The sequence below is a fragment of the Streptomyces kanasensis genome (assembly GCF_043077165.1).
GTDB lineage: Bacteria > Actinomycetota > Actinomycetes > Streptomycetales > Streptomycetaceae > Streptomyces > Streptomyces changanensis.
Map to the genome: position 1 here is coordinate 266,958 of NZ_JBIBSF010000002.1, position 49,220 is coordinate 316,177.

The following is a 49,220-nucleotide window of genomic DNA, read 5'->3' on the forward strand; positions in this document are numbered from 1 at the left end:
GGGGCCCGGGGCGGGGCGGGGCCCCCCCGCGGGGGGGCCCGGCCCCCCCCGGGGGGGGGCCCGCCCCCCGGGGGGGGGGGGGGGGGGGGCGGGCCCCCCCCGCCCCCCCCCGCGGCGGCGGGTCCGCGCGCGGGCCGGTGCCCGCGCACGGATTCACCAGATCGCCTCGACCCACTCCGGGTGGTCGATGAACGGGTTCCGGTTGCGCTGGTAGGTGCTGTAGATGATCTCGTTGCGCTTGCGCTCGAACGCGTCCGGCGGGTCCTCGTCGTTCCACCGCTTCAGCACCGAGAGCCGCCCGTGGTACGGGGCGCTGCCGTTGGTGACGGTGTCGTTGGGCTCCAGGTCCGGCCAGCCGTCGGTGCCCTCGTAGCGGACGGCCATGTACAGGATCATGCGGGCCACGTCGCCCTTGTCGGCGGCGCGCGGCTCGAAGGAGTTCGCGTCCGTGTAGCTGCCGGGGGCGCCGCTGACCGCGCTGCCGCCGAGGTCGAAGTCCTTGTTGCCGCGGATGGCGTTGACCTGGACGTCGGCGGGGCGCAGGTGGTGCAGGTCCGTGCCGGGGCCGGCGGAGGTGCCGAAGTCGCCGTGGGACTGCGCCCACACGTGCTCGCGGTTCCAGTCGCCGACGTCGCCGCCGTTGAGGGCCTTGCTGCGGGAGGCGCCGCTGTAGAGGAGGCGGACGTTGGCGCTGTTGGCCGGGTCCTCGTCCGTCTGCTTCAGGGCGGTCCAGACGGTCGAGTACGAGATCTTCGTCTGGTTGCGGATGATCCCGTGCAGGGCGGTCTTCAGGCTCGCGCCGGTCTTCCCGGCGGCGTTCGCGTAGTAGGTGTCGTCGTACGCGGTGACGGTGGCGGTCGCGCCGGCCGGGGCCGGGGCGGGCTGCGGGGCCGTGGCCGCCGTGGCGCCGGGCACGACCAGCCCGGTGAGGAGGGCGGCGGCCAGGACGGGGACCGTCCAGCGCCGGGTGTTTCCGGCCGGGGAAGACGGCATGGGGGAGTCCTTTCCCGAGGTGGGGTCACGGGGGAACGGGGGTGGGCGTCGAGCGCGTTCTACGCGGGTTGACGGGTGCGGTGAGGGGAGAGTGCCATGGACATGGCTACCTGCGCGTGAACGTCGTGCGGCGGTCCTGTGTCTTTGTCATGGACGTGTCGCAATGGCCGAAAATCGCCCGTACCGGGAAAGCGGGGGGCAGGACGGACGGCCCGCGGGCACCCGGCGGACCACCCGGGCCGGCGCCGGACGGACCCACCCGAGGACCCCGGGCGGAGCCTCGACGGTGACGTGGCGGGGGCCTGCCCCGCGCCGGGTCCCTGGGCCGGAAGTCCTAGGCCGAAAGGAGGGACCTCGCCCGACCCGCCGCTCCCCGGGATGAAAATCGGACCGGCTCCTGTTGGTGCCTTCCGGTAGACCAGCGGAGAAACGGGAGGCGCGGGACGTGGTGTCGGCGGCGGGGGACCAGGAGCGGAATCCGGGGCGGAAAGCGGAGCGGGGCTGGGCCGGCCGGCTCTGGCAGTACGCGTGGCGGCACCGGCTGGACGTCGTGCTCGCCCTCGGGTCGTCGCTCGGCGGCATGGCCGTCATGGCGCTCGTCCCGCTCGTCACCAAGATCGTCATCGATGACGTGATCGGCGGGGGCGGCGGCTCCCTCGGCACGTGGATCGGCGTCCTGATCGCCGCGGCCCTCGCCGTGTACGCCCTCACCTACGTCCGCCGCTACTACGGCGGGCGCCTCGCCCTCGACGTCCAGCACGACCTGCGCACCGAGATGTACGCGACGATCACGCGGCTCGACGGGCGGCGGCAGGACCAACTCTCCACCGGGCAGGTCGTCGGCCGCGCCACCAGCGACCTCCAGCTCATCCAGGGCCTGCTGTTCATGCTCCCGATGACCCTCGGGAACGTCCTGCTCTTCCTCATCTCCCTCGGCATCATGGCGTGGCTCTCCCCGCCGCTCACCCTCGTCGTCCTCGCCGTGGCCCCCGCCCTGTGGTTCATCGCCCGGCGCAGCCGCACCCGCCTCCACCCGGCCACCTGGTACGCCCAGGCCCAGGCCGGACACGTCGCGGGCGTCGTCGACGGCGCCGTCACCGGCGTCCGCGTCGTCAAGGGCTTCGGCCAGGAGGAGCAGGAGACCGACAAGCTCCGCGCGGCGAGCCGGACCCTGTTCGCCGGGCGGCTGCGCACGATCCGGCTCAACGCCCGCTACACGCCCGCCCTCCAGGCCGTGCCCGCGCTCGGGCAGGTCGCCATGCTCGCCCTCGGCGGCTGGCTGGCGACCCGCGGCGAGATCACCCTCGGCACCTTCGTCGCCTTCTCCACCTACCTCGCCCAGCTCGTCGGCCCGGTCCGCATGCTCGCCATGGTCCTCACCGTCGGCCAGCAGGCCCGCGCCGGCGCCGAACGGGTGCTGGAGCTCATCGACACCGAGCCCGTCATCCGCGACGGCACACGCGCACTGGACCCCGACGTCCCCGTGGGCGTCGAGTTCGACGACGTCTCCTTCGGCTACGAGGACGGGCGGCCCGTCCTCGACGGGTTCTCGCTGACCATCCGCCCCGGCGAGACCGTCGCCGTGGTGGGCGCCTCCGGCAGCGGCAAGTCCACCGTCTCGCTGCTCGTTCCCCGCTTCTACGACGTCACCGGCGGCGCCGTCCGCGTCGGCGGCCACGACGTGCGCGAGCTGACCCTGGAGTCCCTGCGCGCCGGCGTAGGACTCGTACCGGAGGACAGCTTCCTCTTCTCCGACACCGTCCGCGCCAACATCGCCTACGGGCGGCCCGGCGCGACGCCCGAGGAGGTAGAGGCCGCCGCCCGCGCCGCCCAGGCCCACGGGTTCGTCAGCGCCCTCCCCGACGGGTACGACACCGCCGTCGGCGAACACGGCCTCACCCTCTCCGGCGGGCAGCGCCAGCGCATCGCCCTCGCCCGGGCGATCCTCACCGACCCCCGGCTGCTCCTCCTCGACGACGCCACCTCCGCCGTCGACGCGCGCGTCGAGCACGAGATCCACGAGGCACTCCGGTCCGTGATGGCGGGCCGCACCACGCTCCTCATCGCGCACCGCCGCTCCACGCTCGGCCTCGCCGACCGGATCGCCGTCCTCGACGGCGGCCGCCTCTCCGACCTCGGCACCCACGACGAGCTCCAGGCCCGTTCGCCGCTGTACCGGCGGCTCCTCACCGACCCCGACGGGCTGGGCGGCGTCTCCCCCGGCCACACCCTCCCCGCCGGCACGCCGGCCGACGAGAGGGCCGAGCACACCGTCCGGGACGAGATCGACGCCGAGTTCGACGCCGAGCGCGGCATCACCCCCGCCCTGTGGGACCGCGAGACGGCCGGCACCGGCCACGACGCCACACCCGGCGCCACGCCCGAGCTGCTCGCCCAGGTCGCGGCGCTCCCCCCGGCCGACGGCACCCCGGACGTCGACGAGGACCGGGCCGTACGCCCGGAGGAGTCGTACGGGCTGCGCCGGCTGCTGCGCGGCTTCGGCCTGCCGCTCCTCGCCAGCCTGCTGCTCGTCGCGGTCGACGCCGGCATGGGCCTGCTGCTGCCGGTGCTCATCCGGCACGGCATCGACGAGGGCGTCACGCAGCTCGCACTGGGCGCGGTCTGGGTGGCGTCCGCGCTCGCCCTGCTGGCCGTCGCCGCGCAGTGGGCGGCGCAGTCCGGCGAGGTCAGGATGACCGGGCGGACCGGCGAACGCGTCCTCTACGCCCTGCGCCTGAAGATCTTCGCCCAGCTCCAGCGGCTCGGCCTCGACTACTACGAGCGCGAGCTGACCGGGCGCATCATGACCCGGATGACGACCGACGTCGACGCCCTGTCGACGTTCCTCCAGACCGGGCTCGTCACCGCCTTCGTCTCCGTGGTGACCTTCTTCGGGATCATGGTCGCCCTCGTCGTCATCGACGTGGAGCTCGCCCTCGTCGTCTTCGCCACGCTGCCCCCGCTGGTCGTCGGGACCGTCTTCTTCCGGAGGGCCAGCGTCCGGGCGTACGAGCTGGCCCGCGAGCGGATCAGCGTCGTCAACGCCGACCTCCAGGAGTCCGTGGCGGGGCTGCGGATCGTCCAGGCCTTCCGCGGGGAGCGGTCGGGCGGTGCCCGGTTCACCGAGCGGAGCCTCGCCTACCGCGAGGCGCGGGTGCGCGGCCAGTGGCTGATCTCCGTGTACTTCCCCTTCGTCCAGCTGCTGTCGTCGCTCGCGGCGGCGGCGGTGCTGGTCGTCGGCGCCGGCCGCATCGAGGCCGGCACGCTCACGGCGGGCGCCCTCGTGGCGTACCTGCTCTACATCGACCTGTTCTTCGCGCCCGTGCAGCAGCTGTCGCAGGTCTTCGACGGCTACCAGCAGGCGTCCGTGTCGCTGGGCCGCATGCAGGAACTGCTGCGCGAGCCCACCTCGACCGCCCCGGCGGCCGACCCCCGGCCCGTGCGCTCCCTCAAGGGCGAGATCGCCTTCGAGGACGTGTCGTTCGCCTACGGCGACGACGAACCGGCCCTCACCGGCGTCGACCTGCGCGTCCCCGCCGGACAGACGGTCGCCTTCGTCGGCGAGACCGGCGCCGGCAAGTCGACGCTCGTGAAGCTCGTCGCGCGGTTCTACGACCCGACGTCCGGCCGTGTCACCGTCGACGGCACCGACCTGCGGGAGCTCGACCTCACCGCGTACCGCCACCGCCTCGGCGTGGTGCCGCAGGAGGCGTACCTCTTCCCGGGCACCGTGCGCGACGCCATCGCCTACGGGCGGCCCGGCGCGAGCGACGCCGAGGTGGAGGCCGCGGCCCGCGCGGTCGGCGCCCACGACATGATCGCCACCCTCGACGGCGGCTACCTCCACGAGGTCGCCGAGCGCGGCCGCAACCTCTCCGCGGGCCAACGGCAGCTGATCGCCCTGGCGCGGGCCGAGCTCGTCGACCCGGACGTGCTGCTGCTCGACGAGGCGACCGCGGCGCTCGACCTCGCGACGGAGGCGCAGGTCAACCAGGCCACCGACCGGCTGGCGGGCCGCCGCACGACCCTCGTCGTCGCCCACCGCCTCACCACGGCCGCCCGCGCCGACCGCGTCGTCGTCATGGACCACGGCCGCGTCGCCGAGGACGGGACCCACGACGAGCTCCTCGCCCGCGACGGCCACTACGCGCGGCTGTGGCGCACCTTCACCGGCGAGGCCGACCCCGAGCCCCGCCCCGAGCCGGAACGCGTCGCCTGACACCGAGGGCGGGCGGGACGGGCGCGACGGGCCCGGCGGACGGCGCCGGGTGACGCCCGGCCGGCCGTGTGCCGACGGCTCGCGGCTCCCGCCCACTGCGGGGGCGCCCGCGGCGCGTGACGCCGGCGGGTCGTGACGCCCGCGCGTCGTGACACCTACCGGTTCGGGGTGCCCGAGGGTCGTCACGCCCGAGGGTCGTCACGCCCGAGGGTCGTCACGCCCGAGGGTCGTGACGCCCGCGGGTGCGGGGCGCCCGCCGGTGCGGGGCGCCCCCGGCGGCGTGGTGCCTGCGGGTGGTGGCGTGCGGCGCGCGGTCGCCGGCGCTCCCGGCCGGTTGAGTACGCCGCCCCGCCGTACCGGGTACGAGCGCTCATGCCCCGGCGCCCGCCGCCGCGCTGTGATCAGGGCATGACCGCGCACCCCGAGCCCACCTCTCCCGGGCCCACCACCACGGCCCCCACCGCCACGGCCCCCGGCTCCCCGGCCCCCGTGACCGCCCTGCCCACCGTCACCGCCGCCGGAGCGCGCCGCGCGGCCGGGCTCGCCGCGCTCGCGCTCGCGCCCGCCTGGCTGTGCGCGTGGCTGGCGGTCGCCTTCAGCGAGGACTTCGGCCGCTGCCTCACGTACGGCGAGCGGTGCACCGGCTGGCCGTCGTGGGTGGGCCAGGCGGCCTTCGTCGTCGCGGGGGCCGCCTGGTGCGCCGTGCTCCTCGTCCCCGGCCGGGGACGCTGGGCCCCGCCGGTCCGCCTGACCGCCCTGGCCGTTCAGCTCGCCGCCGAGGCCGTCCTCGTCCTGTCCGTGCTGAGCCGCGCCTGACCCGGGCCCGCGGAGCGCACCACCCCCGCGCCCCCAGCTGCCCCGCGCCTCCTACGCACCCCGCGCCCCCGCACCTCCCGCGCCCCCGTCCCCCACCCCCCCCCCACACCGGGAACGCGCCCCGGAGGGCAACCCTCCGCCGCGCTCGCGCGTCGTACGCCAGTACGGGGTCGAAACGAGGGAGTCGCGGTGTTCGGTCGAGGCAGGGGTACGTCCGGATGGCGGCGGAAGGTCGCCCACGGGGTCGCGGTGGCCGTCGCCGCGGGGGCGCTCGGCCTCGCCGGGCCGGCCGTCGCACCCGCCGGGGCCGCCGGTACGGCGTGCCCCGGGCGGCTCGCCAAGACCGTCCGGTTCGCCACCGGTGAGCTGCGCGTCTACAAGAACCGCCAGTACGCCTGCGCCGTCACCGTCGCCAAGGCAGGCCCCCGCCGCGTCATGTCCGTCACCCTGCAGCCGCGCGGCGCCCGCGCCGTCGTCGACGCCGGGCGGTTCACGCGGCAGGCCGGGCCCGTCAGCGTGCACGCCCTCAACCGCTGTGTGCGCGCGGCCGGCAGCGTCTCCGGACGGGGCACCGCCACCGGCTGGATCCTGTGCTGACACCACGTCGGAAATAACCGGTCGGGTCTGGTCATGCACACGCGCACCCCAGTAGGTTCACCGCGACCGCAGTGAACCCAGTGGAAGGCAGCGCATGCGCACGACGCTCAGATGGCTGCTGTCGCTCGTGGTGCTCATAGGCACCGTGGGCACGGCCGGCACGGCCACCGCCGCCGGACAGGACAGCACCGCCGTGGACATCAAGGAACGCGTCCTCGCGATCCCCGGGATGTCCCTCATCGAGGAGAAGCCCTACCCCGGCTACCGCTTCTTCGTCCTGAACTACACCCAGCCGGTCGACCACCGCCGCCCCGGGAAGGGCACCTTCAAGCAGCGCCTCACCCTGCTGCACAAGGACACCAGCCGCCCCACCGTCTTCTACACCAGCGGCTACCACGTCAGCCCCGACCCGCGCCGCAGCGAGCCCACCCGGATCGTCGACGGCAACCAGGTCTCCCTGGAGTACCGCTACTTCAGCTCGTCCCGCCCCCAGCCCGCCGACTGGTCCAAGCTGGACATCTGGCAGGCCGCGTCCGACCAGCACCGCCTGTTCACCGCCCTGAAGAAGGTCTACGACCGCAAGTGGATCGCCACCGGCGGCTCCAAGGGCGGCATGACGGCCACCTACTACGAGCGGTTCTACCCCCGTGACATGGACGCCGTCGTCGCCTACGTGGCGCCCAACGACGTCGTGGAGAGGGAGGACTCGGCCTACGACCGGTTCTTCGCGACCGTCGGCACCGCCGAGTGCCGCGACCGGCTGAACGCCCTCCAGCGCGAGGCCCTCGTCCGCCGCGCGCCGCTCCAGAAGAAGTACGGCGACTGGGCCGCCGCGGAAGGCGCCACCTTCCGCACCGTCGGCAGCCTGGACAAGGCGTACGAGGCCGTCGTCCTCGACTTCGTGTGGGCGTTCTGGCAGTACCACGGCGAGCAGGACTGCGCGGGCCTCCCCGACGCCGCCACCGCCACCGACGACGCCGTGTACGAGGCGATCGACACCTACTCCGGCTGGTCCTTCTACACCGACCAGGGCCTGGAGCCGTACACGCCGTACTACTACCAGGCGGCCACCGAGCTCGGCTCCCCGAGCCTGCGCGTGGACCACCTCAAGGGGCTCACCCGCTACGGCTACCAGCCGGCGCACACCTTCGTCCCGGACGAGATCCCCGTCCGGTTCAAGCCGTGGGTGATGCGGGACGTCGACAACTGGGTCCGCCACAACGCCCGCCGCATGCTCTTCGTCAACGGCGAGCGCGACCCCTGGGGCGCCGAGCCGTTCCGCGTCGACCGCGGCGCGAAGGACAGCTACGTCCTCACCGCCCCCGGCGCGAACCACGGCGCCAGCATCGCCGGCCTCGCCGCGCCCCAGCGCGAGGCGGCCACGGCGCGGCTGCTGGAGTGGGCGGGCGTCGCCCCCGCCGCCGTCCGGGCCGACGCGGAGCGGGCGCAGCCGCTCGCCCGGTACGACGCGCGCCTCGACAAGCGCGACCTCCACCGCGAGCCGGCGCTCCGCCCGTAGGCACCGCGCACACGCGCACCGCCGCCCCCCGGGCCGTCCCCGGGGGGCGGCGGTGCGTCCGCGCTCAGTACGACAGGCCGTATCCGATCGGGTACAGCACCCGGGACGGGTCGTCCGCGCGCTGCACCGGGACGGGCAGCCGCCCCGAGGGACGCACACGCCCGGCGATGACCCGCGCGGCGGCCCGCAGCTCCACGTCGGTCCATGCGTACGTGGCGAGGAGGGCCCGCTGCCCCGTCAGGTGGGCGGCGTCGTACGGGTTGCGGATCGCCACGACCACCACCGGCACGCCCGTCGCCGCCAGCCGCGCGACGAGGGTGCGCTGCGCGCTCGTCGCCGAGACGTTGTACGTGCCGACGACGACCGCGTCCCGCCCGGCCGCCGCCGCCACCGCCTGCTCGATGCGGGCCGCGGTGGGAGCGGTGCCGGTGGACAGCGCGGTGGTGGCGAACCCCAGCTCGCCGAGGGCCGCGGCGAGCGTCGCCGTCGGCGGACCGGTCGTCCCCGACGGTGACGCCGGATCGGCGCCGACGACGAGCACGTCCCGGTGGGTGAGGCGGTTCAACGGCAGCAGGCCGCCCTCGTTGGCGAGCAGCGTCGTCGTCGCCCCGGCGATGCGGTCCGCGGCGTCCAGGTGCGCGCGCCGGCCGACCACGCGGTCCACGCCCTCGCGCGTCACGTAGGGGTCCCGGAACAGGCCCAGGCGCGCCTTCAGCCGCAGGATCCGCAGAACCGATTCATCGATCCGGGCCCGGTCGAGCTCCCCGCCGCGCACCGCGGCGAGGACCGCCTTCCACGCCAGGTCCAGGTCCGGCGGGTTGAGGAGCTGGTCGCACCCCGCCTTCAGCGCCAGCACCGGCACCCGGTCGTCGCCGTACTTGGTCCGCACGCCCTCCATGCCGAGCGAGTCGGTCACCACCACCCCGTCGTAGCCCAGCTCCTCGCGGAGGATGCCGGTGAGGATGGGCCGCGACAGGGTCGCCGGGTCCTCCGCCGGGTCGAGGGAGGGCACGACGATGTGCGCCGTCATCACCGCGTCGATGCCGGCGGCGACCGCCGCCCGGAACGGCGGCGCGTCCAGGGCGTCCCACTGCTCGCGCGTGTGGTGGATGTACGGCAGCTTGGTGTGGCTGTCGTCCGTGGTGTCGCCGTGGCCGGGGAAGTGCTTCGCCGTCGCCGCGACGCCCGCCCCCTCGTACCCCTTCACCTGCGCGGCGACCAGCCGGGCCACGGCCCGCGGGTCCGCGCCGAAGGAACGCACGCCGATGACCGGGTTGGCGGGGTTGACGTTCACGTCCGCGACCGGCGCGTAGTTCTGCCGGATGCCCAGCGCGGCCAGCTCCGTCCCCGCGATGTGCGCCGCCCGCCGGGCCAGGTCGCGCGAACCGGCCGCCCCCAGGGCCATCGCGCCCGGCACGAGCGTCGCCGGCTCGCCGACGCGCGCGACGATGCCGTGCTCCTGGTCGGTCGAGACGAGCAGCGGCACCGGCGTCCGCTGCGCGAGGCCGGCGCGCTGGATGCCGTTGGACAGGTCGGCGATCTGGTGCGGGTCGCGGGTGTTGTGCGCCCACGTGAAGTAGATGATGCCGCCGACGTGGTACCGCGCGATCAGCTCGGCGGCGGAGCGGACACCGATCTCGCGGAGGTTGGCGTCGACGTCGGACGGGTCGGGGTCGGTCGCGGAGTGCCCGTACACCCGCATGACGAAGAGCTGACCGACCTTCTCCTCTAGGGACATGCGGTCGACGATCCGCGCGAGGCGCCGCTCCTCGGCGGCGTCGGCGACGGCGGTGCGGGGGACGATCGCGGTGGCGGCGGCCGCGGCGGCGGTGGCGGCGAGGACGGTGCGTCTGGAGGTGGCCCGGTGGTGCACTGGTGCTCCTTCCGGCCGTACGTGACGAGGGATGAAGGAAACTTCCGAGGAGTCACGCTTAGGCGAAAGTAACTGCCGGGTCAAGGATGCGCGCGGACACCGGCCCCCCGGTGACGCCCGTGGCGGCACACCGCCGACGACCCCGGAACGGCCGCCTCCTAGGGTGACGGCCATGGACACCTCGACGTACCTCTCCGAACTCTTCTCGCTGGACGGCCGCGTGGCCGTGGTGACCGGCGGCAGCTCCGGCATCGGGCGGGCCATCGCCGAGGCGCTGGCCCGGGCCGGCGCGGCCGTCGTGGTCGTCGCGCGCCGGGAGGCCGAGCTGGACGCCACGGTCGGGGAGCTGCGGGCGCTGGGATGCCGGGCGGCCCGGGTCAGCGCCGACCTGGCGACCCGGGACGGCGTGCGCGCCGCCGCCGACGGCGCGGTCGCCGCGTTCGGCGAACCGGACATCCTGGTGAACTGTGCGGCGGTCAACCTGCGCCCGCCCTTCGGGGAGCTCGGCGAGGACGTGTGGGACACCACGATGGCGGTGAACCTCGACGCGCCGTTCCTGCTGGGGCAGCGGTTCGGGCCGGGCATGGCCGAGCGGGGCCACGGCCGCATCATCCACGTCTCCTCCCAGCAGGCGCACCGCGCGTTCGTGCAGAGCGGCGCCTACGGGGTCTCCAAGGGCGGGCTGGAGTCACTGGCCCGCTCGCAGGCGGAGGCGTGGTCGCCGTACGGCGTCACCTGCAACACCCTCGTGCCGGGCTTCGTCATGACGCCCCTCAACTCCCACCTGTCGGCCCAGCCCGGGAAGGTCGCCGCCCTCGCCGACCGCACCCTGACGGGCCGCAACGGACTGCCCGGGGACTTCGCCGGGGCCGCCGTCTTCCTGGCGAGCCGCGCCTCGGCCTACGTCACCGGGCAGTCCGTCTACGTCGACGGCGGGTTCCACGCCCACTGAGCCGGAACCCGCCACCGCCCGCCCGCGCCCGCGGCGGTCAGCCGCGCACCGTCACCCCGTACCGGGTGCGCAACCGCCGCAGCTCCCACCACGCCACGGCCGTCACCGACGCGGGCCCGCCCAGCAGCGCGCACCACTGCACCAGCGGCGGGCCCGGCGGCGGCCCGCCGTGGTACAGGTTGATCCCCGCCAGCTCCCACACCAGCACGCCCGTCAGCAGCGCCGGCAGCACCGGGTGGACGCCCGCTGCGTTGAACGCGCCGCGCACCGCCCGCGCCGACGCGAACGCCAGGAACATCGCCGCCCACGCCAGCAGCACGAGCAACACCAGCAGGACCAGCGCCACCACCAGCTCGGACGCGTCCAGCTTCGTCCCGTCCGACATGAGCAGCTGCATCCCGATCAGGAGCAGCACGGGGGCGCTCAGCGCGCCGAGGTACCACAGCACCGCCCGCACCGCCGGCCGCAGTCCCGCCCGCATGCGCGGACGCATCGCCGGCGGCGCCAGCCGGAACACCACGAGCACCACCACGGGCGCGGTCAGCAGCAGCAGCCACGGCGTCAGCGCCAGCCGCATCACGAACTGCTCCTGCGCCTGGTCCCAGTCGGCGGACGTGCCGTAGACGGCGAGGATCAGGACGGACGCGACCGCCGCCGCCCACGCCCTGGTCGTCTGCACCCGCACGACGTGCGGGGCGACGCCGAAGCGCGCCTCGGACGGGAAGACCTGCCGCGCCTTGTTCCGGGCCGCGCGGAGCATGGGGTAGCCGACCAGCAGCGCGAGGAACGGCCACACGCAGCACACCAGCGGCACCCACAGCACCGGCTGCACGTACCCGAACAGCTCGCGCAGCGTGGGCCACTCGTCGTCACGGAACCGCCGCCACAGCGAGGGCCGCGGCGGCGGCCGACGCGGACCCGGCACGTACGGGGCGCCACCGTACGGATACGGAGCCCCCGGGTGGGGAGCCCCCGGGTACGGCGGCCCCGGATACGGAGCACCCGGATGCGGCGGTGCCCCCGCGCGCGGATCACCACCCTGCGGGGGCCACCCGCCCCCGTACGGACCATTTCCCCCGAACGACACGTCGACGTCCCTCCCAGCCCACCCGCGGACACCACCGACCGACAGCCGACCCCCGCGCACCCGCGGGACGGCCACCACCGACCGACAGTCAACCCCCCACGCACCCCGCACGGTGGCCACCCCGGCACAACGCCCACCACACGCCCACGTCACGCCCACCGGACACCCACCCCACGCCCGGCCCCGGCCCCGGCCCGTCACCACCCCAGGTGCGTGAAGCCCGCCCACCCCGCCAGGTCACCGGCATCGATCCGCCGCACCCGCGGCAGGAGAGCGGCCGGCATGCCGGGCGGCGCCTGACGCCCCTCGTCCAGCATCCACAGCTGGGCACTCCTCAGGGCCCGCCCCGGCGTCTGCCCCTCCCGGGCCATGTAGTGGTGCGTCATGTACATCAGCAGCGACGTCGCCTCGTCCGGCACCGGCCACAGCGACCCCACCACCGACCGGGCACCCGCCACGAGGAACGCGGTGGCCAGGCTGTACGCCTCGTCGTAACCGCGGCCCGACACGTTCGTCCGGCACGCGGCGAGCAGCACCACGTCGAGCCCGCCGAACCGGTCCGCCGACTCCGTCAGCTCCTCCGCCGCCAACCGCCCGCCCAGCAGCTCCAGATAGGCGCTGTGGCGCTCACCCGGCCGCACCACGCCGTGGCAGGCCAGGTGCAGCAGCCCGCCGCGCTGCCCCCGCAGCCAGTCCGTCACCGCCCGCGGCGTCGCGTCCGCGGGCCCCAGCAGCACCCCGCCGGGGTGGAACGCCGCGTGCACGGCCCGCGCCTCCTCGCCCGCGTGTGGCAGGTCCCGCGTCGGGTCACCGACGACGAGCGCCTGCCGCGCCCCGGCGGCCGGCCGGGCCGCCACCTCGCACAGCACCCGCGCCGACGGCACGTACGACACCCGCGCCTCCTGGCAGACGTAGCGGTACCGGCCCCGCCGCCCCCGCACCCGCGCGGCGTGCCACGGCACCATGCCCAGCTCCGCCATGGGCACCAGCACCACGGACGGGACGCCGCCCAGACGGCGCGGCAGCTGCCGCAACAGCGGCTCCATCACCGTGGCGCCCGCCCAGTCGCACAGCCGCTCCAGCGCGGCCCGCCCGTCCGCCGGCGGACGGCCGGCCCCCGCCGCGGCGGGGTGCGCGGGCGGCCTGCCCGCGTCCCGGCCCGGCGCGCCCACGTCCCGGTACTCGGCGAGCGGCGAGCCGTCCACCACCAGCCCCGGAAGCCGCAGGTACCGCACCGACCCGTCCGGTGCGACGACCACCGCCGCGCCCGGATGGTCCTCCTCGGCCGGCACCAGGTACACCAGCGCGTCCGCGCCCAGGGCGCGCAGCGCGGCGGCGGTCTCGGACAGCGCCGGCACCTCCAGCAGCCGCCGCTGGTGCGGCGACGCGGCGAGGACGTCCAGGACGCGCCGCCGCAACCGGCTCGACGGGCCCTGTGCGGCGGGCGCCGGCAGCCCCGCGCCCGACTCCGGTACGACCGCACCGGCGCCCCGCCACTCCCGGGCCAGGTCCGGGTGCCCGAGCGCCACCAGCATGTCGGGCACCGTCACCGCCACCGTCGCCGCGTGCAGCACACCGCCGCGGCCGGCGTCCAGGGCGCGCACGGCGTCCTCGTACGCCCCGTCGGCCAGGCACCAGCGGGCCACCTCCAACGCGTGCCACGCCGCGTGGCGGCCGGTGTCCGCGGCGTGCCCGGTACCGGACTGGAGCAGTACGCCCCGCGCTCCGGTCCGCACGCCCTCCATCCCGAGCCGCCGCGACGCGTCCCGGTTCAGCCGGGCCGCCCGCCGGTCCACCACCTGCGCGTCCCCCCGCATGCGGCAGGCGCGCGCCAGGGACTGGGTGATGTTGTGCCACAGCGGGTGCTCGGGCCCGCCCGCCTGCCGCCGCGCGTGGTCCAGCCACGCGATGCCCTGGTCGAGCAGGACCGGGCGGTCCGCCGCGGAACCGGCCCCCAGGGCGGCGAGCACGACATGGGAGACACCGAGGACGAGCGCGTACCGCGTCCACCGCTCGTCACCCGGTTCGAGCAGCTCCATCGCCTCGTGCAGCAGCTCCACCGCCTCGGAGAGACGCACCGGGTCGCGGGCGAGCATCCCGTGGCCGCCCCGGCCGATCGCCACCTCCCCCAGCCGGTCCGCCCGCGCGTCGTCGGGCAGCACGTCCAGCTCCCGCCGCAGCTCCTCCAGCGGCGGGGCCGCCGACTGCGCCAGCTCGGGGTCGAACCGGCCGGTCCGCATCCCCTGGAGCGCCGCCAGGTGGGCGCGCATGGTGTCCAGGTTCGCGCGGAGCGCCGGCCGGTCCGCGTGCTCGGCCGGCATCCGGTCGACACACCCGTCCAGTACCGCGATGTGCTCCGCCAGGGCCGCCTCGTCCTGGCGCCGCGCCGCCTGACGGCCCCGGAACGTCGCGAGCTGACCCGCCAGCACCACGTGGTCCTCGTCCTCCCACAGCGGCGACTCCGCCAGCTCGGCCAGGTCGTCGACCGCCGAGTCGAAGTCGTCCTCGCCGCCGCTCAGCTGCGCCAGCTGGGCGCGCAGGCTCGCGTGGGTCGTCCGGAACGCGAAGTGCTCCGGACTGCCGGGCGCGACCAGGGACATGGCCTCGTCCACCTGCGCCAGCGCGTCCTCCAGGGCCGCCGGCCCGGCCCCCGTGTCCCGCAGTGCGGTCAGGGCACTCAGCCCGGGCACGTTCGCCTGCCAGCGCACCTCCTGCGGGCCGTGCTCCCGCAACTCCCGCAGCAGCTCCTCGCGCTCCGCCCGCCGCCGCGCGACGGCGTCGGCCCGGTCGAACTGGAGCATGGGCAGGAGCGACAGGATCTGCCCGGCCCGCATGCCCGACATGACCGTCGCCCGGGGCAGCGCCCGCCAGTCCCGGTACATCCGGTCGAACGCCGCGTCGGCGGTGGCGCAGCCGAGCCGCTCGCACACCAGCGACGTGACCCGGGCCAGGGCCTCGGAGCCGGTGCCCAGCCGCTCCCAGGTGTCCTTGACCTCCCACGTCACGGCGTTCAGGTCGTACGGGATCTCCGGCATGCCCAGCCCCCTCCGGCGTCGTCACCGGACGCCACGCTAGCGGCGGGGGTGGCCGCGTCATGGCCGAACGCCGGTCGTCAGTCGGCCACGAGCCCCGCCAGGTGCTCCCGGCCCGCTGCGAGGAGCCCCGGCAGCGGCGGCGCGTCCGGGTACCAGCGCCGCTCGTACTCCCAGCACAGCCAGCCGTCCCGGTCCAGCAGCCCCACGCAGGCGTCCAGCGGCAGGGCGCCCGCGCCGAGCGGCACCGGCGTCGGATCGTCGACCGACGGGCAGTCCTTGACCTGCACGTACCCCAGGTACGGGGCCAGCAGCCCGTGCGTACGCCGCGGTTCCTCACCCGCCCTCCACGCGTGCATCACGTCCCACACGGCGCCCACCTGCGGGTGGCCGACGGCGGCCACGACCCGCGCCACGTCGGCGCCCGTCGCGTGCGAGTCGTGGTTCTCCAGCAGGATCCGCACGTCCAGCTCCGTCGCGACCTCCGCCGCCGCCCCCAGCCGCCGCGCCGCGACGGCGTCGGCCGCGTCCTGCGGCTGCTCCCCGCCCCCGGGCAGGACCCTCACATAGGGCGCCCCCAGGTCGGCGGCGAGGTGCAGGAGCCGGTACAGCTCCTCGTACACCTCCTCGTCGTCCCCCTCGGCGGCCACCCGGGCGTACCCGGCGACGCCGAGGACCTCCACCCCGCCCGCCGCGAACGCCGCCACCACGTCGCGCCGCTCGTGCGCGACGAGGCCCGGGTGCACCGGTTCCTCGGGGTGGGCCCGCAGCTCCACCCCTTGGTAGCCGGCCTCGCCGGCCAGCCGCACCACGTCGTCAACTGCCATTCCGGGGACCCCGAGGGTCGAGAACGCGTACCTCATCCAAGCAAGCTACCCCGCACCCCGGAATCCACCGCGCGAGTGCCACGCCCTACCGACGCCGCTGCCGGTGGGTGGGGTCGGGGCCGCGCGGGGTCACCTCCTCGGGGCCGGCGGTCCTGGGCACCGGACGACGGAACCCACCCGACGCCGCCAACCCCTGCGGGGGCCCCGCACGCCCCCTCCCAGGCCGGATGACGACGAACCGGCCGAGGGGTCCGACCTCGCGGCCACCGCGTCCTACGCGGTCCGCCCCGCCTCGCCGCTCCGGGCGTACGCGGTGAACTCCCTCCACGCGGCGGGCGAGAGGGGGGAGCGGCGTGACGGCGAAGTCCTTGGAGTCGCGGACGTGGACCGCACGACGCGCGAGGGCCACCTCGACGCAGTCGTCACCCGCGCTGCCGCTGTGACTGCTCTTGAAACTGCGTCAACAGGCCGACCGACGAACGGGACGAGGTGTCCGACGCCGATCCGACCCCGCCGGAGCCCGTCACTGCGGCGTCCGACGCCGAACGCGGGCGTGGCTCCTCCTCGTGGACGCGGTCGCCTCCCGCTGGGGCGTGGCGCGGCGGCAGGGGGCGGGGAAGACGGTCCGGGTGGAGATCGACCGGCCCTGATCGGCGACAATGAGCCGAACGAGCGACCGGACGGACGGAGGCCGGAACGTGCTGCATCTCGACCGGCGGCTCATCGGCGGTTGGCGCAGCGCGCCCTTCGACGTGGGCGCCATGGAGACGAGTGACCTCGTGTTCCTGGCGGACGGGCGGGGGTGGAGCCGGTTCGAGAGCATCAGCTCCGAGCTGGGCGTCAGCCGCTTCCGCTGGCACTGCCCCGACGCCGGCGTGCTGGAGATGCGCCACACCTGGCAGGTCGACGGGCGCTGGGGGAGCGGCGACGGCTTCGCCGCCGTGGACTTCAGCGGCCCGGACGACGAGGTGGTCCGCACCGGCTACCGCATCGGCCCCGAGACGCCGCCCTACGGGGCGGGACCGGTGGACACCCTCGTCCTCGACCGGGCGGTGGCCTTCACCACCACATACGCCCGAGGGCAGCGCACCGTGTCGACCGCCGACGACCCGTCGGCGGCGGTCGTCCCGTACACCCCGGCCCCCCGCCCCGCACCGCCGGGGCGCTGAGTCCGCGTGCGGTCTGGGAGGGGGCGTGGGGGGTTGCCCCCGCAGGGGTTGGCGGCGTCGGCGGGGTGACGTCGTCCAGTACCCGAGGCCGCCGGCCCCGAGGAGGTGACCCCGCGCGCCCCCGACCCCACCCACCGGTAGTGCGGCGCAGTGCCCCCGAGGGCGGGCGGACGCCCCGTTACGCGCGTGGGGGCGCCGTGGAGGCGCGGACGGTCAGTTCGCCGGCGATCGTCTCGACGCCCCCGGGTGGCGGGGTGTCCGTGCCCATCGCCAGGCGCCCCGCCCGGACGCCCGCCTCGTGGAGCGGCAGCCGTACCGTCGTCAGGGCCGGCACCGCGTCGACGGAGAACGGCAGGTCGTCGAAGCCGGCAACGGACACGTCCTGCGGGATGCGCAGCCCGGCCTCGCGCACGGCCGCGCAGGCGCCGAGCGCGACGGTGTCGTTGGCCGCGACGACGGCCGTGAGGGACGGGTCGCGGGCCAGCAGCTCCCGGGTCGCCTCGTACCCGGCGGCCCGCGTGTACGGGCCGTGCACGGTCAGTCCGTCCTGCTCCGGGCCGCCACCGCCCAGCCCCGCCGCGGCGAGCGCGTCGCGGTGGCCCTCCAGCCGGTCTCGGGTCGTGGTGCGCTCGGCGGGCCCCGCGACGTAGCCGACGCGGCGGTGGCCGAGGGCGAGCAGGTGCTCGGTCAACCGCCGCCCGCCGCCGCGGTTGTCGAAGGCGAGGGTGGCCGTGACGGCGTCGCCGGGCATGGGAGGGCGGCCGCACAGCACGACGCGGGTGCCCGCGTCGGCCAGCTTCGCGAGCTTGGCCGTCAGGGCGGCGATATGCGCGGGGTCCTCCAGCGCGCCGCCGGTCACGACGACGGCGGCGGCCCGCTGCCGCTGGAGGAGCGTCAGGTAGGTGAGCTCGCGTTCGGGTGAGCCGCCGGTGTTGCAGACGACGGCGAGCTTCTCGCCGCCCGCCCGGCCGGTGCCGGTGTCGCCGATGGCGCTCTGCGCGGCCCCGGCCATGATGCCGAAGAAGGGGTCGGCGATGTCGTTGACGAGGATGCCGACGAGGTCGGACGTGGCCGCGGCCAGCGCGCTGGCGGGGCCGTTGAGCACGTAGTCGAGTTCGTCGACCGCGCGCAGGACCCGCTCCCTGGTCGACGCGGCGACGGGGTAGTTCCCGTTGAGGACGCGCGAGACGGTCGCCGGGGACACCCGGGCGCGTGCCGCCACGTCGGCCAGAGTGACTGTCATCGCGTCCCTCCGTGGGGGGAAGTCGGGCGCGGCTCTTGTACGGGCCGCTGTGCGCAGGCTAGCGTCATCACCCATAGAAAGCGCTTGCTATAGGCGTCGCACCAGCGGCCGCCCGGCGCGCAGGGGCCACAGGGGATGACATGGAGGACCTTCGTGACACGTAGGACAGTGCGGATCGCCATGAACGGCGTCACCGGCCGGATGGGATACCGCCAGCACCTGGTGCGGTCCATCCTGGCCCTCCGCGAGCAGGGCGGCCTGGACCTCGGCGACGGCCGCGTGCTGTGGCCGGAGCCGGTCCTCGTCGGCCGCCGCGAGCACGCCCTGCGCGAGCTCGCCGAGCGCCACGGCCTGACCGAGTGGTCCACGGACCTCGACGCCGTCCTCGCCGACGACCGCACCGAGATCTACTTCGACGCGCAGGTCACCTCCGCGCGCGTCGCGGCGATCACCCGGGCCATCGCCGCCGGGAAGCACGTGTACACGGAGAAGCCCACCGCCACCGACCTGGCCGGCGCCCTGGAGCTGGCCCGCCTCGCGCGCGGGACGGGCGTCAAGCACGGCGTCGTCCAGGACAAGATCTTCCTGCCGGGCCTGCTCAAGCTGAAGCGCCTCATCGACGGCGGCTTCTTCGGCGAGATCCTCTCCGTGCGCGGCGAGTTCGGCTACTGGGTCTTCGAGGGCGACTGGCAGGAGGCGCAGCGCCCCTCGTGGAACTACCGCGCGGAGGACGGCGGCGGCATCGTCGTCGACATGTTCCCGCACTGGGAGTACGTGCTCCACGAGCTGTTCGGCCGCGTCACCTCCGTCACCGCCCACGTCGCCACGCACGTGCCGCGCCGCTGGGACGAGCACGGCAAGCCCTACGAGGCCACCGCCGACGACGCGGCGTACGGCATCTTCCAGCTGGAGGGCGGCGCCGTCGCCCAGATCAACTCCTCCTGGGCGGTCCGCGTCAACCGCGACGAGCTGGTGGAGTTCCAGGTCGACGGCACCCACGGCTCCGCCGTCGCCGGACTGCGCGGATGCCGCGTCCAGCACCGCTCGGCCACCCCGAAGCCGGTCTGGAACCCCGACATCCCCGTCACCGAGTCCTTCCGCGACCAGTGGCAGGAGGTGCCGGACAACGCCGAGTTCGACAACGGCTTCAAGGCCCAGTGGGAGCTGTTCCTGCGCCACGTCGTGCTCGACGAGCCGTACCAGTGGGACCTCCTCGCGGGCGCCCGGGGCGTCCAGCTCGCCGAACTGGGCCTGCGGTCCGCCGCCGAGGGCCGCCGCCTCGACGTCCCGGAGGTGGCGCTGTGACGGTCCGAGCGCCCCGACCCGACGGCCGTGCGCAGGAGCGCGAGGACCGCCGCGCCGGCGTCCCGGAGGTGACCCCGTGACGGTCCGCCTGCCCCGACCCGACGGCGGTCTGCGGGAGTACGAGCCCCGCGCCGAGCCCCTGGCCCTGACCGGTGGCGGCCCGCTGACCTCCCGTACCGTCTTCTCCGCCGCGCACGTCGTCGCCGACCCGTACGCCGACACCACCCCCGACGGCCCCGCCGCCGTCGACTGGGACGCCACCCTCGCCTTCCGCCGCCACCTGTGGTCCCACGGCCTGGGGGTCGCCGAGGCCATGGACACCGCCCAGCGGGGCATGGGCCTCGACTGGGCGGGGGCGGCCGAACTGATCCGGCGCAGTGCTGCGGAGGCCCGCGGCGTGGGCGGCCGCATCGCCTGCGGCGTCGGCACCGACCAGCTCGCGGCCGGCACGCTGCCGGAGATCCGCTCCGCGTACGAGGAACAGCTCGCGGTGGTCGAGGAGTCGGGCGCGCAGGCCATCCTGATGGCCTCCCGGGCCCTGGCGGCCGCCGCCTCCGGCCCCGACGACTACCTCGACACCTACGGCCACCTCCTGCGCCAGGCGGGCGAACCGGTGATCCTGCACTGGCTCGGCCCGATGTTCGACCCGGCCCTCGACGGCTACTGGGGCTCGGCCGACCTCGACGCGGCGACGGAGACCTTCCTCGACGTGGTCGCGGCCCACCCCGACAAGGTCGACGGCGTCAAGGTCTCCCTCCTCGACGCCCGGCGCGAGGTCGAACTGCGCCGCCGCCTCCCGCAGGGCGTCCGCTGCTACACGGGCGACGACTTCCACTACCCCGAGCTGATCGAGGGCGACGAGCTGGGCTTCAGCCACGCCCTGCTCGGCATCTTCGACCCGTTGGGCCCGCTGGCGGCGGAGGCGGTCCGCACCCTCGACACGGGTGACACGACGGGCTTCCGCAAGCTCCTGGACCCCACGGTCGAGCTCTCCCGCCACCTCTTCCAGCCCCCGACGCGCTTCTACAAGACGGGTGTGGTGTTCCTGGCGTGGCTCGCCGGCCACCAGGACCACTTCGCGATGGTGGGCGGCCTGCAGTCGGCACGCTCCCTGCCGCACCTGGCGCGCGCCTACGAACTGGCCGACGGCCTGGGCCTGTTCCCGGACCCGGAGCTCGCGGCGGACCGCGTCTCGTCCCTCTTCGCGGTGTACGGGGTGGCCCGGTGACCGACACCCCCGACCTGTCCCGCTTCAGCATCAACCAGATGACCGTCCGGCAGCTGTCGCTGCCCGAACTGACCGAGGCGTGCGTCCGCCTGGGCGTCCCGGGCGTCGGCCTGTGGCGCGAACCGGTGCGGGATTACGGCGTGGAGGCCGCCGCGAAGCTCGTCCGGGACGCCGGGCTGGCCGTCACGACCCTGTGCCGGGGCGGGTTCTTCACCACGGCCGATGACCTGGACGACAACCGGGAGGCCGTCGACGAGGCGGCCGCGCTCGGCACGGACACCCTGGTCCTGGTCTCCGGCGGTCTCCCGCCGGGCGGCCGGGACCTGGCCGCGGCGCGCGAGCGGATCGCCGCGGCGCTCGCCGTCCTCGCGCCGTACGCGGCCGAGCGCGGCGTCCGCCTCGCCGTCGAACCGCTGCACCCGATGTACGCGGCGGACCGCTGCGCCGTGTCCACCCTGGACCAGGCGCTGGAGCTGGCCGCGCCGTTCCCGGCGTCGCAGGTGGGCGTGGTCGTGGACACGTACCACGTGTGGTGGGACGACAGGGCCCCGGCGGCGGTCGCGCGGGCGGGGGCGGAGGGCCGCATCCACTCGTTCCAGCTGGCCGACTGGACGACGCCCCTGCCGGCGGGCGTCATGACCGGCCGGGGGCAGCTCGGCGAGGGCGTGATCGACCTGCGGGGTTGGTACGAGCGCGTCGTCGCGGCCGGCTACGGCGGACCGGTGGAGGTGGAACTGTTCAACGACGCGCTGTGGGCGAGGGACGGGGTGGAGGTCCTGGAGGAGACCGTCCGCGGGTACGTCCGCCACGTCCTGCGACCGAACGGGTAGCGGCGTCGCGCGGAACGAGGGGGGCCGGCCCTGCCCGGGCCCCCTGTTCCGCGCGGGCCCCCCGACCTGCGCCCCCACCGGGAGGCGCCCTGTGGAGGACTCGTCCACAGGCCCGGCGGCGTGTCGGCGCCACCCGATAGCGTCGGGGCCATGTCCCAACTCGCGGTGGTGGAAGGCGTCCTCGAGCGGATCACGTACTGCAACGAGGACAACGGCTACACGGTCGCCCGGGTCGACACCGGGCGCGGCGCCGGTGACCTCCTCACGGTCGTCGGCGCGCTGCTCGGCGCCCAGCCGGGGGAGTCGTTGCGGATGGAGGGCCGCTGGGGGTCGCACCCCCAGTACGGGAAGCAGTTCACCGTCGAGAACTACACGACCGTCCTGCCCGCCACCATCCAGGGCATCCGCCGCTACCTCGGCTCCGGCCTGGTCAAGGGCATCGGCCCCGTCTTCGCCGACCGCATCACGCAGCACTTCGGCCTGGAGACCCTGGACATCCTCGAAGGGTCCCCCGGGCGCCTGATCGAGGTCCCGGGCCTCGGCCCCAAGCGCACCCGGAACATCACGGCCGCGTGGGAGGAGCAGAGGGCGATCAAGGAGGTGATGGTCTTCCTCCAGGGCGTCGGGGTCTCCACGTCCATCGCGGTGCGGATCTACAAGCAGTACGGGGACGCCTCGATCTCCGTGGTGAGGAACCAGCCCTACCGGCTCGCCGCGGACGTGTGGGGCATCGGCTTCCTCACCGCCGACCGGATCGCGCAGGCCGTCGGCATCCCGCACGACAGCCCGGACCGGGTGAAGGCCGGCCTGCAGTACGCCCTGTCGCAGTCCGGTGACCAGGGGCACTGCTTCCTCCCCGAGGAGCGGCTGATCGCGGACGCGGTGAAGCTCCTCCAGGTCGACACGGGGCTGGTCATCGAGTGCCTGGGCGAGCTGTCCGAGGATCCCGAAGGGGTCGTGCGGGAGACCGTGCCGGGCCCGGAGGGGACGCCCGTCACCGCCGTGTACCTGATCCCGTTCCACCGGGCGGAGCTGTCCCTCGCCGGGCAGCTCCGGCGGCTGCTGCGGGCCGAGGAGGACCGGATGCCGGCGTTCCGGGACGTGCCCTGGGACCGGGCCCTGGCCTGGCTCGCCTCCCGCACCGGGGCCACGCTCGCCCCCGAGCAGGAGGAGGCCGTGCGGCTCGCCCTGACCCGTAGGGTCGCCGTCCTGACGGGCGGTCCCGGCTGCGGCAAGTCCTTCACGGTCCGTTCCATCGTGGAGCTGGCCCGTGCCAAGAGGGCCAAGGTGGTGCTCGCCGCCCCCACCGGGCGGGCCGCCAAGCGGCTCGCGGAGCTGACGGGCGTCGAGGCCTCCACCGTCCACCGCCTCCTGGAGCTCAAGCCCGGCGGGGACGCGGCCCACGACCGGGACCGGCCCCTCGACGCGGACCTGGTCGTCGTCGACGAGGCCTCCATGCTCGACCTGCTCCTGGCGAACAAGCTGGTCAAGGCGGTGGCCCCGGGCGCCCACCTGTTGCTGGTGGGGGACGTGGACCAGCTCCCGTCGGTCGGCGCCGGCGAGGTCCTCGGCGATCTGCTCGCCCCGGGCAGCCCCGTACCGGCGGTCCGGTTGACCCGGATCTTCCGGCAGGCCCGGCAGTCCGGCGTGGTCACCAACGCGCACCGGATCAACGCCGGCACGCCGCCGCGTACGGACGGCCTGCCGGACTTCTTCCTCTTCGCCGAGGAGGAGACCGAGGACGCGGCCCGGGTCACCGTGGAGGTCGCTGCCCGCCGGATTCCGGCCAGGTTCGGCCTCGACCCGCGCCGGGACGTCCAGGTGCTCACCCCCATGCACCGCGGCCCGGCCGGCGCGGGCGCGCTCAACGGCCTGCTCCAGCAGGCCGTCACCCCGGCCCGCCCCGACCTTCCGGAGAAGCGGTTCGGCGGCCGGGTCTTCCGGGTCGGCGACAAGGTCACCCAGATCCGCAACAACTACGACAAGGGGGCCAACGGGGTCTTCAACGGCACGGTGGGCGTCGTCACGGCACTGGACACCGTCGAGCAGCGGCTGACCGTCCGGACGGACGAGGACGAGGAGGTCCCCTACGACTTCGACGAGCTCGACGAGCTGGCCCACGCGTACGCGGTGACCATCCACCGGTCGCAGGGGAGCGAGTACCCGGCCGTGGTGATCCCCGTCACCACCAGCGCCTGGACCATGCTCCAGCGCAACCTGCTCTACACGGCCGTCACCCGCGCCCGGAAGCTCGTCGTCCTCGTCGGCTCGCGCAAGGCGATCGGGCAGGCCGTGCGGACCGTTTCCGCCGGTCGGCGCTTTACCGCACTCGATCACCGGCTGACAGGAGGACGTCCCGTGGGAAACATCACCTAGCACTTCCGGAACCGGGGCGAAGGGGGCAGTATGAGCAGGTTGACGGCACTCAGTGCCGCCAATAGGCCCAATGGTCGACCCCGAGTGCACTCTGCTGAGCCAAGTGGGGGATGGTAGAGACAGTCAGGGCACCTCGAAGAAGAGGCACAACGTCGGTGAGGGATGACGTGAGCGACAACTCTGTAGTACTGCGGTACGCGGACGGTGAGTACACCTACCCGGTGGTCGAGAGCACCGTCGGCGACAAGGGCTTCGACATCGGGAAGCTCCGCGCGCAGACGGGTCTGGTGACGCTGGACAGCGGCTACGGCAACACGGCCGCCTACAAATCGGCGATCACCTACCTGGACGGCGAGCAGGGCATCCTGCGCTACCGCGGCTACCCCATCGAGCAGCTCGCGGAGAGCTCCACCTTCCTGGAGGTGGCGTACCTGCTGATCAACGGGGAGCTGCCGAAGGCCGACGAGCTGGAGACCTTCACCAACGAGATCACGCAGCACACCCTCCTGCACGAGGACGTGAAGCGGTTCTTCGACGGCTTCCCGCGCGACGCCCACCCGATGGCGATGCTGTCCTCCGTGGTCAGCGCCCTGTCGACGTTCTACCAGGACAGCCACAACCCGTTCGACGAGAAGCAGCGCCACCTCTCGACGATCCGGCTGCTGGCGAAGCTGCCGACCATCGCGGCCTACGCGTACAAGAAGTCGATCGGCCACCCGTTCGTCTACCCGCGCAACGACCTGTCGTACGTCGAGAACTTCCTGCGCATGACGTTCTCCGTGCCGGCGCAGGAGTACGAGCTGGACCCGGTCGTCGTCTCGGCGCTCGACAAGCTGCTGATCCTCCACGCGGACCACGAGCAGAACTGCTCGACGTCCACGGTGCGCCTGGTCGGCTCGTCGCAGGCGAACATGTTCGCCTCGATCTCCGCCGGCATCTCCGCCCTGTGGGGCCCCCTGCACGGCGGCGCCAACCAGTCGGTGCTGGAGATGCTGGAGGGCATCCAGGCCAACGGCGGTGACGTCGACTCCTTCATCCGCAAGGTGAAGAACAAGGAGGACGGCGTCCGCCTGATGGGCTTCGGGCACCGGGTCTACAAGAGCTTCGACCCCCGCGCGAAGATCATCAAGGCGGCGGCGCACGACGTGCTGTCGGCGCTCGGCAAGTCCGACGAGCTGCTCGACATCGCCCTCAAGCTGGAGGAGCACGCGCTCGCCGACGACTACTTCGTCTCGCGCAACCTCTACCCGAACGTCGACTTCTACACCGGTCTGATCTACCGGGCCATGGGCTTCCCGACCGAGATGTTCACGGTCCTGTTCGCCCTCGGCCGTCTGCCGGGCTGGATCGCCCAGTGGCACGAGATGATCAAGGAGCCGGGTTCCCGCATCGGCCGTCCGCGCCAGATCTACACCGGTGAGGTCCTGCGCGACTTCGTCCCGGTCGAGGGCCGCTGACGCCGGTACCCCCGGCCCGACGACCCGGACCGACTCCGACACCCCGGGTCGACCCCGACGCCGCCGGCCGCGCACGCGTGGCCGGCGCCGGTACGGAAAAGCGCCCCGCCTGCCGATCCCCCCACGGGTCGGTGAGCGGGGCGCTTCCCGTTTCCCCGGTGCGGATTCCCCCCACGGGATCCGGGCCGGGCGTCTGCCGTTGTCCGGCAGAAGCTCGCGTGCGATCTGCCGGGGTACGCACGGACGGGAGGGCCGCTCAAAGCTCCCCGGTTGCGCGTGCCCCGGCCAACGCTTGCCTGGGACGTCCCCCAAGACATCCCATGAACGTCCCCCAAGACGTTCTCGGCATCGCCCATTCAGACTCGCGAGCCGTCCGAATGGTTACCCCCAAATATCTGTGATCTAGGTCTCTTTGTGAAGGTCTGGTGAGTCACGTGAAGGTGAATTCACGTGAACGTCCGTTCCGGCGGCACAGGCAGGACGGGCCGTACCACGGCATTTGTCGCGGTACGGCCCGTACGGGTGTGCGGATTGGTGTGCGGCCGAGTGCCGTGCGGAGGGGTGGGCGGCGTGGGGTCAGGCCGTGCCGAGCAGCTCGTAGCCGGCCTCGTCCACGGCGGCCCGGACCGCCTCTTCGTCCAGTGGCGCCTGCGAGACGACGGTGACCTTGCCGGTGGAGGCGACGGCCCGCACCGAGGTCACCCCGTCGAGGGCGGAGAGCTCCTCGGAGACGGCGCCCTCGCAGTGGCCGCAGCTCATGCCCTTGACCTCGTACACGGTCGTGACGTCGGCGGCCTGCTCCCCGGCGGCGCCCGCGTGGCCCGCACCGGCGGACGAGCAGCAGGAGCCGGCGCCGACCTGGGGCAGCTCGTTCTTCGTCGTCTCGGCGGTCATGGTGGTTCTCCTCTGTGGCGGGGGAGGGGGTGGTGCCCCGGTACGGAGCCAGGCTATACCCCTAGGGGGTATAAATTCCAGCGCCCCCGCCGCCGCGCTCACCGCCGCCGCGCTCACCGCCGTCGGTGCGGCCGCCGTCGACGCGGCCGCGGTGGCGGGCCCACTCCGGCGCCAGGACCGCCATCCGTACGGCGTCGATCCACTCGCCCTCGTGCAGCAGAGCCTCCCGCCCCACCCCCTCCCGGACGAAGCCGACGCGCTCGTAGACCCGCAGGGCTCGCGGGTTGAACGCGTAGACCTCCAGGTGGATGCGGTGGAGACCCAGCCGTTCGAAGCCGTACCCGAGGAGCAGGCGGGTGGCCTGCGTGCCCAGTCCCCGGTCGCGGCCGCGCGGGCCGATCGCGATCCGGAACCCGCAGCTGCGGTTCGGCTCGTCCCACTCGTGCAGCACCAGCTCGCCCACCAGCTCCCCGGAGGCCCGGTCGACCAGACCGAGGTCGAGCCGGTCGGTCTGCTCGGCGCGCGAGGCGTACCAGGCGCGCAACCGCTCGATGCTGAACGGCGGGTGGCCGGCGCTGCCGGTGAGCCGCGCCGTCTCCGGGTCGTCGATGACCGCGGCCATCGTCTCCGTGTCGGCGGCGGTGAGGGGGCGCAGGACCACCCGGTCACCGGTGAGGGTGGGTTTGTGGGAGAAGTCGGTCATGGCGTGATCGAAGGTGACCGGACGGTGTACCCGCAACCGGTTTGCGGCCGCTCCTGGTCGCCGCGGCTCGCGGCTGCCGGGCCGGGGGTCGCCGCGACGGACGTCCCCGCCGGGCCGGGCGCCGCCACGGCCGCGGGCCCCGCGCCGGGAGGCGGCGCGGGGCCGGTGCCCCTCGCGTGCGACGGGCGGTCCGCGGGGGGTCAGGTGCCGCGCGCCCGGTTCCCGGGACGGTTGGCCACCCAGGTGCGGATGGTGTCCGCGTACCAGTAGGGCTTGCCGCCCTCCACGTGGTCCGGCTCGGGCAGCAGCCCGTGCTTGCGGTACGAACGGACGGTGTCCGGCTGCACCTTGATGTGCGCCGCGATCTCCTTGTACGACCAGAGCCTTCTGTCCGTCATCTCGGTGGCACCTCCCTGCGCGCGCCGCGGCGCGACCCGGGAGGGCCGTCGGGGGAGCCGCGGTGCGGACTGGTGATCACCAGGGCTGTGCCCGCCCCGCGACGGAGAGTGACCAGGAGGGGGCAGGCTGTTGAACGCCCGTGACCGAACACCCGCGTAATGGCGACAATCGTGACATCGGTGGGACCTCCGTCACGCGATGCGGGTAGGGACCGGTCGTGGTCCGGCGGCCCGCACCCCCGCGGGGCGCCGTCCGCGCCGCGCACGTGTCTACGGCGACCCCGAAACGCCCGACACAGTGTCCGGCGCGCCGTCCGCGCCGGGCGTGGTGGGATCAGCCCGACGCCGCCATCTGCGAAGGAGTACGCACGCCATGACGAAGACCGTCCACCACTGGATCGGTGGCAAGACCGTCGAGGGCACGTCGGACCGCTGGGGCCCGGTCGCGAACCCGGCGACGGGCGAGGTCGGCACGCGCGTCGCGCTCGCCTCCGCCGACGAGGTCGACGCGGCGGTCGCCGCCGCCCGGGCCGCCTACGCGACCTGGGGCACGTCGTCGCTCGCGCAGCGCACCGCCGTCCTCTTCCGCTACCGCGCGCTGCTGGACGCGCACCGCGACGAGATCGCCGCGATCATCACCGCCGAGCACGGCAAGGTCCACTCCGACGCCCTCGGCGAGGTCGCCCGCGGCCTGGAGATCGTGGAGCTGGCGTGCGGGATCACCACCCAGCTCAAGGGCGAGCTCTCCACCCAGGTGTCGCACCGGGTCGACGTCGCGTCGATCCGCCAGCCGCTCGGCGTGGTCGCCGGCATCAGCCCGTTCAACTTCCCGGCGATGGTGCCGATGTGGATGTTCCCGCTCGCCATCGCGTGCGGCAACACCTTCGTCCTCAAGCCCAGCGAGAAGGACCCGTCGGCCTCCCTCCGCCTCGCCGAGCTGTTCGCGCAGGCCGGGCTGCCCGACGGCGTCCTCAACGTCGTCCACGGCGACAAGGAGGCGGTCGACGCGCTCCTCGTCCACCCGGACGTCGCCGCCGTCTCCTTCGTCGGCTCCACGCCGATCGCCCGGTACATCCACACGACCGCGACCGCGCACGGCAAGCGCGTCCAGGCGCTCGGCGGCGCGAAGAACCACATGCTCGTGCTCCCCGACGCCGACCTCGACGCGGCCGCCGACGCCGCGGTCTCCGCGGCCTACGGCTCCGCGGGCGAGCGGTGCATGGCGATCTCCGCGGTCGTCGCGGTCGGCGCCGTCGGCGACGCCCTCGTCGAGAAGATCCGCGAGCGCGCCGAGAAGATCAAGGTCGGTCCCGGGGGCGACCCGTCCTCCGAGATGGGCCCGCTCGTCACCGCCGCCCACCGCGAGAAGGTCGCCTCGTACGTCACCGGCGCCGCCGCCGAGGGGTGTGAGGTCGTCCTCGACGGCACCGACTGCGTCGTGGAGGGGCACGAGGAGGGGTACTGGATGGGCCCGGCCCTGCTCGACAAGGTGCCCAGCACCGCCCGCGCGTACCGGGAGGAGATCTTCGGCCCGGTGCTGTGCGTGCTGCGCGCCGAGACGTACGAGGAGGGCGTCGCGCTCATCAACGCCTCGCCCTACGGCAACGGCACCGCGATCTTCACCCGGGACGGCGGCGCCGCCCGCCGCTTCCAGATGGAGGTCGAGGCGGGCATGGTCGGCGTGAACGTGCCGATCCCGGTCCCCGTCGGCTACCACTCCTTCGGCGGCTGGAAGGACTCCCTCTTCGGCGACCACCACATCTACGGCAACGACGGCGTGCACTTCTACACGCGCGGCAAGGTCGTCACGACCCGCTGGCCCGACCCGGCGGACGCCCCGGCCGGCGTGGACCTGGGCTTCCCCCGCAACCACTGAGCCCGGCCGCCTGGGGGCGCTCGCCGGGGGCCGGGCCACCGGGGGCCGGCCGCGGCGCCCCGGCCCCGCGGCCGGGCCGTCTCCGGGACGGCCGGGCGGTCGGGCCGGCCCCGGCCCACCGCCCGCAGGCCGGGCCGTCGGGTCGGCCGCGCCCGGGGTCGGCCGCGCCCACGCACGGGCCGCCGCACCCGCCCTGCGTGGCCTGCGGGCAACCGGGTGGCGGGCGGCCGAGCGGTGGGCGGTCGGTGTGGTGGGCGGTCGGTTCGGCGGCCCGGCAGGCGGGCGTTCGGGTGCCGCGGGCCGCGCCGCGGGCCGGATCCCCACGCCGGGTCGTCCCCTTCGTCCGCTTGCGTCTACCGCGTCCGTGGTACGGGGACGCCACCGCGTCGTCCCTGAGGAGGCGGTCGACTTCCGACCGGCGGCACCCGGGCGGGCGTCGCGCGCCGTTTAGGGTCGAGGGATGCGCATCCGACTCCCCCGCCGGTGGGCGGCGCTCGCCGCGGCCGCCGCGCTGCTCGCCGGCGCCGGCACCTGGACCGCCGTCGCCTCCGACGGCGAGCCCCCGGTGCACCGCGAGGACACCGTGCTGGCCATGCCCGGCGCGAGGATCGACACGTCGTTCTTCACGGCCGGCGGCGGCGGACGCCGCCCCGCCGTCCTGCTGGGGCACGGCTTCGGCGGCGCCAAGGACGACGTGCGCGGGCAGGCGGAGCAGCTCGCCCGCGACGGGTACGCCGTACTGACCTGGACCGCCCGGGGCTTCGGCGCCTCCGGCGGACGGATCGGCCTCAACGACCCGGACCACGAGGTGAAGGACGTCCGGCGGCTGGTCGACTGGCTGGCGAAGCGGCCCGAGGTACGGCTCGACGCGCCGGGCGACCCGCGCGTCGGGGTGTCCGGGGTGTCGTACGGCGGCGCGATCTCGCTGCTGGCCGCCGGGCACGACCGGCGGGTGGACGCCATCGCGCCGCAGATCACCTACTGGAACCTCGCCGACGCGCTCTTCCCCGACGGGGTCTTCAAGAAGCTGTGGGCCGGGATCTTCTTCACCACCGGCGCCGGTACCGGCCCGGGGACGGGTCCCGGCGCCGGCGTCGCACCGCCCGCGGGCGACCGCCCGCCCACCGGGGACGCCCCCGCTCCCGGCCCGGACACGAACACGGGCACCGGCACGGCCACCGGTCCGGGCGCGGGCACGGCCGGGGGAGCGCGCCCTGCCGCGGGCCGCCCGGCGGCCGCGCCGCCGGCCGCCGCCTGCGGGAGGTTCCAGCCGGAGCTGTGCGCCATGTACGAGCGGATCGCCGTCAGCGGCCGGCCGGACGCCGCGGCCCGCGCCCTGCTGGAGGCGCGCAGCCCCTCCGCCGTCGCGGACCGCATCAAGGTGCCCACCCTGGTCGTCCAGGGCCGGTCGGACTCGCTCTTCCCGCTCTCCCACGGCGACGCCATCGCCGAGGCCGTCGCCGGCAACGGCGCCCCCGTCGCCGTCGACTGGATCGCCGGCGGCCACGACGGCGGCGACGCCGAAGCGGAGCGCGTCCACGCCCGGATCACCGACTGGTTCGACCGGTACCTGAAGGGCGACACGACCCAGGACACCGGCCCCGCCTTCCGCGTCAGCCGCTCCGGCGGCGTGGACTCCACGGACGGTCGGGCCACCCTGCGCGGCGCGACCGCCGACCGCTACCCGGGCCTGCGCGCCGGCGCCCGCGCCCTGCCGCTCGCCGGTCCGACGCAGACCTTCCGCAACCCCGCCGGGGCGAACCCGCCCGGCATCTCCGCCGTGCCCGGCGTCAGCGGCGGCCTGTCGCAGCTGTCCTCGCTCGGCGTCGGCGTCTCCGTCGACTTCCCCGGGCAGCACGCCCGGTTCGAGACCCCTCCCCTCGGCGAGCCGCTGCGCGTCACCGGCTCGCCGACCGTCCGCGTCCGGGTCGCCTCCGACAGCGGCGAGGCCGTGCTGTTCGGCAAGGTGTACGACGTGGGCCCCGACGGCCGCCAACAGGTGCTGCCGGCCCAGCTCGTGGCCCCCGTCCGCGTCGGGGACGCCCGGGCCGGCCGGACGGTCGAGCTGGCCCTGCCCGCGGTCGACCACGAGGTGGAGGCCGGGCACCGGCTGCGCCTCGTCCTCGCCGCCACCGACCTCGGCTACGCCTCCCCGGTGGCGCCCGCCGCGTACACCGTCTCCCTCGCCGGTGGCGGGCTGTCCGTGCCGACCGCGCCGACCGTGCGGACCGAGGCGGCCGGCCTGCCGTGGTGGGTGTGGGGGCTGCCGGCGGGCGGCGTCCTCGTCGCGGCCGCGCTGCTGCTGACGGCCCGCCGCCGCACGGCCGCGCCCGCCCCCGACCCGGAGCTGGCCGACGTGCCCCTGACGATCAGCGGGCTGACGAAGCGCTACGCGGGATCCACGGACGCCTACGCGGTCCGCGACCTGTCGTTCCGCGTCGAGAAGGGCCAGGTCCTCGGCCTGCTCGGCCCCAACGGCGCCGGCAAGACCACCACGCTGCGGATGCTCATGGGCCTGATCGCCCCCGACGACGGTGAGGTCCGGGTCTTCGGCCACGCCGTCCGGCCCGGCGCGCCCGTCCTGTCCCGGGTGGGCGCCTTCGTGGAGGGTGCCGGCTTCCTGCCGCACCTGTCCGGCCGGGAGAACCTCGAACTGTACTGGCGGGCCACCGGCCGCCCCGCCGCCGACGCGCACCTCGACGAGGCGCTGGAGATCGCCGGGCTCGGCGGCGCGCTCGCCCGCGCCGTCCGCACGTACTCGCAGGGCATGCGGCAGCGGCTCGCCATCGCCCAGGCCATGCTGGGCCTGCCGGACCTGCTCATCCTCGACGAGCCGACCAACGGGCTCGACCCGCCGCAGATCCGCGAGATGCGGGACGTGATGATCCGGTACGCGGCCGGCGGCCGGACGGTGATCGTCTCCAGCCACCTGCTGTCGGAGGTCGAGCAGTCCTGCACCCACCTCGTCGTGATGGACCGCGGCCGGCTCGTCCAGGCGGGGCCGGTCGCCGAGATCACCGGCAGCGGTGACACGCTGCTCGTCACCACGGAGGGCGACCCGCCGGACCACCTGGTCGAGAAGGTCGGGGCCCTGCCGGGCGTCGGCTCCGCCACCCGCACGGAGGGCGGTCTGCTCGTCCGGCTGGACGGGGCCACCGCCGCCGCGCTCGTCGCCGACCTGGTCCGGCTCGACGTGCCCGTCACCGGTGTGGGCCCGCACCGCCGCCTGGAGGACGCGTTCCTCACCCTGATCGGAGGAGGAGGCGCCGCATGACCGCGCTGCTCGACTCGGCGCCCGGCTACCGCGCCGGGCACACCCTGCCCCTGCGTGTGGAGGCGGTGCGCCAGCTCAAACGGCGCCGCACGGTCGTGATGGGGGCGGTCCTGGCCGCCCTGCCGTTCGTCCTCATCGCCGCCTTCGCCATCGGCGGCGGTGACGACGACGGGCCCGACCGGCGGATCACCCTGATGGACACGGCGACGGCGTCGGCGGCGAACTTCGCCGCGACGTGCCTGTTCGTCTCGGCCGGTTTCCTGCTGGTCATCCCCGTGGCGCTGTTCTGCGGGGACACCGTGGCCTCCGAGGCCGGTTGGTCGTCGCTGCGCTACCTGCTCGCCGCGCCCGTGCCGCGGGCCCGGCTGCTGTGGTCGAAGCTCGTGGTGGCGCTCGCCTTCAGCGCCGCCGCGATGGTGCTGCTGCCGCTCGTCGCGCTGGCCGCCGGCGCTGTCGCGTACGGGTGGGGGCCGCTGCGGCTGCCGACCGGTGGCGCCCTGCCCGCGGCCGACAGCCTCGGGCGGCTGGCGGTCGCCGTGGCGTTCGTCTTCGTCTCCCAGCTGGTCACCGCCGGGCTCGCCTTCTGGCTCTCCACCCGCACCGACGCGCCGCTGGGCGCCGTGGGCGGCGCCGTCGGCCTGACCATCGTCGGCAACGTCCTCGACGCGGTGACCGCGCTCGGCGACTGGCGGGAGTTCCTGCCGGCGCACTGGCAGTACGCCTGGATCGACGCCCTCCAGCCGCAGCTGGAGTGGGGCGGCATGATCAAGGGCGCGGCGGTCTCCGTGGCCTGCGCGACGGTCCTCTTCGCGCTCGCCTTCCGCGGCTTCGCCCGCAAGGACATCGTGTCGTAGGCACACGGACGACGCCCCCGGGCCGGTCCGCCGACGCGGCCCATGCAGACCGCCGCGCGTCACCGGGCCGGACCACCGACGTTGCTTGGCCGGACGCCGGCTCGGGGACGTGCGCCGGCCCCGCCCGGTACGGAGCAGGCCGGCCCGCCTCCAGTCCCGGCCCCGCACGGAGGCGGGTCCGGCCCGGAGCAGGCTCGTACCGCGCCGAGGCAGGCTCGGCCCGGCACTGAGGCAGGCCCGGCACGGAGCAGGTCTCGGCCCGGAGACAGCTCACGGCCGGCCTCCAGGCCCGGGGCAGCTGGAACAGGCCCGGCCGGATGCATGCCCCGCACGGAGGCGGGTCCGGCCCGGAGCAGGCCCCGCACGGAGGCGGGTCCGGCCCGGTGGCAGGTGGGCGCGGCGTCGGCGCGGTGTGTCACAGCCAGCCGCGCCGTGCCGCCTCCGCCCCCGCGCGGAAGCGGCTCGTCGTGCCCAGCGCGGCGAGCAGTTCGCCCACCCTGCGGCTGTACGTGCGGCCCGATATGCCCAGGCGGGCCGCCGCCGTCTCGTCGGTGAGCCCGGCCAGCAGCGCGTCCAGCACGGGGCGCAGCTGCGGTGGCAGTGCGGCGCCACCGGGTGACGCCTCGGCGATGTCCTCTCCGGCGTCCCACCAGGCGTGGTGCGCCCGCACCAGGGCCTGGACGACGACCGGGTCCCGGATCAGCAGCAGCCCGTTGTGGAGGAGCTCCAGGTCGAGGGGGACGGCCGCGACCGCCCGGTCGACGACGATCATCTTGAACGGGATCGTGTCCGTCAGCCGGGCCCGGCCGGGCAGCCGGGCCGTCGCGGCCAGATCGGCCGCGGTGACCCGGGCCAGCGCGTGGCGCGGTACCACCTGGCGGACCGTGCGGACCCGCTCGGCCGCCATGCGCACGCACGTCACGGCCAGTTCGAGGATCGGTTCGGGGATCGGCTGGCGCAGTGCGGCCGCCGGGTCGTCGAAGGTCAGCAGCTCGCGGCGGGCCGATTCGGTGAGGGCCGCGAGGGCGGCGCAGATGTGCCGCGTCCCCCGCACCGGCTGGGCCGCCGGTCGGGGCGCCAGCGGGGGAGCCGCCCGCGCCGGTACCGCCTCCCGTGCCGCCCTCTGGCCGAGCACGGAGACTGGGACGTTCGCCACGGCCGACCACCCCCCGTCATCGCCAAGGAACGTACGCCACTCCATGTACTCATGTGACTCCGTACGGTGACAAGGGGGGTAGGGGGGGAATGGCGAGTCCAGGCCAAGTCCTGTGCGCCGTGGGCGGCGGGCGCGACTCTGAGCGGTTCGCCCCCCGTGCGCGCCGGCGACGGCCGCACCTCCGCCGTCCGGGTGAGCGGCCCCCCGTTCGCACTACCGCCGATGGCGGCCGGTCGTGGGCCGTGTCCCGATGGTGGTGCGGCCCGCCACCCGCCGGGCCGAGAGCCGACCCACCCACGAACGGATGACGACGACGCCATGCGTACGCACCACTTCTGGGCCGCCACGGCCCTCACCTGCCTCTCCCTCTCCGGCATAGCCGCCGTACCGGCCTTCGCCGCCGACGACGCGAGCCCCACCGACAGCGCGTTCCTGCGCGCGGCCCACCAGGGCAACCTGACCGAGATAGCCGCCGGCCGGGACGCCCGGAAGAACGCCACGACCGAGTGTGTGAAGAAGGTCGGCGGCGTCCTCGAACGCGACCACACGAAGCTGGACGCGGCGACGAAGGCCCTCGCCGACCAGCAGGGCGTCGACCTGCCCGTCGCCCCCAGCGCCGAACAGCAGCGGATCCTGGCCGAGGTCATGGCCAAGGCGGGCAGCAGCGCGTACGACCACGCCTGGCTGAAGGCGCAGGACGCCGCCCACGTCAAGACGCTCGGCATGATCGACCATCAGATAGCCAAGGGTGAGAACGCCCAGGTGACGGCCGCCGCGAAGGCCGCCCGGCCGATCGTGGCCCACCACCACTCCATGGTCCGCGGCGGTACCTGCCACGACGGCGCCGCGACCCACACCACCCCGAAGACCGTCCACGCGGGCAACGGCGGTCAGGTCGCCCTCGCCGACGAAGGGGTGCCCGCGTTCGTCGCGGTGCCGGCGATGGCCGTGGGCGGCGTGCTCATCGCGGGCGGCGCCTTCTGGGCGGCCGGGCGCATCCGCCGCCACGACACCCGCTGACGCATGCGCCGCAGGCTGACCACCGAGCCCGGTCCCGGCCGCCTCCTGGCCTGGGCCGGGCTCGCGGGCACCGCGTCGGCGGCGCTCGCGCTGTTCCTGCCGGCGTCGGCGCCCGCCCCGGCCGACGTGGGCGCGGTGCCGACCGGGAGGGCCTCCGGGCCCGCGAGGGGACCGGCGTACTCACCGCCCGTCACCCTCACCGTGCCGGGGCACGTCGGCAGCCTGCCGGTCGACCCGGTCGCGGGGGCCGGCGGGACGCTCGACGTGCCGGCCTCCCCGTCCCGGCTCGGCTGGTGGGCGCTGGGCGCCCCGCCGGGGGCCGCCCGCGGCACCCTGCTGATCGCCGGGCACCTGGACTCCGCCGAGGAGGGGCCGGGTCCGTTCGAGGCGCTGCACTCCCTGCCGATGGGCGCGTACGCGCACGTCGCGGCGGCGGACGGGTCCCGGCACGCGTACCGGATCGTGGCCCGGCGCACCTATCCGGCGGGGGCCCTGCCCGGGGACCTGTTCTCGGCGGAGGGCCGCCCCCGGCTCGTCCTGGTCACCTGCGCGGGCGCGTTCGACCCCAAGGAGCGGGTCTACGCGGAGAACCTCGTCCTGTACGGCGTGCCGGCGTGAGGCGCCCACCGCGGCGGCCGGCCGGCCCCGGACGCGGGTGAGCCCCGGGAGGATCGGATCCTCCCGGGGCTCACCCGTGGGACGTCGGTACCGACGCGACTGACCGGTCTCAGCCGAAGGCGCGGCCGAACTGGCCACCGACAGCCGGCAGGCCGTTCGTGCCCGGCTTGTACGTCGTCGCCGCGGCGGCCGCACCGGTGCGGCCACCGGTCGCGTTGCCCCAGGGCAGGGCGTACGCGGCGCCGTACGGGCTGGCGTTGGGCACGCCGACGTACAGGCTGGTCGCGCTCGCGCCCAGCCAGGTGCCGACGGCGTGGCCGGCGGCCGGCGCGCCGCCGAGGCCGGAGGCGTCACCCGCCTGGATCCAGTGGTCGTGCGCACCGGCGCCGCCGAACGGGTAGAAGGTCTGCACCGCGCCGGCGCCCGCGACGGAGCCGAGGGCCTCGCCGGGGATGCCGACCGCGAGCGCGAGGGTCGACGCGGAGCCGACGGAGCGCGGGGCGGTGTTGGCGAGGACGACCTTGGAGCCGAACTTGTCACCGGTCTCGGCGGAGCCGGCGACGTCGGTGACCTCCTGCTGGACGTTGGAGGCCGCGGTGACCGCGCCCGCCGCGGAGACGCGCAGGGTGTGGACGCCGCCCGCGTCGGCCTTGTTGGCCGTGTCGACGGTGAGGTCCTCACCGGGGGAGCCGATCGCGACGACCGTGTCGGTCGCGGTGGCCGCGCCCGAGGGACGGTACTCGACGGCGGCGACGGAGGCGCCGAACTGGTCGCCCGGCTCGGCACCGCCGCTGATGAAGGCGGCGTCCTGGTCGAAGCCGGAGACCGGGGCGGGGACCTTGTCGGTGTTCAGCGCGTGCTTGCTGATCTGCACGCCGCCGGCGTCCTTCTCGGTGCCGATGGCCTCGCCCGGCGTGCCGATGACGATGTGGTTCGCGGAGGCGGCGACGGCGGCACCGAACCGGTCGTTCGCCTCGGGGTCGCCCGCGTAGCCCGGCTTGTCCTGGTTGACGGCGGTGTTGACGCTGCCGCGCAGGTAGATGGCGCTGCCCGCGTTCGCGACGGTGCCGAGGTCCTCGCCCGGCATGCCGATCAGCAGGTACGGCTCGCCCTCGGCGGTGTGGCCGGCGGCCACGGCGTGGCCGAACCGGTCGCCGGCCTCGGAGGCCGAGCCCTTGATGGCGGCGACGTCGCCGAGGCCCTGGACGTAGTCCGTGGCCGCGCGGCCCGTGCCGATGCCACCCGGGGCGCCGTACAGGATCTGCACGGAGCCGGCGTCGGCGTGGGTCGTGGAGCCGACGGTGATGTCCTCGGCGGGGACGCCGACGACGAGGTCGGTGCAGCCGTCCTCGTTCTGGTCGAACGTCGCCAGGGCCTCGCCGAACCAGTCGCTCGCCTCGGCGCCGCCCGGCACGTAGGCCTGGTCCTGGTTCAACTCGGCGGTGCCCTTGCCGCCGCCGTAGACGACGCGCACGACACCGGCGTTGGCGTCGCCGCCGACGGTGGCCTTCGGGTCGCCGATGGCGACGTCCTCGGCGCCGTCGCAGTTGAAGTCGTTGACGACCGGCGCGGCGGTCTCGGCGCCGACCCAGGCGCGCAGGTCGTCGACGCGGGTGTCGACGGCGGCGGTGCTGGTGACGGTGGCGTCGATGCCGAAGCAACCGGCCTGGTACGAACGGCTGTTGACGGCGACGAGCTGGGCCACGCCGTTGACCGTGCGCAGGACCGGGCCGCCGGTGTCGCCGGCGCAGACGGACACGCCGCCCTGGCCGGTGACGTTGACGTCGGCGGCGTTCACCGCGTCGACGGTGAAGGTGCCGCTGTGGAGCTTGAGGGGCGCCCACTCGTCCTTGGTGCGGCCGTAGCCGGCGGCCTTCAGCTGCTCGCCCGCCGCGGCGGCGGTGGCGCTGATCGCGACGGGGGCGACGGTGGTGACGGGCCGGTTCAGACGGACCAGCGCCGCGTCACGGGAGGGGTGCGCGACGACCTCGACGACGTTGCGCACCACGCCGGCGGCGGTGGTGAGGTCGGTACGGCCGATGGTGGCGGTCGTCTTCAGCTTGGGCGCGCCCGTGGGCACGGCCAGGCTGACGGCCGGGTTGTCGGCGAAGCAGCTGGCGGCGGTCAGCAGCCACTCGCGGTCGACGAGGGCGCCGGAGCAGGCGCGCTGCCCGTTGCCGATGTCGAGGCGGGCGGTGAAGGCGAGCGAGCCCTCGGCCTCCGCGGTGCCCGTGACGGCGTGCGCGGGGACCGCGAGCGGTGCCGCTATCAGGGCCGCCGTGAGGGCGGCCAGCCCGGCTGCGCGGGCGGTGTGCGGACGTTGCATCTGAAGATTCCTCGTGTGGGGGTGTCGAGGAGCCGGCGGCGGTGCCGTGTGCCGGCTCCTCGGGCGACAGGACCGGCCTTACTTGGAGGTGATGATCTCCAGGAGCATGTGGTCGCGGCCCTGCGGGTCGGCGCTCTCGCCGACCGGCGTCCAGGTGTTCTTGGTGACGTCGAAGTTCTTCTCTTCGTTGTCGACCGTCATCGTGACGTCGGTGTTGTAGTCGTTGCCCTTGATGCCGTAGACGGCCGGGAGCTCCAGGCTCAGGTAGCCCTTGGTGCCCGTGACGCGGAAGCAGACCTTCTCCTTGCTGCGCGCCCACACCTCGAGGAGGGTCGGGTCGCCGCAGGTGGCGAGGGTGATGTGGCCGTCGCCGCGCTTCAGCTTGATGCCCTGCTCGGCGAGGATCTTGTCCGCCTGCGGGTAGTTGAAGTCCTCCACCGCGTAACCCGGCGCCTCGTCGGCGACCGGGGCGACGGACGGCGCGCCGGCGCCGCCGGCCGTCGTGATGGCGAGGACGGCGGTGCCGGCGACCGCGCCCGCGACGAGCAGACGAGAGATGAACTTCATCGGGAGTCTCGTTTCCTGTTCCGTGAGATGGCAAAGGCGCACGGGTCGCACCCGTGCGCGGACGTGCTCAGAGAGCGGCATGAGGCCGCGCCGCAATGGCGAAGCGCCGCAAAAATGGACACTTCGGATCTTTCACAGATGGGTCGTCAACTCCCCCCGTTGCGACGGCCACGTTCCGGTTCCCCAGATCGGATTTGGCGTGATCATTGTTACCACTTCACCTGACCCGCACAAGAGTTCGCATGGCGTCAGCGGCGTGCCGGAGGTGCGGTGGAGGCGCTGCGGGGACGGTGTCGGTGGTGTGCGCGTTGTCTGACGCACTGCAACGATTCGATAACAGCGGGCGTGCGGCGGGGAGCCGTCCCCGGACCCCGGAACCCCAGTGATCCGGGCGATCCAGCGGGCCTCCGGGTCCGCGCCACGGTCTCACGACACCTCAGCAACCCCTGTCTGCGCAGCCGTTGACTGTGTGACCATCCAGCCTGAAATGGCGTCACGACACACGTGCCCCATTGTTCAAACGGGGTGCAGGAGAAGGGGCATGAACATACTCAGATCGCCGCGCAGGAGGCACCTGCGCCGCAGGTTCCTGGTGACCACCGCCCTGGCCACGGCCATGACGGTCTTCGGTACCTCCACTGCCTTCGCCGAGGAGACCCTCCCCGGCGACCTTCCCGACGGGCTCCGCGCCCGCGCCGTCGAAGCCTGGCTGACCGGCGGCACCGCCACCAGGGACGCCGCCGAGGCCGCCCTCGGCGGGACCGACCAGGACGTCGCCGCGTTCGTCCAGTCCGACCTCCCCCGCCTGCGGGCCGAGGACAACCGCGTCGCCGTGATGCGGATCATCTCCGTCTCCGGCAAGGGCGTCCGCGACGCGGCCATCAAGGCGCTGGCCGGGGACGACGCCGCCATCACCGCGTTCATGAACGACGGTGTGAAGGCCCCGCTCCGCGACGACAAGCGCTCCGCGGTGCTGACCATCATGAACAGCGGCAAGCGCGCCGTCCGCGACGCCGGCCAGGCCGCGCTGAACGCCGGCACGGAGGCCGCGCTCGACGAGTTCCTGCAGACCAAGCAGTACGCCGCCCGTCAGGAGGACGAGCGGTTCGAGGTCATGCAGATCATGGCCCAGGGCGGCCCCGAGGTGCAGCGCACCGCGGCACGCGCCCTGGAGGGCACGCCGGCCGACATCACCCGGTACATCGAGACCGGCCAGCACATCTCCCGCGCCCGCGACCAGGAGTCGCTGACGGTGGCGCAGCTCGTCCAGGTCGCCCAGGAGGCCGGCCGCCGCGCCAAGCACGAGACGGACGCCGCCATCGAGGCGGGCGCCCGCGCCGAGACCGCCGCGGCGAAGGCCAAGGAGGCCGCGCTCGAGGCCGCCGCCGCGGCCGAGGCCGCGAAGAACGACGCCGACAAGGCCGGCCGGCACGCGTCCCGCGCCGCCGAGGCGGCGAAGGGCGCCGCGCAGGCCGCCCGCACCGCCGTCCACGCCTCCAACATCGCCGTCGCCGCCTCCCGCCGCGCCGCCTCCGCCGCGCAGGCCGCCGCGTCCGCGGCCGCCGCCGCGGGCCAGGCCGCGTCGCGCGCCTACAACGCCGCGACGGCCGCGTCGAAGGACGCCGCCCAGGCGTCCCAGGCCCGCTCCGCCGCGCAGGCCGCCCGCAACGCCGCCGCCGGCGCCCGTACGGCCGCCGCCGCCGCGTCCGCCGCGGCCGCCGCCAGCGACGAGGCCGGCCGCGCCGGCACCGCCGCCGCGTCTGCCGCGCAGAACGCCGCCGCCGCTGCCTCCGCCTCCGCCGCCGCGGCCGCCGCGGCCGGCGAGTCGTCCGAGCAGGCCCGCCGGGCCCGCGCGGCCGCCGCCGAGGCGAACGCCGCAGCCGCCACGGCCTCCGCGGCCGCCGCGCGCTCCCGGTCGCTGGCCGCCCAGGCCGCCTCCGCCGCCCGCGCCGCGCACACGGCCGCCAACAGCGCCGCCCAGCACGCCGAGAACGCCGCCGCCGCGGCCGACAAGGCCGCCGACAACGCCGGCAAGGCGCTGGACTACGCCAACCAGTCGACGACCCACGCCAACGCGGCGCTCGCCGCGGCGAACGTCGCCTCCGACGCCGTCACCCAGGCGCAGAACATCGAGCGCGTCGCCCGCGAGACCGAGGCGGCGCAGCTGGAGGCCGACAAGCAGACCGGCATCGCGGAGGCCGGCGAGGTGCTCAAGGCCGAGCTGGAGAGCGTCAAGGCCGAGGACGCCCGCGAGACCCACGGCGCCTCCATCGACGCCGAGACCCGCGAGCTGGTCGCCCAGGCCACCACGGCCGCGAACACCGGCGACACCGGCACCGCCGTGCGGCTCGGCCGCAAGGCCGCCGTCAACCTCTTCGAGGACCGGGGCTCCTGGACGCGCTCGGCGGCCCAGTTCGCCGCGGCCGGCTCGGACTCCGACATCGTCACCTGGCTGAAGCAGGACCACCCGAAGGCCGTCAGGCTGGACACCCGGGAGAAGGTCCTCTTCATGGCCCAGCTGGGCCAGACCGCGGTCGCCGAGGCCGCGCAGAAGGCCCTGGAGAACCCCGACCCGGCGGCCGCGGAGAAGTTCATCACCACCGACGTGGTGAACCTCCAGGCCGAGGACTACCGCCGGCAGATCCTCAAGCTGATGGACGGCTCCGGCTCCGCCGTGTCGAACGCGGCCAACGCCGCCCTGAACGACGGCAGCACCGAGGTCATGCTCCACTTCCTGATGGTGGGCATCCGCGACGCCGTCATGGAGGACGACCGGGTCAAGACCCTGTCCCTGATGAGCGGTGGCGGCGCCAACGTCAAGGCCACCGCCGAGGTCGCCATGGCGGGCCCGGCGTGGATGCGCCACGACTTCGTCGGCGGCGCCTACCTGAAGGCCGCCCAGCTCGACCAGGACACGGCCACCCACGTCTCCGCCATCCGCGCCTCCATCGCCAACGCGGCCCGCGTCGCCGCCAAGGCCCACGAGGACGCGGCGCGCGCCGCCGAGGCTGCCGCCAAGGCCCGCAACGCCGCCACCGAGGCCGCCCAGTGGGCGGACAAGGCCCTGAAGTCGGCCAACGAGGCCGCGAACCACGCCAAGGACGCCCGGGACAGCGCGGCGGCGGCGGACGCCTCGGCCGCCGCGGCGGCCGAGTCCGCCCGCAAGGCGACGGCCGCGGAGCAGACCGCCCGCTCCGCCGCCCGCTACGCCAACCACTCGGCCAACCGCGCCATGGCGTCGGCGGCCCAGGCGCAGTCCTCCGCCGCCTTCGCCCAGTCGCAGGCGACGGCCGCCCGCGCCTCCGCCCTCGCGGCCGGCCGGGACGCCCAGGCGGCCTCGGCCGCGGCGAGCGACGCGCACCGCATCGCCGCCGACAAGCGGGTGCAGGAGCAGGCCGCCGCGGCCGCCGCGGCGGCCGAGAAGGCCCGCCAGGACGCGGCCGCCGGCCGCACGCCCGCCGACGACCCGGCCAACGACAAGGTCAACGCCGACAAGCCGGGCGGCGACGGCAAGGACGGGTGGCGGACCGCCGCCACCTGGACGGGCCGCATCAGCACGGGCCTCGGCTTCCTCTCCGTCGGCCTGACCATCGGTTCGGCGTTCTTCCCGCCGCTGGCGGTCGCCGCCGGCGCCGTCGGCCTGGTCTCCCTCGGCTTCGGCGTGCTCAGCGCCGGCCTGTGGGGGTACGCGGACAACTGGAAGGGCGAGTCGTTCAAGAACGCCGTCGTGGGCGTGGGCCTCGGCGTGATCGGGCTGCGGGTGGGCTCGGCCGTCAAGTACGCCGACGAGGTGTTCGAAGCCGCCGGGCACGTGAAGTCGTGGGGTTCGGCCGCCGTCACGGCGGGGCACGACCTGCTCTCACCCATCTGGGGCGCGTTCACCTGGTAGCGACCGGCACGTAGCATGCCGCCGAAGGAATGACGTGGCCGCCGTCCGTCCCGCGCCCGCGGGGCGGACGGCGGCCACACCGCCGTCCGGCGGTGACACGAGGAGCACTGTGAATTTCTCCGAGATCCCCGTCCTCGTCCTGTGGCTCGCCGCCGCCGTCTCCACGGCGGTCTTCGCCGTCACCTGGGGCTCCTGGATGACCGGGAAGCTGCGCCGCGCCGTGTACTACGCCATCGCGGGCATGGCCCTCTTCGGCGTCGCCACCTACTACGGCAAGGGGATGCCCCTGGGCGAGGTCCTCTTCCTGTACTCCCTGGCCATGCTGGCCCTCGCCCTGGGCGTCCTGGGGCGCCGCGAGGAGCTGACGCGGCTCGCCGAGGCCGTGAAGCGCGACCCGAAGTCCCCCGACAACAAGATGTCCACGGGCGCGACCGTCCAGATCGTCGTGGCGGGCCTCGTGGTCATCGGCGCCGGCACCTGGTTCATGAGCACCTGACGACCCGGCCGCCTCCCCCCGGGTGCCGTCGTTCCGGCGGCGCGCGGCCCGGCAGCGGGGTAGACGTGGTACGACGACCGGCCGGGACACTCCGGCCCCAGCCGACGCAGGAGGTCCCCCATGGCAGGCCCGGAGCGGCACACCGGCAGTGACACCCGCGGCGACAGCCGTGGCGACACCGGCGGGGGCGGTGCGGGGGGCGGCGAGGCCGACGTCGTCGTGGTCGGCCTCGGCGTGGGCGGCGAGCACGTCGCCGGGCGCCTGGCGGAGGCCGGGCTCGACGTCGTCGGCGTGGAGGCCGAGCTGGTCGGCGGCGAGTGCCCCTACTGGGCGTGCGTCCCCAGCAAGATGATGGTCCGGGCGGGGAACCTGCTCGCCGAGGCGCGACGCGTGCCCGGCGCGGCCGGCCGCTCGGAGGTCGCCGCCGACTTCTCGCCCGTCGCCGCGCGCATCCGCGACGAGGCCACCGACGACTGGGACGACCGGGCGGCCGTCGACCGGTTCACCGGCAAGGGCGGCCGCTTCGTCCGCGGGCGCGGACGCCTCACCGGTCCCGGCCGCGTCGAGGTCGACGGGCGGGTCTTCACCGCCCGGCGCGGCGTGGTCCTCGCCACCGGCAGCCGGCCGCGCGTCCCGCCCGTGCCGGGCCTGGACGGGGTGCCGTACTGGACGAACCGCGACGCCGTCTCCGCCGAGGAGGCCCCGGAGTCCCTGCTGGTGCTCGGCGGCGGGCCCATCGGCGCGGAGCTGGCCCAGGCGTACGCCCGGTTCGGCACGGACGTGACGGTCGTCGAGGCGGCGGACCGCCTGCTGCCCTCCGACGAGCCCGAGGTGGCGGAGCTCCTCACGGAGGTGTTCCGGACCGAGGGGATCGACGTGCGCACGGGCGCGCGGGCCACCGGCGTGCGCCACGAGGCCGGCACCTTCCACCTCGCCCTGGACGGCGGCGGGGAGCTGACCGCCCGCCACCTCCTCGTGGCGACCGGCCGCGGTGCCGACCTCACCGGCCTCGGCGTCGAACACGCCGGCCTGGACCCCGACGCCCGGGCCCTGGAGCCCGACGGGCGGATGCGGGTGGCACCGGGCGTGTGGGCCGTCGGCGACGTCACCGGGCTCGGCGCCTTCACGCACGTGGCGATGTACCAGGGGGAGATCGCCGCCCGGGACCTCCTGGGCGAACCCGGCCCCGAGGCCGACTACCGGGCGCTGCCGCGCGTCACGTTCACCGACCCGGAGGTCGGCTCGGTCGGGCTCACCGAGCGCGCCGCCCGCGACCGGGGGCTGCGGGTGCGCACCGGGCTGACCCGGCTGTCGTCCTCCACCCGCGGCTGGATCCACGGACCGGGCGGTGACGGGCTCGTGAAGCTCGTCGTGGACGAGGACCGGGGGGTCCTGGTCGGCGCGACGTCCGCGGGCCCCGCGGGCGGCGAGGTCCTGTACGGCCTCGCGGTGGCCGTCCACGCCGAGGTCCCCGTGGAGCGACTGCGGCACATGATGTACGCGTACCCCACCTTCCACCGCGCCGTGGAGGACGCCCTGCGCGACCTGGGCTGACGTGGCCCGCCGGGCTGCCGGGCCGCCCGCTCGACGCCGGCGGCGTACCGCCGCGGGCCGGCCGCCCGGGCGTGGCCGTGCCCGCTCCGGTGCAGGGGGGAGCGGGCCGCCGCCGTCAGTAGTCCTCGCCGAACGCGGCCCGCTGCCGCTTCTCCAGCCATCCCCTGAACAGCGCGGCGACCGGGGGAGCGGGCACCCCGCCCCGCTCGCCGGGGCCGGCCACCGACGCCAGCCACGCCGGCATGAACTTCAGCGTCCACCCCGGCGCCGTCTTGCGCATGTGGGTCGCGAAGCCCTTCCACACCTCCTTGCCCAGCACCGGCGCCAGCCGCCCGGACAGCTCCCGCTCCTCGTCCCCGGCGTGCCGCGACAGGTGGTCGCGCACCCCCTCCGACAGCCGCGCCAGCTCGGCCGCCGCGCCCGCGTCCGTGCCGAGCCGGCGACTCACCTCGTGCCAGCCGTGCAGCAGCTTCGACAGCTCCTCGTGCTCGGTGGCCATCAGCGTGAGGGCCTCCTCGTCCGCGCCGAGCCGCCGCAGCCGCGGCCACAGGAACTCGTCCTCGCCCTCGTGGTGGTGGTCGATCAGCTGGAACAGCTTGTCGACGTACTCCCGCAGCGCGGCGGCCCGCGCGGCGTCGGGGGCCTGCGCCAGGCGCTCGGCGGAGCGGGCGACCCGGCCCAGGTCGCGCACCATGGCGCGGTGGGCGAGCAGCATGGTCTGGTGCGCGGGGGCGAGACCGGCGGACGACGGGGTCATGGGTACTCCTCGGTGTTTCGGTGGTGGCCCGGTGCTGCGAGGCGCGCGGGTGGTGCGGCGCGCCTCACCAGGCGTCCTCCGGCACGGACATGAGGACGGTGTCCAGCCGCTGCGCGACGGAGAGTTCGGCGGTCAGCAGCGGGAGCACCTCCTGGGCGAAGAACCTGGCGGTGGCCATCTTGCCCACGCAGAAGGCCCGGCGTGCCCGGATCGCGCCAAGACCGTCCTCGGGCAGACGTGCCAGGGCCGCCCCGGCGACGGTGGCCTGCCGCAGCAGCAGCCACCCGACCAGCACGTCACCGACGGCCATCAGCAGGCGCGTGGTGTTGCGGCCCACCTGGTACAGGGCGGTCGGGTCCTCGAAGGACTCCGCCAGCCGTCCGCCCATCGTGCCGGCGATGCCCCGCACGTCCTCCAGGGCGCGGGCGAGCAGCGCGCGGGTCTCGGCCAGTCCGTCCTCCACCGGGGCGTCGAGCGCCGTCTTCTCCACCTCCGCCAGCTGCGCCCCGAAGGCGGCCCCGCCGTCCCGGGCGATCTTGCGGAAGTACAGGTCCAGGCCCTGGATCGCGGTGGTGCCCTCGTAGAGGGTGTCGATCTTCGCGTCGCGGACGTACTGCTCCAGCGGGAAGTCCCGGGTGTAGCCGGCTCCGCCGAGGACCTGGAGGCAGTGGGAGAGCTGTTCGCAGGCGCGCTCGGAGGAGTACCCCTTGACCACCGGCAGGAGCAGGTCGTTGAGCGCCTTCGCCTCCGGGTCGGGCCTGCCGGCGGCCTCGGCGGCGGCCAGCCGGTCCTGGACGGTCGCGGTGTACAGCACCAGGGCCCGCAGCCCCTCCGCGTAAGCCTTCTGCAGCAGCAGCGCGCGGCGCACGTCGGGGTGGCGGGTGATCGCCACGCGCGGTGCGCCGCGGTCCGCCGCCGACGCGAGGTCCGCGCCCTGGACGCGCTGACGGGCGTAGGCGGCTGCGTTGAGGTAGGCGGTGGACAGGGTGGCGGCGGACTTGGTGCCGACGATCATGCGGGCCTGCTCGATGACCTGGAACATCTGCCGGATCCCGTCGTGCACCCCGCCGAGCAGCAGCCCCACCGCGGGCCGGTCGGCGCCGAAGGTCAGCTCGCAGGTCGCCGACGCCTTCAGCCCCATCTTGTCCTCCAGGGCGGTGGCGCGGACGCCGTTGCGGGCGCCGAGCCGGCCGGTCCGCTCGTCCGCGACGAGGAACTTCGGTACGAGGAACAGCGACAGCCCCTTGGTGCCCGGCCCGTGTCCCTCGGGCCGGGCGAGCACGAAGTGCACGATGTTCTCGGACAGGTCGTGTTCGCCGGAGGTGATGAACCGCTTGACGCCCTCGACGTGCCACGTCCCGTCCGGCTGCGGCACGGCGCGCGTGCGGCAGGCGCCGACGTCGCTGCCGGCCTCCGGCTCGGTGAGGACCATGGTGCCGCCCCACCCGTGCTCCACCATGAGCCGCGCCAGCCGCCGCTGCGACGGGGTGCCGAGCCGGTCGAGGATCTTCGCGAAGCCGGCGAGCCCCTGGTACAGGTAGACGGCCGGGTTGGCGCCGAGGGCCAGTTCGGCGACGGCCCAGCGCAGGGACGGCGGCACCTCGGCGCCGCCCAGCGACGCGGGCAGGTCCAGCAGGTGCCAGCCGCCGTCCGTCCACGCCCGGTACGCCCGCTTCACCGCGTCGGGGAGGGTGACCGTGTGGGTCGCCGGGTCGTACACGGGCGGGTTGCGGTCGCCGTCGGTGAAGGCGTCGGCCAGCTCGCCGGTGGCGAGCCGTGCGACCTCGGCCAGCACGGACCGGGCCGTGGCCTCGTCGGTCCCGGCGAACGCGCCGCGGCCGTAGGCGTCCGCGCGGCCCAGCACCTCGAAGAGGGTGAACTCCACGTCCCGCAGGTTCGGCTGGTAATGGCCCATGGCTGGTGGTCTCGCTCCCTGTACGGATGTGCCGGGGTGTGCCGGGTGTGCTGCATGTGCTGTGTCCGCCGGGCCTGTCAGAGCCTGCCGGGCCTGCCGGTGTCGCCGGGTCTGCCGGGGTTGCCCGGCCCGCCCGGGTGGCCGGACCCGGGTGGTGGGACCGGCCCGGGTGGGCTCAGCCGGTCGTGGCCGGCGCGTCGAGGACCGCCCTCAGCGCGGTGGCCAGGCGCTCCACCTCGGCCTCCGTGCCGACCGAGATCCGCAGCCGCCCCGGCATGCCGAGCGCGTCGAGCGCCCGGACGAAGACGCGGTGCTCCCTCGCGAGCCGCGCCGCGAAGGCGGCGCTGTCACCGGGCGGCGGCACGTCCACCATCACGAAGTTGCTCGCCGACGGGGTGTGGGCCAGACCCAGCGCGTCCAGCTCCTTGCCGAGGAGCTCGCGCACCCGGGCGTTGGCGGCCCGCACCCGCTCCAGGTACTCGGGCTGCTCCAGGGCCCGCAGCACGGCCCGCTGCGCCTGCCGGTTGACGTTGAACGGCAGCGCCCCGGCGGTGGCGGAGATCCGCGCGATCAGCTCGGCGGGCCCGACCGCGAGGCCCATCCGCACCGATGCCAGCCCCCACGCCTTGGAGAACGTCCGCGTCACCAGCGCCCGGCGGCCCGCGCGGACCGCCTCCAGCGCGAACTCGCGCTCGGGCCCCGCGAAGTCGATGTACGCCTCGTCGAAGACGACCACACCGCCGCCCCGTTCGGCGGCGTCCAGCAGCCGGTTCACCTCGGCGCGGTCGAGGAGCGCGCCGGTCGGGTTGAGCGGGTTGCAGACGAACGCCAGGTCGGCGCCCGCCTCCAGCCGCTCCGCGAGCGCGCCCACCGGCAGGTGCGTGCCGTCGAGCGGGACGGTGACCGGGGTGCGGCCCACGGAGGCGGCGGACATCACGTACCCGGGGAAGGTGGTCGCGGTGGTCACCACCGACGTGCCCGGCTCGCGCAGGAAGGTCAGTGAGGTGACGAGGACGATCTCGTCGGTGCCGTTGCCGACCGCGACCATGTCCGCGCCGACCCCGAAGTGCGCCGCCAGCGCCTCGCGCAGCTCGCGGCAGTCGGCGTCCGGGTAGCGGTTGAGGCGTTGCTCGGACTCGTCGCGCACCGCGTCGACCGTGCCGGGCGGCGGGCCGTAGGGGTTCTCGTTGAGGTGGAGCCGGAGGTGGTCCCCGCCGTCCGGTATCTCGGTGTCGGCGAAGAACCCCGGTGGCAGTACCGGGCCCTGGGGCATGGTGGATCCTCTCTGTCGCGGGCCGGGCGGGGCCCGGGGGGGGGCCCCGCCCGCCCCCCCGGCGCCCTCGCCCCCGGCCCCGGGGCGGGGGGTAAGCCCCGGGGCGTCCCCGCCCCGCCCGCGGCCG

At 75.1% G+C, this 49,220-nt stretch carries 34 protein-coding genes and 1 pseudogene; 19 read left to right on the forward strand and 16 right to left on the reverse strand.

Going from position 1 to position 49,220, the window contains the following annotated elements; all coding sequences use genetic code 11:
* Positions 1 to 153 precede the first annotated feature (153 nt).
* On the reverse strand, positions 154 to 993 hold the full coding sequence (locus ACF053_RS06550; protein WP_391952836.1) for an endonuclease I family protein: 840 nt from the start codon (positions 991 to 993) through the stop codon (positions 154 to 156).
* 445 nt (positions 994 to 1,438) lie between these two features.
* On the opposite strand from ACF053_RS06550, the gene ACF053_RS06555 reads away from it, so the two are divergent.
* The 4 genes from ACF053_RS06555 (at position 1,439) to ACF053_RS06570 (ending at position 8,144) form a co-directional block, all read left to right on the forward strand.
* Positions 1,439 to 5,212 carry an ABC transporter ATP-binding protein gene (locus ACF053_RS06555; RefSeq protein WP_391952837.1) on the forward strand — a complete coding sequence of 1,258 codons (3,774 nt, stop codon included), beginning with the start codon at positions 1,439 to 1,441 and terminating at the stop codon, positions 5,210 to 5,212.
* 408 nt (positions 5,213 to 5,620) lie between these two features.
* Positions 5,621 to 6,028, forward strand: a complete 408-nt coding sequence (locus ACF053_RS06560; protein WP_391952838.1) for a hypothetical protein — start codon at positions 5,621 to 5,623, stop codon at positions 6,026 to 6,028.
* A 189-nt stretch (positions 6,029 to 6,217) separates the two neighbouring features.
* The gene (locus ACF053_RS06565; RefSeq protein WP_391952839.1) at positions 6,218 to 6,625 is read left to right on the forward strand and encodes a hypothetical protein; all 408 of its coding nucleotides are present in this window, start codon (positions 6,218 to 6,220) and stop codon (positions 6,623 to 6,625) included.
* Between the two features lie 94 nt (positions 6,626 to 6,719).
* Positions 6,720 to 8,144: a S28 family serine protease gene (locus ACF053_RS06570; RefSeq protein ID WP_391952840.1), complete on the forward strand. Its 1,425-nt coding sequence runs from the start codon at positions 6,720 to 6,722 to the stop codon at positions 8,142 to 8,144.
* 64 nt (positions 8,145 to 8,208) lie between these two features.
* Here ACF053_RS06570 and ACF053_RS06575 read toward each other — a convergent pair whose 3' ends face one another.
* Entirely contained in the window at positions 8,209 to 10,017 is a 1,809-nt protein-coding gene (locus ACF053_RS06575) for a glycoside hydrolase family 3 protein (RefSeq protein WP_391952841.1), read from the reverse strand.
* Between the two features lie 172 nt (positions 10,018 to 10,189).
* Here ACF053_RS06575 and ACF053_RS06580 point away from each other — a divergent pair, with 172 nt between their 5' ends.
* On the forward strand, positions 10,190 to 10,969 hold the full coding sequence (locus ACF053_RS06580; protein WP_391952842.1) for an SDR family NAD(P)-dependent oxidoreductase: 780 nt from the start codon (positions 10,190 to 10,192) through the stop codon (positions 10,967 to 10,969).
* A 37-nt stretch (positions 10,970 to 11,006) separates the two neighbouring features.
* Here ACF053_RS06580 and ACF053_RS06585 read toward each other — a convergent pair whose 3' ends face one another.
* The 4 genes and pseudogenes from ACF053_RS06585 to ACF053_RS06600 form a co-directional block, all read right to left on the reverse strand.
* Positions 11,007 to 11,894 (reverse strand): hypothetical protein, encoded by an 888-nt coding sequence (locus tag ACF053_RS06585; RefSeq protein ID WP_391952843.1) that lies wholly within the window; start codon positions 11,892 to 11,894, stop codon positions 11,007 to 11,009.
* Between the two features lie 359 nt (positions 11,895 to 12,253).
* Positions 12,254 to 15,091: a CHAT domain-containing protein gene (locus tag ACF053_RS06590; protein ID WP_391952844.1), complete on the reverse strand. Its 2,838-nt coding sequence runs from the start codon at positions 15,089 to 15,091 to the stop codon at positions 12,254 to 12,256.
* Between the two features lie 77 nt (positions 15,092 to 15,168).
* Complete coding sequence (locus ACF053_RS06595; RefSeq protein WP_391952845.1) at positions 15,169 to 15,951, reverse strand: sugar phosphate isomerase/epimerase family protein; 783 nt, start codon at positions 15,949 to 15,951, stop codon at positions 15,169 to 15,171.
* Between the two features lie 49 nt (positions 15,952 to 16,000).
* Positions 16,001 to 16,327: pseudogene (locus tag ACF053_RS06600) on the reverse strand (hypothetical protein); the annotation flags it as partial.
* Positions 16,328 to 16,613: 286 nt separating this feature from the next.
* Here ACF053_RS06600 and ACF053_RS06605 point away from each other — a divergent pair.
* Positions 16,614 to 17,084 (forward strand): hypothetical protein, encoded by a 471-nt coding sequence (locus tag ACF053_RS06605; protein WP_391952846.1) that lies wholly within the window; start codon positions 16,614 to 16,616, stop codon positions 17,082 to 17,084.
* A gap of 178 nt (positions 17,085 to 17,262) precedes the next feature.
* On the opposite strand, the gene ACF053_RS06610 is transcribed toward ACF053_RS06605, so the two are convergent.
* Entirely contained in the window at positions 17,263 to 18,327 is a 1,065-nt protein-coding gene (locus tag ACF053_RS06610; protein WP_391952847.1) for a LacI family DNA-binding transcriptional regulator, read from the reverse strand.
* Between the two features lie 153 nt (positions 18,328 to 18,480).
* Between ACF053_RS06610 and ACF053_RS06615 the strand changes: the two genes are divergently transcribed.
* From ACF053_RS06615 to ACF053_RS06635, 5 genes are all read left to right on the forward strand, one after another.
* Positions 18,481 to 19,632, forward strand: a complete 1,152-nt coding sequence (locus ACF053_RS06615) for a Gfo/Idh/MocA family protein (protein ID WP_391952848.1) — start codon at positions 18,481 to 18,483, stop codon at positions 19,630 to 19,632.
* 76 nt (positions 19,633 to 19,708) lie between these two features.
* On the forward strand, positions 19,709 to 20,860 hold the full coding sequence (locus ACF053_RS06620) for a dihydrodipicolinate synthase family protein (protein ID WP_391952849.1): 1,152 nt from the start codon (positions 19,709 to 19,711) through the stop codon (positions 20,858 to 20,860).
* A 38-nt stretch (positions 20,861 to 20,898) separates the two neighbouring features.
* Entirely contained in the window at positions 20,899 to 21,690 is a 792-nt protein-coding gene (locus tag ACF053_RS06625) for a sugar phosphate isomerase/epimerase family protein (protein ID WP_391953195.1), read from the forward strand.
* Positions 21,691 to 21,840: 150 nt separating this feature from the next.
* Complete coding sequence (gene recD2, locus ACF053_RS06630) at positions 21,841 to 24,066, forward strand: SF1B family DNA helicase RecD2 (protein WP_391952850.1); 2,226 nt, start codon at positions 21,841 to 21,843, stop codon at positions 24,064 to 24,066.
* A 167-nt stretch (positions 24,067 to 24,233) separates the two neighbouring features.
* Positions 24,234 to 25,523 (forward strand): citrate synthase, encoded by a 1,290-nt coding sequence (locus tag ACF053_RS06635; protein ID WP_058942120.1) that lies wholly within the window; start codon positions 24,234 to 24,236, stop codon positions 25,521 to 25,523.
* 576 nt (positions 25,524 to 26,099) lie between these two features.
* Here ACF053_RS06635 and ACF053_RS06640 read toward each other — a convergent pair.
* From ACF053_RS06640 to ACF053_RS06650, 3 genes are all read right to left on the reverse strand, one after another.
* Entirely contained in the window at positions 26,100 to 26,417 is a 318-nt protein-coding gene (locus ACF053_RS06640; protein WP_391952851.1) for a heavy-metal-associated domain-containing protein, read from the reverse strand.
* 61 nt (positions 26,418 to 26,478) lie between these two features.
* Positions 26,479 to 27,120 carry a GNAT family N-acetyltransferase gene (locus ACF053_RS06645; RefSeq protein WP_391952852.1) on the reverse strand — a complete coding sequence of 214 codons (642 nt, stop codon included), beginning with the start codon at positions 27,118 to 27,120 and terminating at the stop codon, positions 26,479 to 26,481.
* A gap of 200 nt (positions 27,121 to 27,320) precedes the next feature.
* Positions 27,321 to 27,518, reverse strand: a complete 198-nt coding sequence (locus tag ACF053_RS06650) for a helix-turn-helix transcriptional regulator (protein ID WP_058942123.1) — start codon at positions 27,516 to 27,518, stop codon at positions 27,321 to 27,323.
* Positions 27,519 to 27,891: 373 nt separating this feature from the next.
* Between ACF053_RS06650 and ACF053_RS06655 the strand changes: the two genes are divergently transcribed.
* From ACF053_RS06655 to ACF053_RS06665, 3 genes are all read left to right on the forward strand, one after another.
* Positions 27,892 to 29,394: a CoA-acylating methylmalonate-semialdehyde dehydrogenase gene (locus ACF053_RS06655; protein ID WP_391952853.1), complete on the forward strand. Its 1,503-nt coding sequence runs from the start codon at positions 27,892 to 27,894 to the stop codon at positions 29,392 to 29,394.
* A 460-nt stretch (positions 29,395 to 29,854) separates the two neighbouring features.
* Positions 29,855 to 32,668: an alpha/beta fold hydrolase gene (locus ACF053_RS06660; protein ID WP_391952854.1), complete on the forward strand. Its 2,814-nt coding sequence runs from the start codon at positions 29,855 to 29,857 to the stop codon at positions 32,666 to 32,668.
* On the forward strand, positions 32,665 to 33,522 hold the full coding sequence (locus ACF053_RS06665) for an ABC transporter permease (RefSeq protein WP_391952855.1): 858 nt from the start codon (positions 32,665 to 32,667) through the stop codon (positions 33,520 to 33,522). Before ACF053_RS06660 ends, ACF053_RS06665 begins: the two co-directional genes overlap by 4 nt.
* Positions 33,523 to 33,937: 415 nt before the next feature.
* On the opposite strand, the gene ACF053_RS06670 is transcribed toward ACF053_RS06665, so the two are convergent.
* Entirely contained in the window at positions 33,938 to 34,678 is a 741-nt protein-coding gene (locus tag ACF053_RS06670) for a helix-turn-helix transcriptional regulator (RefSeq protein ID WP_391952856.1), read from the reverse strand.
* A gap of 318 nt (positions 34,679 to 34,996) precedes the next feature.
* On the opposite strand from ACF053_RS06670, the gene ACF053_RS06675 reads away from it, so the two are divergent.
* Both ACF053_RS06675 and ACF053_RS06680 read left to right on the forward strand, forming a co-directional pair.
* A complete protein-coding gene (locus ACF053_RS06675; protein WP_391952857.1) occupies positions 34,997 to 35,698 on the forward strand; it encodes a DUF4142 domain-containing protein in 702 nt (233 codons plus the stop codon).
* A 3-nt stretch (positions 35,699 to 35,701) separates the two neighbouring features.
* Entirely contained in the window at positions 35,702 to 36,316 is a 615-nt protein-coding gene (locus ACF053_RS06680) for a class F sortase (protein WP_391952858.1), read from the forward strand.
* 109 nt (positions 36,317 to 36,425) lie between these two features.
* Here the strand turns inward: ACF053_RS06680 and ACF053_RS06685 are convergent, their stop codons facing one another.
* Both ACF053_RS06685 and ACF053_RS06690 read right to left on the reverse strand, forming a co-directional pair.
* Entirely contained in the window at positions 36,426 to 38,642 is a 2,217-nt protein-coding gene (locus ACF053_RS06685) for a trypsin-like serine protease (protein WP_391952859.1), read from the reverse strand.
* A gap of 78 nt (positions 38,643 to 38,720) precedes the next feature.
* A complete protein-coding gene (locus tag ACF053_RS06690) occupies positions 38,721 to 39,209 on the reverse strand; it encodes a hypothetical protein (RefSeq protein WP_391952860.1) in 489 nt (162 codons plus the stop codon).
* 541 nt (positions 39,210 to 39,750) lie between these two features.
* Between ACF053_RS06690 and ACF053_RS06695 the strand changes: the two genes are divergently transcribed.
* The 3 genes from ACF053_RS06695 (at position 39,751) to ACF053_RS06705 (ending at position 45,148) form a co-directional block, all read left to right on the forward strand.
* The gene (locus ACF053_RS06695; protein ID WP_391952861.1) at positions 39,751 to 43,098 is read left to right on the forward strand and encodes an ALF repeat-containing protein; all 3,348 of its coding nucleotides are present in this window, start codon (positions 39,751 to 39,753) and stop codon (positions 43,096 to 43,098) included.
* Between the two features lie 109 nt (positions 43,099 to 43,207).
* A complete protein-coding gene (locus ACF053_RS06700; protein ID WP_391952862.1) occupies positions 43,208 to 43,594 on the forward strand; it encodes a hypothetical protein in 387 nt (128 codons plus the stop codon).
* A 120-nt stretch (positions 43,595 to 43,714) separates the two neighbouring features.
* Positions 43,715 to 45,148 carry a dihydrolipoyl dehydrogenase family protein gene (locus ACF053_RS06705; RefSeq protein ID WP_391952863.1) on the forward strand — a complete coding sequence of 478 codons (1,434 nt, stop codon included), beginning with the start codon at positions 43,715 to 43,717 and terminating at the stop codon, positions 45,146 to 45,148.
* Positions 45,149 to 45,263: 115 nt separating this feature from the next.
* Here the strand turns inward: ACF053_RS06705 and ACF053_RS06710 are convergent, their stop codons facing one another.
* The 3 genes from ACF053_RS06710 to ACF053_RS06720 form a co-directional block, all read right to left on the reverse strand.
* Positions 45,264 to 45,905 (reverse strand): hemerythrin domain-containing protein, encoded by a 642-nt coding sequence (locus ACF053_RS06710; protein WP_391952864.1) that lies wholly within the window; start codon positions 45,903 to 45,905, stop codon positions 45,264 to 45,266.
* 64 nt (positions 45,906 to 45,969) lie between these two features.
* Positions 45,970 to 47,820, reverse strand: a complete 1,851-nt coding sequence (locus ACF053_RS06715) for an acyl-CoA dehydrogenase (protein ID WP_391952865.1) — start codon at positions 47,818 to 47,820, stop codon at positions 45,970 to 45,972.
* Between the two features lie 175 nt (positions 47,821 to 47,995).
* Positions 47,996 to 49,093, reverse strand: coding sequence for a pyridoxal phosphate-dependent aminotransferase (locus ACF053_RS06720; RefSeq protein ID WP_391952866.1), 1,098 nt, complete (start codon positions 49,091 to 49,093; stop codon positions 47,996 to 47,998).
* Positions 49,094 to 49,220: the final 127 nt, after the last annotated feature.

Bases quoted from the DNA above. Each gene is read 5' to 3' on its own strand.
- ACF053_RS06595 (WP_391952845.1), bottom strand. From the start codon at position 15,951: ATGAGGTACGCGTTCTCGACCCTCGGGGTCCCCGGAATGGCAGTTGAC.
- ACF053_RS06720 (WP_391952866.1), bottom strand. From the start codon at position 49,093: ATGCCCCAGGGCCCGGTACTGCCACCGGGGTTCTTCGCCGACACCGAG.
- ACF053_RS06640 (WP_391952851.1), bottom strand. From the start codon at position 26,417: ATGACCGCCGAGACGACGAAGAACGAGCTGCCCCAGGTCGGCGCCGGC.
- ACF053_RS06715 (WP_391952865.1), bottom strand. From the start codon at position 47,820: ATGGGCCATTACCAGCCGAACCTGCGGGACGTGGAGTTCACCCTCTTC.
- ACF053_RS06675 (WP_391952857.1), top strand. From the start codon at position 34,997: ATGCGTACGCACCACTTCTGGGCCGCCACGGCCCTCACCTGCCTCTCC.
- ACF053_RS06655 (WP_391952853.1), top strand. From the start codon at position 27,892: ATGACGAAGACCGTCCACCACTGGATCGGTGGCAAGACCGTCGAGGGC.
- ACF053_RS06690 (WP_391952860.1), bottom strand. From the start codon at position 39,209: ATGAAGTTCATCTCTCGTCTGCTCGTCGCGGGCGCGGTCGCCGGCACC.
- ACF053_RS06705 (WP_391952863.1), top strand. From the start codon at position 43,715: ATGGCAGGCCCGGAGCGGCACACCGGCAGTGACACCCGCGGCGACAGC.
- ACF053_RS06590 (WP_391952844.1), bottom strand. From the start codon at position 15,091: ATGCCGGAGATCCCGTACGACCTGAACGCCGTGACGTGGGAGGTCAAG.
- ACF053_RS06695 (WP_391952861.1), top strand. From the start codon at position 39,751: ATGAACATACTCAGATCGCCGCGCAGGAGGCACCTGCGCCGCAGGTTC.
- ACF053_RS06570 (WP_391952840.1), top strand. From the start codon at position 6,720: ATGCGCACGACGCTCAGATGGCTGCTGTCGCTCGTGGTGCTCATAGGC.
- ACF053_RS06650 (WP_058942123.1), bottom strand. From the start codon at position 27,518: ATGACGGACAGAAGGCTCTGGTCGTACAAGGAGATCGCGGCGCACATC.
- ACF053_RS06685 (WP_391952859.1), bottom strand. From the start codon at position 38,642: ATGCAACGTCCGCACACCGCCCGCGCAGCCGGGCTGGCCGCCCTCACG.
- ACF053_RS06580 (WP_391952842.1), top strand. From the start codon at position 10,190: ATGGACACCTCGACGTACCTCTCCGAACTCTTCTCGCTGGACGGCCGC.
- ACF053_RS06680 (WP_391952858.1), top strand. From the start codon at position 35,702: ATGCGCCGCAGGCTGACCACCGAGCCCGGTCCCGGCCGCCTCCTGGCC.
- ACF053_RS06560 (WP_391952838.1), top strand. From the start codon at position 5,621: ATGACCGCGCACCCCGAGCCCACCTCTCCCGGGCCCACCACCACGGCC.
- recD2 (WP_391952850.1), top strand. From the start codon at position 21,841: ATGTCCCAACTCGCGGTGGTGGAAGGCGTCCTCGAGCGGATCACGTAC.
- ACF053_RS06610 (WP_391952847.1), bottom strand. From the start codon at position 18,327: ATGACAGTCACTCTGGCCGACGTGGCGGCACGCGCCCGGGTGTCCCCG.
- ACF053_RS06665 (WP_391952855.1), top strand. From the start codon at position 32,665: ATGACCGCGCTGCTCGACTCGGCGCCCGGCTACCGCGCCGGGCACACC.
- ACF053_RS06660 (WP_391952854.1), top strand. From the start codon at position 29,855: ATGCGCATCCGACTCCCCCGCCGGTGGGCGGCGCTCGCCGCGGCCGCC.
- ACF053_RS06550 (WP_391952836.1), bottom strand. From the start codon at position 993: ATGCCGTCTTCCCCGGCCGGAAACACCCGGCGCTGGACGGTCCCCGTC.
- ACF053_RS06625 (WP_391953195.1), top strand. From the start codon at position 20,899: ATGACCGTCCGGCAGCTGTCGCTGCCCGAACTGACCGAGGCGTGCGTC.
- ACF053_RS06710 (WP_391952864.1), bottom strand. From the start codon at position 45,905: ATGACCCCGTCGTCCGCCGGTCTCGCCCCCGCGCACCAGACCATGCTG.
- ACF053_RS06645 (WP_391952852.1), bottom strand. From the start codon at position 27,120: ATGACCGACTTCTCCCACAAACCCACCCTCACCGGTGACCGGGTGGTC.